51 protein-coding genes and 2 pseudogenes (1 of these 53 cut by a window edge) are annotated in these 56,953 nt (G+C 64.8%); 13 read left to right on the top strand and 40 right to left on the bottom strand.

The genetic code is table 11. The features are described 5' to 3' along the window. From ligD to APH44_RS19805, 5 genes are all read left to right on the top strand, one after another. Positions 1-1,039, top strand: the 3' portion of a protein-coding gene (gene ligD / locus APH44_RS19825; protein WP_054894176.1) for a DNA ligase D. 1,433 nt of this gene lie to the left of the window's left edge; only the last 1,039 of its 2,472 coding nucleotides appear in the window; its start codon lies beyond the left edge, outside the window; its stop codon occupies positions 1,037-1,039. Further along, on the top strand, positions 1,039-1,287 hold the full coding sequence (locus APH44_RS19820; protein WP_054894175.1) for a hypothetical protein: 249 nt from the start codon (positions 1,039-1,041) through the stop codon (positions 1,285-1,287). Before ligD ends, APH44_RS19820 begins: the two co-directional genes overlap by 1 nt. Continuing rightward, complete coding sequence (locus APH44_RS19815; RefSeq protein WP_054894174.1) at positions 1,284-2,324, top strand: hypothetical protein; 1,041 nt, start codon at positions 1,284-1,286, stop codon at positions 2,322-2,324. Before APH44_RS19820 ends, APH44_RS19815 begins: the two co-directional genes overlap by 4 nt. A 68-nt stretch (positions 2,325-2,392) precedes the next feature. Beyond that, the gene (locus APH44_RS19810) at positions 2,393-2,992 is read left to right on the top strand and encodes a bifunctional 2-polyprenyl-6-hydroxyphenol methylase/3-demethylubiquinol 3-O-methyltransferase UbiG (RefSeq protein WP_054894173.1); all 600 of its coding nucleotides are present in this window, start codon (positions 2,393-2,395) and stop codon (positions 2,990-2,992) included. Continuing rightward, positions 2,989-3,651: a glycosyltransferase gene (locus tag APH44_RS19805; RefSeq protein WP_054894172.1), complete on the top strand. Its 663-nt coding sequence runs from the start codon at positions 2,989-2,991 to the stop codon at positions 3,649-3,651. Before APH44_RS19810 ends, APH44_RS19805 begins: the two co-directional genes overlap by 4 nt. A 14-nt stretch (positions 3,652-3,665) precedes the next feature. Here the strand turns inward: APH44_RS19805 and APH44_RS19800 are convergent, their stop codons facing one another. The 10 genes from APH44_RS19800 to APH44_RS19760 form a co-directional block, all read right to left on the bottom strand. Beyond that, positions 3,666-4,502: a Ku protein gene (locus tag APH44_RS19800; protein WP_054894171.1), complete on the bottom strand. Its 837-nt coding sequence runs from the start codon at positions 4,500-4,502 to the stop codon at positions 3,666-3,668. Positions 4,503-4,511: 9 nt separating this feature from the next. Continuing rightward, the gene (locus APH44_RS30120) at positions 4,512-4,649 is read right to left on the bottom strand and encodes a PSPA7_2676 family Cys-rich small protein (protein ID WP_177339393.1); all 138 of its coding nucleotides are present in this window, start codon (positions 4,647-4,649) and stop codon (positions 4,512-4,514) included. An 80-nt stretch (positions 4,650-4,729) separates the two neighbouring features. After that, positions 4,730-5,635 (bottom strand): SDR family oxidoreductase, encoded by a 906-nt coding sequence (locus APH44_RS19795; RefSeq protein WP_054894170.1) that lies wholly within the window; start codon positions 5,633-5,635, stop codon positions 4,730-4,732. Between the two features lie 85 nt (positions 5,636-5,720). Then, complete coding sequence (locus APH44_RS19790; RefSeq protein WP_054894169.1) at positions 5,721-6,845, bottom strand: carboxylate-amine ligase; 1,125 nt, start codon at positions 6,843-6,845, stop codon at positions 5,721-5,723. Between the two features lie 5 nt (positions 6,846-6,850). Further along, positions 6,851-7,804 carry a class I SAM-dependent methyltransferase gene (locus tag APH44_RS19785; protein WP_054894168.1) on the bottom strand — a complete coding sequence of 318 codons (954 nt, stop codon included), beginning with the start codon at positions 7,802-7,804 and terminating at the stop codon, positions 6,851-6,853. After that, positions 7,804-9,129, bottom strand: coding sequence for an iron-containing redox enzyme family protein (locus APH44_RS19780; protein ID WP_054894167.1), 1,326 nt, complete (start codon positions 9,127-9,129; stop codon positions 7,804-7,806). Before APH44_RS19780 ends, APH44_RS19785 begins: the two co-directional genes overlap by 1 nt. 14 nt (positions 9,130-9,143) lie before the next feature. Then, positions 9,144-9,329, bottom strand: a complete 186-nt coding sequence (locus APH44_RS19775; RefSeq protein ID WP_054894166.1) for a hypothetical protein — start codon at positions 9,327-9,329, stop codon at positions 9,144-9,146. Between the two features lie 126 nt (positions 9,330-9,455). After that, on the bottom strand, positions 9,456-9,965 hold the full coding sequence (locus APH44_RS19770; protein ID WP_054894165.1) for a flavin reductase family protein: 510 nt from the start codon (positions 9,963-9,965) through the stop codon (positions 9,456-9,458). A gap of 78 nt (positions 9,966-10,043) precedes the next feature. Beyond that, positions 10,044-11,075 carry a methionine synthase gene (locus APH44_RS19765; RefSeq protein ID WP_054894164.1) on the bottom strand — a complete coding sequence of 344 codons (1,032 nt, stop codon included), beginning with the start codon at positions 11,073-11,075 and terminating at the stop codon, positions 10,044-10,046. A 29-nt stretch (positions 11,076-11,104) separates the two neighbouring features. Then, positions 11,105-12,088 (bottom strand): DUF1852 domain-containing protein, encoded by a 984-nt coding sequence (locus APH44_RS19760; protein ID WP_054894163.1) that lies wholly within the window; start codon positions 12,086-12,088, stop codon positions 11,105-11,107. A gap of 288 nt (positions 12,089-12,376) precedes the next feature. Here APH44_RS19760 and APH44_RS19755 point away from each other — a divergent pair, with 288 nt between their 5' ends. Beyond that, a complete protein-coding gene (locus APH44_RS19755; RefSeq protein ID WP_054894162.1) occupies positions 12,377-13,513 on the top strand; it encodes an MFS transporter in 1,137 nt (378 codons plus the stop codon). A gap of 15 nt (positions 13,514-13,528) precedes the next feature. On the opposite strand, the gene APH44_RS19750 is transcribed toward APH44_RS19755, so the two are convergent. Both APH44_RS19750 and APH44_RS19745 read right to left on the bottom strand, forming a co-directional pair. Continuing rightward, entirely contained in the window at positions 13,529-14,959 is a 1,431-nt protein-coding gene (locus APH44_RS19750) for an aldehyde dehydrogenase (RefSeq protein ID WP_371105643.1), read from the bottom strand. Positions 14,960-15,063: 104 nt separating this feature from the next. Next, positions 15,064-16,446, bottom strand: coding sequence for an aspartate aminotransferase family protein (locus APH44_RS19745; protein WP_054894160.1), 1,383 nt, complete (start codon positions 16,444-16,446; stop codon positions 15,064-15,066). Between the two features lie 364 nt (positions 16,447-16,810). Here APH44_RS19745 and APH44_RS19740 point away from each other — a divergent pair, with 364 nt between their 5' ends. After that, a complete protein-coding gene (locus APH44_RS19740; RefSeq protein WP_054894159.1) occupies positions 16,811-18,181 on the top strand; it encodes an APC family permease in 1,371 nt (456 codons plus the stop codon). Between the two features lie 54 nt (positions 18,182-18,235). On the opposite strand, the gene APH44_RS19735 is transcribed toward APH44_RS19740, so the two are convergent. The 11 genes from APH44_RS19735 to APH44_RS19685 form a co-directional block, all read right to left on the bottom strand. After that, positions 18,236-19,039, bottom strand: a complete 804-nt coding sequence (locus APH44_RS19735) for a helix-turn-helix transcriptional regulator (protein WP_054894158.1) — start codon at positions 19,037-19,039, stop codon at positions 18,236-18,238. Positions 19,040-19,192: 153 nt separating this feature from the next. Continuing rightward, the gene (locus tag APH44_RS19730; protein ID WP_054894157.1) at positions 19,193-19,813 is read right to left on the bottom strand and encodes a haloacid dehalogenase-like hydrolase; all 621 of its coding nucleotides are present in this window, start codon (positions 19,811-19,813) and stop codon (positions 19,193-19,195) included. After that, entirely contained in the window at positions 19,813-20,511 is a 699-nt protein-coding gene (locus tag APH44_RS19725) for a hypothetical protein (protein ID WP_054894156.1), read from the bottom strand. Before APH44_RS19725 ends, APH44_RS19730 begins: the two co-directional genes overlap by 1 nt. A gap of 97 nt (positions 20,512-20,608) precedes the next feature. Beyond that, the gene (gene pstB, locus APH44_RS19720; RefSeq protein WP_054894178.1) at positions 20,609-21,370 is read right to left on the bottom strand and encodes a phosphate ABC transporter ATP-binding protein PstB; all 762 of its coding nucleotides are present in this window, start codon (positions 21,368-21,370) and stop codon (positions 20,609-20,611) included. Between the two features lie 74 nt (positions 21,371-21,444). Next, positions 21,445-22,338, bottom strand: coding sequence for a phosphate ABC transporter permease PstA (gene pstA, locus APH44_RS19715; RefSeq protein ID WP_054894155.1), 894 nt, complete (start codon positions 22,336-22,338; stop codon positions 21,445-21,447). After that, complete coding sequence (gene pstC / locus APH44_RS19710; RefSeq protein ID WP_054894154.1) at positions 22,338-23,303, bottom strand: phosphate ABC transporter permease subunit PstC; 966 nt, start codon at positions 23,301-23,303, stop codon at positions 22,338-22,340. The genes pstA and pstC overlap by 1 nt, the downstream gene beginning before the upstream one ends. Positions 23,304-23,374: 71 nt before the next feature. Then, positions 23,375-24,403 carry a phosphate ABC transporter substrate-binding protein PstS gene (gene pstS, locus APH44_RS19705; RefSeq protein ID WP_054894153.1) on the bottom strand — a complete coding sequence of 343 codons (1,029 nt, stop codon included), beginning with the start codon at positions 24,401-24,403 and terminating at the stop codon, positions 23,375-23,377. A gap of 177 nt (positions 24,404-24,580) precedes the next feature. Further along, on the bottom strand, positions 24,581-25,288 hold the full coding sequence (locus APH44_RS19700; RefSeq protein WP_054894152.1) for an anti-sigma factor domain-containing protein: 708 nt from the start codon (positions 25,286-25,288) through the stop codon (positions 24,581-24,583). Further along, on the bottom strand, positions 25,285-25,824 hold the full coding sequence (locus tag APH44_RS19695; RefSeq protein ID WP_054894151.1) for a sigma-70 family RNA polymerase sigma factor: 540 nt from the start codon (positions 25,822-25,824) through the stop codon (positions 25,285-25,287). Before APH44_RS19695 ends, APH44_RS19700 begins: the two co-directional genes overlap by 4 nt. A gap of 243 nt (positions 25,825-26,067) precedes the next feature. Further along, the gene (locus APH44_RS19690) at positions 26,068-26,589 is read right to left on the bottom strand and encodes a DUF3455 domain-containing protein (RefSeq protein ID WP_054894150.1); all 522 of its coding nucleotides are present in this window, start codon (positions 26,587-26,589) and stop codon (positions 26,068-26,070) included. Between the two features lie 119 nt (positions 26,590-26,708). Then, complete coding sequence (locus APH44_RS19685) at positions 26,709-28,562, bottom strand: ABC transporter ATP-binding protein (RefSeq protein WP_054894149.1); 1,854 nt, start codon at positions 28,560-28,562, stop codon at positions 26,709-26,711. A gap of 298 nt (positions 28,563-28,860) precedes the next feature. Between APH44_RS19685 and mrdA the strand changes: the two genes are divergently transcribed. Further along, positions 28,861-30,756 (top strand): penicillin-binding protein 2, encoded by a 1,896-nt coding sequence (gene mrdA / locus APH44_RS19680; RefSeq protein ID WP_054894148.1) that lies wholly within the window; start codon positions 28,861-28,863, stop codon positions 30,754-30,756. Positions 30,757-30,795: 39 nt separating this feature from the next. On the opposite strand, the gene APH44_RS19675 is transcribed toward mrdA, so the two are convergent. From APH44_RS19675 to APH44_RS19655, 5 genes are read right to left on the bottom strand one after another with little or no spacing between them, the layout of a single operon-like run. Then, positions 30,796-31,497 (bottom strand): NAD(P)H-dependent oxidoreductase, encoded by a 702-nt coding sequence (locus tag APH44_RS19675; RefSeq protein ID WP_054894147.1) that lies wholly within the window; start codon positions 31,495-31,497, stop codon positions 30,796-30,798. Beyond that, positions 31,494-33,137, bottom strand: a complete 1,644-nt coding sequence (locus APH44_RS19670) for an ABC transporter ATP-binding protein (protein WP_054894146.1) — start codon at positions 33,135-33,137, stop codon at positions 31,494-31,496. Before APH44_RS19670 ends, APH44_RS19675 begins: the two co-directional genes overlap by 4 nt. A 2-nt stretch (positions 33,138-33,139) precedes the next feature. After that, positions 33,140-33,967, bottom strand: coding sequence for an ABC transporter permease (locus APH44_RS19665; protein WP_054894145.1), 828 nt, complete (start codon positions 33,965-33,967; stop codon positions 33,140-33,142). A gap of 3 nt (positions 33,968-33,970) precedes the next feature. Then, complete coding sequence (locus APH44_RS19660; protein ID WP_054894144.1) at positions 33,971-34,930, bottom strand: ABC transporter permease; 960 nt, start codon at positions 34,928-34,930, stop codon at positions 33,971-33,973. 27 nt (positions 34,931-34,957) lie between these two features. Next, complete coding sequence (locus APH44_RS19655; protein WP_054894143.1) at positions 34,958-36,559, bottom strand: ABC transporter substrate-binding protein; 1,602 nt, start codon at positions 36,557-36,559, stop codon at positions 34,958-34,960. A 162-nt stretch (positions 36,560-36,721) separates the two neighbouring features. On the opposite strand from APH44_RS19655, the gene APH44_RS19650 reads away from it, so the two are divergent. Next, positions 36,722-37,162 carry an Rrf2 family transcriptional regulator gene (locus tag APH44_RS19650; RefSeq protein ID WP_054894142.1) on the top strand — a complete coding sequence of 147 codons (441 nt, stop codon included), beginning with the start codon at positions 36,722-36,724 and terminating at the stop codon, positions 37,160-37,162. A 51-nt stretch (positions 37,163-37,213) separates the two neighbouring features. On the opposite strand, the gene APH44_RS19645 is transcribed toward APH44_RS19650, so the two are convergent. The 10 genes from APH44_RS19645 to APH44_RS19600 form a co-directional block, all read right to left on the bottom strand. Next, a complete protein-coding gene (locus APH44_RS19645; RefSeq protein WP_054894141.1) occupies positions 37,214-38,407 on the bottom strand; it encodes a pyridoxal phosphate-dependent aminotransferase in 1,194 nt (397 codons plus the stop codon). Between the two features lie 12 nt (positions 38,408-38,419). Next, positions 38,420-40,027: a 5-guanidino-2-oxopentanoate decarboxylase gene (locus tag APH44_RS19640; RefSeq protein WP_054894140.1), complete on the bottom strand. Its 1,608-nt coding sequence runs from the start codon at positions 40,025-40,027 to the stop codon at positions 38,420-38,422. 10 nt (positions 40,028-40,037) lie between these two features. After that, on the bottom strand, positions 40,038-42,137 hold the full coding sequence (locus APH44_RS19635; protein WP_054894139.1) for an acetate--CoA ligase family protein: 2,100 nt from the start codon (positions 42,135-42,137) through the stop codon (positions 40,038-40,040). Positions 42,138-42,155: 18 nt separating this feature from the next. Then, positions 42,156-43,316 carry an acyl-CoA dehydrogenase family protein gene (locus APH44_RS19630; protein WP_054894138.1) on the bottom strand — a complete coding sequence of 387 codons (1,161 nt, stop codon included), beginning with the start codon at positions 43,314-43,316 and terminating at the stop codon, positions 42,156-42,158. Positions 43,317-43,359: 43 nt separating this feature from the next. After that, positions 43,360-44,142, bottom strand: a complete 783-nt coding sequence (locus APH44_RS19625; RefSeq protein ID WP_054894137.1) for an enoyl-CoA hydratase/isomerase family protein — start codon at positions 44,140-44,142, stop codon at positions 43,360-43,362. Positions 44,143-44,361: 219 nt separating this feature from the next. Then, on the bottom strand, positions 44,362-45,774 hold the full coding sequence (locus APH44_RS19620; RefSeq protein ID WP_054894136.1) for an amino acid permease: 1,413 nt from the start codon (positions 45,772-45,774) through the stop codon (positions 44,362-44,364). A gap of 163 nt (positions 45,775-45,937) precedes the next feature. After that, a complete protein-coding gene (locus tag APH44_RS19615; RefSeq protein ID WP_054894135.1) occupies positions 45,938-48,190 on the bottom strand; it encodes a hybrid sensor histidine kinase/response regulator in 2,253 nt (750 codons plus the stop codon). Beyond that, on the bottom strand, positions 48,187-48,960 hold the full coding sequence (locus APH44_RS19610; RefSeq protein ID WP_054894134.1) for an ABC transporter substrate-binding protein: 774 nt from the start codon (positions 48,958-48,960) through the stop codon (positions 48,187-48,189). Before APH44_RS19610 ends, APH44_RS19615 begins: the two co-directional genes overlap by 4 nt. A gap of 4 nt (positions 48,961-48,964) precedes the next feature. Next, positions 48,965-49,681, bottom strand: coding sequence for a response regulator (locus tag APH44_RS19605; protein WP_054894133.1), 717 nt, complete (start codon positions 49,679-49,681; stop codon positions 48,965-48,967). A 70-nt stretch (positions 49,682-49,751) separates the two neighbouring features. After that, the gene (locus APH44_RS19600; protein WP_054894132.1) at positions 49,752-50,396 is read right to left on the bottom strand and encodes a TetR family transcriptional regulator C-terminal domain-containing protein; all 645 of its coding nucleotides are present in this window, start codon (positions 50,394-50,396) and stop codon (positions 49,752-49,754) included. 97 nt (positions 50,397-50,493) lie between these two features. Here APH44_RS19600 and APH44_RS19595 point away from each other — a divergent pair, with 97 nt between their 5' ends. The 4 genes from APH44_RS19595 to APH44_RS19580 all read left to right on the top strand — a co-directional run bounded on the left by APH44_RS19595 (position 50,494) and on the right by APH44_RS19580 (position 55,285). Beyond that, complete coding sequence (locus APH44_RS19595; protein WP_054894131.1) at positions 50,494-51,234, top strand: enoyl-CoA hydratase; 741 nt, start codon at positions 50,494-50,496, stop codon at positions 51,232-51,234. 248 nt (positions 51,235-51,482) lie between these two features. Further along, on the top strand, positions 51,483-53,810 hold the full coding sequence (locus tag APH44_RS19590) for an EAL domain-containing protein (RefSeq protein ID WP_054894130.1): 2,328 nt from the start codon (positions 51,483-51,485) through the stop codon (positions 53,808-53,810). Next, a complete protein-coding gene (locus tag APH44_RS19585; protein ID WP_054894129.1) occupies positions 53,798-54,670 on the top strand; it encodes a phosphate/phosphite/phosphonate ABC transporter substrate-binding protein in 873 nt (290 codons plus the stop codon). The genes APH44_RS19590 and APH44_RS19585 overlap by 13 nt, the downstream gene beginning before the upstream one ends. 66 nt (positions 54,671-54,736) lie before the next feature. Continuing rightward, positions 54,737-55,285 carry a lipocalin family protein gene (locus APH44_RS19580; RefSeq protein ID WP_054894128.1) on the top strand — a complete coding sequence of 183 codons (549 nt, stop codon included), beginning with the start codon at positions 54,737-54,739 and terminating at the stop codon, positions 55,283-55,285. A 10-nt stretch (positions 55,286-55,295) separates the two neighbouring features. On the opposite strand, the pseudogene APH44_RS30725 reads toward APH44_RS19580, so the two are convergent. Together APH44_RS30725 and APH44_RS30720 are read right to left on the bottom strand one after the other, a co-directional pair. Further along, positions 55,296-55,730 (bottom strand): annotated as a pseudogene (locus APH44_RS30725) (methyl-accepting chemotaxis protein); the annotation flags it as partial. A gap of 108 nt (positions 55,731-55,838) precedes the next feature. Further along, positions 55,839-56,531 (bottom strand): annotated as a pseudogene (locus APH44_RS30720) (PAS domain-containing protein); the annotation flags it as partial. Positions 56,532-56,953 lie beyond the last annotated feature (422 nt).

Below are 56,953 nucleotides of genomic sequence, written 5' to 3'. Positions count from 1 at the left end.
CAAGCCGCACCTGCTGGCAGAAGTGGCCTATGCCCAGATGACCCGCGAAGGCATCGTGCGCCACGCGGTGTTCCACGGCCTGCGCGACGACAAGCCCGCCACCGCCATCGATCTGGAGAAAGCGATGCCCGCCAAGCGCGCAGCACAGCCACAACCCGAGGGCCTGGACACCCTGCGCCTGACCCACCCGGACCGCGTGGTCGACGCAACCATCGGTGCAACCAAGCGCCAGGTCGCCGAGTACTACGCGCAGGTCGCCGACTGGCTGCTGCCTCAGCTCAAGGATCGGCCCGTCGCCCTGGTCCGGGCACCGGATGGCCTGGCTGGCGAGCTGTTCTTCCAGAAGAATGCCGGCCAGCTGCATATTCCCAAGGTGCTCAGCTACAGCAAGGCCCAGGCCGGCCAGGCGGCCATGGTGCTCAATCGCGCCGACAGCCTGCTCGGCGCGGTACAGATGAACACCCTCGAACTGCACACCTGGAACGCCACCAACAAGGACTTCGACAAGCCCGACCGCTTCGTGCTCGACCTGGACCCTGATCCAGCGCTGCCCTGGAAAGCCATGCTCGAAGCCACCCAACTGACCCTGACCCTGCTCGATGAACTGGGCCTGAAGGTCTTTCTCAAGACCAGCGGCGGCAAGGGGATGCACCTGGTCGTGCCGCTGACCCGGCGTGCTGGCTGGGACGAGGTGAAGGACTTCAGCCATGCCTTGGTCGAGCACATGGCCGGGCTGTTCCCTGATCGCCTCAGCGCGGTTTCCGGCCCGAAGAACCGCGTCGGGCGGATCTTCATCGACTACCTGCGCAACGGCAAGGGCGCGACCACCGTGGCGGCCTATTCGCTGCGCGCTCGTGAAGGCCTGCCGGTTTCGGTGCCGATCTGGCGCGAAGAGCTGAGCCAGCTCAAAGGCGCCGATCAATGGAACATCGGCAATCTGCACGAGCGACTTGCGCAGGTCGAGGACCCTTGGTCCGAGATGGCCAGCACCCGCCAATCGATCACCGCGCGCATGCGCAAGCAACTGGGGATCGATTGATGGAGCGAATGCTGGATCTGCTGCAATGGCCCGCCATGCTCCTGACCATCGCGGCGGCATGGTGCATCGGCTCGCGCCGCCCGCGACGCAGACGCATCGGCTTCTGCTGCTTCATCGCCAGCAATGCGCTGTGGGTGGTCTGGGGCTGGCAGGTACAAGCCTGGGCACTGATCGTCCTGCAGTTCTGCCTGTGCGTCATGAACCTGCGTGGCTGGAAGAAGAACACCCAAGGAGCGCCAAGCCCATGAGTATCGCCCATGACTTCGACCTGGAGCGCCTCGATCACCTGTTGCGCCCTTTCAGCGCGCGAGCGCAGGCCATCGACCTCGACACCCAGTTGCCAGAGCTGCTGCACCTGCTGCAGGCCGATCATCTCGACCGACTGCCACGGCCTGGCCAGGGCCGCACCCTGGAGCGCTGGAGGACCCTGGCGCGGGTCGCCGGTTGCGACCTGACCCTGGCCAAGCTCTACGAGGGCCACACGGACGCTTTGGCAATCCTCAGCGAATGCGCCGCCGAGCACCACGCCGGCAACGGGATCTGGGGCGTGTGGGCCGCCGAGCCACCGGATGCCCGCACCCGCATCGTCGCCCGCGACGGCGATCAAGTCCGGCTGCAAGGCTGCAAAGCCTGGTGTTCGGGGGCGTTGCAGATCGATCGCGCGCTAGTGACCGCCTGGGAAGGCGAGCAGCCACGGTTGGTGGCCATCGAGCTGTCCCATCCCAGCCAACGCATTCAGGCCGAGCACTGGCAGGCCGTGGGCATGGCCACCACCGCCAGCGTCACCCTCGCATTCGATGATTCGCCGGGCCTAGCCATCGGCGCGCCCGGCCAATACCTGTCCCGCCCAGGATTCTGGCAAGGCGGCGCTGGCATCGCCGCCTGCTGGTATGGTGCGGCCGAAGCCCTCGCGGATTACCTGCGCGAACACTGCGCTAAACCTCGGCCCGACCCGCACGCCGACGCCCACCTGGGCGCGGTCGATGCCGCCTTGTTCGGGGCCCGCGCCGCCCTGCGCGAATGCGCCGCCTGGATCGACCGGCACCCTCAGGACGATGCCAGTTTCCAGGTGCGCCGCACCCGCGCCCAGGTGGAGCAGGCGGTCGAGCAAGTCATTCGGCATGTCGGCCGAGCGCTGGGCGCCACACCGTTCTGCCGCAGCAGCCATTTCGCCCGGCTCAGCGCCGACTTGCCGGTGTACCTGCGTCAAAGTCACGCTGAGCGCGACCTCGCCGAATTGGGCCAGCAACTGACCGGCATGCCGGCAGGGGAATGGCAACTTTGACCAGCATCTGCCTCAGCCGACCACCGGCTGCAACCTTTGGAACCGGTCTCGCCCTCAATGGAGTCACCATGAGCCTCGATGCGCAGTATTTCGCCGACCTGTATGCCAGCAACGATGATCCATGGGCCTTTCGTACCCGCTGGTACGAACGGCGCAAACGCGACCTCACCCTGGCCAGCCTGCCTCGCCAGTGCTACGAACGCGTGTTCGAGCCTGCGTGTGCCAACGGCGAGCTCAGTGTGCTGCTGGCCGAGCGCTGCGCCGACCTGCTGTGCCAGGACATCGACGCCACCGCCGTGGCCCTGGCTCGCCAGCGACTGACGGGCGTAAACCACGCTCGCGTCGAGCAGGGGCACCTGCCGGGCGACTGGCCCGGCGGACAGTTCGACTTGATCGTGCTCAGCGAAATCGGCTACTACCTCGATCCCACCGACTGGCTGCAGGTGATCGAACAATCGGTGGCCAGCCTGACCTATGACGGCGGCCTGCTGGTGTGCCACTGGCGCCATCCCATCGCCGGTTGCCCCCAGGATGGCCGTGAGGTTCACGCCCTGCTTGCCCGACATCTGCCGCTGTACCCGCTGTTACGCCACGAGGAGGCGGATTTCCTGCTCGAATACTGGTCGTGCCAACCGAGTGTCGTGGACCTGGACGAGACCTGCCTATGATCGCCGTCATCATTCCCGCCCACAACGAAGCCCGCCGCCTCGGACACTGCCTGCGCGCCGTCAAGCGGGCGGTGGCACGGGCCGAGGCGGCGGGCCTGGTGGTCGAGGTGCTGGTGGTGCTCGATCGCTGCATCGACGCCAGCGCACGCATCGCCCGCCGCCATGGCGTGCACACCCTGGAACTGCAGGCCGGCAACGTCGGCATTGCCCGGCGCGTGGGCGCCGAGTGGATGATCGAGCGCGGTGCGCAGTGGCTGGCCTTTACCGACGCCGACAGTCGTGTGCCCGAGCACTGGCTGGTGTCGCAGTTGCAATGGCACGCCGACGCAGTCTGCGGCACCGTGCACATCGAGCGCTGGCAGCCTTGGCAGAACGCCGCGCTGCGCCAGCTATACCGCAGTCGTTACCAGGCTCGGGACGGGCACCGGCACATCCATGGCGCCAACCTGGGCGTGTGTGCCAGGGCCTATGAGCGCGCCGGTGGATTCCAACCATTGCCAGCCGATGAAGATGTGCAACTGGTGCTGGCCTTGGAAGCCAGTGGCGCGCAGATCGTCTGGACCGCAGCGCACAGCGTGGCCACCAGCAGTCGGCGGGACAGCCGGGCTCGCCAAGGCTTCGGCGATTACCTGAGCGCTCTGGAGGGACTGGTGCAGTAGGGTGCGCTCCCGCCCTAGGACGCCTTGCGCGGTCGCTTGCTCGCCGGCTTCTTCACCTTGCTCTTGCCGCCAAGGCTGCGCTTGAGCAGCTCGGTGAGGTCGATGATGTCGGCGCCCTTCTCCGCCGTTGTCCCCTCACCTTTGTCCACCGTCGCGATCTTGCCTTTGCTGGCCTTCTCTTCAACCAGGTCGAGGATGGTCTGGCGGAACGCGTCGTGGTACTCGTCTGGCTTCCATGGCCCACTCATGTCCTCCACCAGTTTCTTGGCCATGTCCAGTTCGCGCTTGTCGATCTTGGTGTCGGTTACGCTCTTGTCCAGCTCCAGCGACTCCAGGCCACGGACTTCCTCGGGCCAGCGCAGGGTAATCAGCACCAGCGCATCCTCCAGCGGGCGCAACAGCGCCAGGTGCTGGCGGGTGTGCAGCACCACGGTGGCCAAGGCCACCTTGCCGGTGCTGTGCAAGGTCTCGCGCAACAAGGCATAGACCTTGCCGCCACGACGGTCGGGGCTCAGGTAGTAGGGCGTGTCGAACTGTTGCAGCGGGATCTCACCGGCGTCGACGAAGGAAAAAATATCGATGGTCTGGGTCGCCTCGGGCCGCGCCTTGCGAATCTCCTCTTCGCTGATCACCACATAGCGGCCCTTCTCGTACTCCACACCTTTGACGATGTGTTCCTTGTCGATCTCCTTGCCAGTCACCTTGTTTACCCGCTTGTAGCCCACCGGCTCCATGCTGCGCTTGTCGAGCCAGTCGAAATCCACGCGCTCGGTGCGCACGGCGGTATTGAGAGAGACAGGGATATGCACGAGGCCGAAGCTGATCGCGCCTTTCCAGATTGCCCGGGCCATGGTCGGTTCCTACGCATCGAATGGTTGGCCGGGCTGGCTGTAGCGCAGCGCGCCGCAGCGTTCGCAGCACTGGCAGTCAAGCCCGGCGATTTCACGGATCAACAGGCTGCGCCACTGGCAGCCACGCAGCAGGCAGAAGAGTTTCATCAGCCACCTCCCTGGCCCTTATGAAGGGCCTCTTACAATGACTGACTGCGTGGCGCGGCCAAGGTTTACTCGACTTTGCCCTATGGCAGTGGATCGCCGCCGGTGACGCCGAACACCTCACCGGTGATATAGCTCGACTCCTGACTGGCAAGCAGTACGTACAACGGGGCGCACTCGGCGGGCTGGCCCGGGCGTTTCATCGGGGTATGCCCACCGAAGTCGGGGATCTTTTCCGGTGGTTGGCCGCCACTGGGCTGCAGCACGGTCCAGATCGGGCCCGGGGCCACCGCGTTGACGCGGATGCCGCGCTCGATCACCTGCTTGGCCAGCGCCTTGGTGAAGGCCACGATGGCCGCCTTGGTGGTGGCGTAGTCCAGCAGCGTCGCCGAGGGCTGGTAGGACTGGATCGAGGCGGTGTTGATGATGGTCGCTCCGGCCGGCATCAGCGGCACTGCTGCCTGGCACAGCCAGAACAAGGCGTAGACGTTGGTCTTGAGGGTGTGATCGAACTGCTCATGGGTGATCTGGCCTATGTCCTTGCGCGCCTCCTGCTTACCGGCCACGTTGACCAGGATATCCAGGCCGCCGAGCTGTTCGTGGGCCTGGTCCACCAACTGGCTACAGAAGCGCGGGTCCTTGAGATCACCGGGAAGCGCCACGGCCTTGCGGCCTTCGCGCTCGATCAGCTGGACCACTTCACGGGCATCTCGCTCCTCCGTGGGCAGGTAGTTGAGTGCAATGTCAGCACCCTCGCGGGCAAAGGCGATGGCCACGGCGCGTCCGATACCCGAGTCGGCGCCAGTGATCAGGGCGCGACGTCCGGCCAGGCGCCCGAAACCCTTGTAAGTGGTTTCACCGTGGTCGGGCTTGGGCTGCATGTGCGCATCCAGGCCCGGGGCGGCTTGGCCCTGGGCCGGAAAAGGCGGATGGGGGTATTGGGTCAAGGGATTTTGCAGGGTGAATTGATCCTGGGGCTTGCTGGGCATCAGTTAGACTCCTTCTGGTTTGGCTGGGTGTTGCCTGATCGCGAATCACACAGCGTTCGAGGCAAACGATCTGCGGATGGTTTACTCAACCCATCCCGGGCACCGACAACTGGTGCTCCATCACCTGTTTCACCACGTTGCGCATCGCCTGTCGGTCATTCAGGCCTTGCTCGCGGGCCAGCGCATAGGTGTCACGCTGGTGGTCGGCACTGGTGCCGTCGCGCAGGATGCGCCGGGCGTGCATGAAGGCGCGGTCAGCGTCGGCGGTGTCGGGCGGACATTGCATCTGCAGTTGCGTCAGCCAGCCTTCGGCGTTCACCGCCTGCTGGTCGTGCACGCCGATGAAAGTGCCCCGGCGGCCCTCACGCAGGGCACGCCAATAGTTTTCGTGGGTGATCCAGCGCATTTCACGGCTGGCGATAGCGTCGTTGCGCTCCACTGCATGCTCGACGAGATGGCGAAACAGCGCGGCGATGGCCAAGGCATCGTCCAGCCGGGGGCACCCATCGCAGATGCGCAGCTCGACTGTCGGAAACCGCCGCGAGGGCCTGATCGCCCACCAGAAGTCACCATCCTCGGCCAGGCTGCCAGTGCGTTGCAGCAGCGCCCGGTAACGCTCGTAGGCGCGCCAGTCCGGTAGCGGTTCGGGCAGCCCCATGTGCGGCCACTCCCCGCACACCACGCGTCGGTAGCTCATGTAGCCGGTGTCCTGTCCGCCCCAGTACGCAGAGGAGGTGCTGAGTGTCAGCAGCAGGGGTAACCAGTACAGCACCCGGTTGATCACCTGCATGCGATCGACGCCCTGCGGCACGCCGACGTGCACGTGCAGGCCGTTCAACAGGCTGCGCCGGGCCACCAGCCGATAATCGTCGAACAGCTGGCGGTAGTGGGGGGTTTCCCGCGGGAGCTGGCGCAGCCATTGGGCACTGGGGTGGCTCCCCGCGCCGTAGAAGCCGACGCCCTCGCCCGCCAATGCCTGACTCAGGCGCTGGCGCTGCTCGGTGAAAAAATCACGGGCCTGGTGCAGCGTATCGAACACCGGCGAGGCGATCTCCACCTGGCTGCGAAACATCTCCTCGGCGAACCATGGCCCCAGCGCATCGCGGCAACAGCGGGCCACGGCCGCGGGCGGCGCAGCCATGACCCGCCCCGTGGCCAAATCAACCAACAGGTATTCCTCCTCGATGCCGAACGTGCAAGGCCGCGCCATGGGCATCAGCCTCGGCGGGTGACGGTCAGGGCCACGGCAGCGATGCGTTCGACCTGCTCGTATCCTGGCTCGAGCAACTGCTCGCCGAACACGTCGGGGTCCAGTTCCCGGTAGGACCAGCCGAACGCAGGCCCGGCCAGGCGCAGGCGAACGGCTTCGAGCAGCGCGTCGCGCCCCTCGACGATGGCGACACCGGTGTACAGCAGCAACGTGCCGCCGACCGACAGCCGCTCACGGGCCTGCTCGACAATCCGTAGCGACAGTTCGGCGCCCAGCGCGCCACCCCCGTGGCGGTAGGCGCGCTCGCCGACGTCGAGCATGTAGGGTGGATTGGCGACGATCAGGTCGAACGTCCCAGCGATGCCGTCGAGCAAATCGCTGAGTTCTACCGAGACATTGGCCACCCCGGCCAGCGCGGCATTGACAGCGGTATGACGCAAGGCCACAGGGTTGATGTCCACCGCAGTGACCTGCGCATGCTGCGCGGCTCGGGCGATCAGCAACGCGCCGACGCCACTGCCGCAACCGATGTCGACGGCATGCTGCACACGCTGGGGGCTGTGCTGCAGATGATCCTGGATCACCTGGGCAAACCGGTAGCTGTCCGGGCCGAAGAACACCGCGTCGCGGCTGTCGGTCGGCCAGGCGGAGTGCACCAGCAGCAGGTCGTCCAGGGTCGACCAGCGCACCCTGCTGCGCCACAGCGTACCCTGTGGCTCCAGCACGCCAGCGATACGCAGTTGTTCCAGTTCGTCGGCGCTGAGCAGAGACGCTTCGAACGGTCGACTCCAACCGAACACATCGCGCAGGGTTCGAGCCTGGTGCGCTTCGCTACGAGCATTGACCCTGGCCTGCGTCGCCGGGGTCACGCAGGTGAAACGATAGCCGTCGGCGCGCAGCCGACGTCCCAGCTGGAGCAATGCCTCGTCGGCACGCCTCTGGTCTTGGTCGAGCAGCATCAGTTCGGCCCTCCGCTCATCAACCCGGTAGCCTGGATGAATGCGCGGGTGGCGCGCAGGCCCTGGGGCGTGGAATGTCGATTGCCGGCCATCGCTTCGATCAGCACGGCCATGTCCGCCGCCTGCGCTTGGCCGGGCGCCTCTTCCTCCAGTTGCAACGCCTGCTCCCACTGCCCCGGCGGCACCCGACGCATCGCAGCACCCTGCCAGGTGCCGGCGATCCAGTCGTGCCAGAGCTGCTTTTCATAGGCATCGAACACACCGAACATGGCCGCCACCGGACCGTCGATCAGCGCCCAGAAGCGGCTTTCCCTGGGATCGCTGTCGCGCTTGATCCAACCCTGGGCTTGCAGTGCATCCAGAAAACCGGGCATCGCGCCGGGTTCGGCGAGCCACTGGTTGATGGTGCGCCCTTGCAGGCGGCACCTGTCCGAATGCATGCACTGCCCGTAGACACGCTTGCGTTCCAACGCGCCGAGCAACTCGGCCTGCAGGTCGAATGAAGCGATCAGCGACGGTGTGTCGATACCCAGGTCATTGAGCCGATAGCCATGCCGGACACGCTCGTAGAACGCCGGCCCCTGGTCCTGGCCGAGTTCGGTGAAGCACTCCAGGGCGCGCCGCGCATGACCGCTCGCAGCATTGTCGATGGTCACATGCAACTGGAAGTAAAGAGCGTCGATGCCCAGCTCGGCCAACTCATGGGTGGTGATCAGCAGGTGCAGCGGGGGCTGCTCGTACCCCAGGTTGTAACCGATCACTTCCGGCAGGAAGCGCTCGCAGTGCTGCCCCAGGGCCAGTTGCAGCGTGCCCTGCAGGTAACGTTCAGCGGCTAGCGGTGCGCTCTGCAGGCAGCCAAGACGGCTGAGCAGGCGCTGGTAGATCAGCACGTGGTTGCGGCGCAGGTCGCCATCACCCAGCTCTTCGAGGAAGGTGCGAATCAATCCATGAAACCGTGGGTCGCGCCAGTGCCACAGGGTGCCGTGCAGCCATGCGCCATCGACCGCCTTGGTCGGGGCGACCTGCTGCAGAAACCACAACGCCTGCGCCCGGTTCTGGAAGTATCGGCGTGGGGCCCCTTGACGCCGTTGTTCAAGATAGGCCGCGTGTTCACTGGCGACCCGCTGCGCATGAGCAGCGGCCCAGTCCGGCAGTTGCCGAGGATCATCCGGCAAGTCGTCCGCCAAGGTGCGGACATGGCTCAGTTGCTCGCTCAGCCAGGCCTCGGTTGTCGGGTCACTGCGCTCGAGCAGTGCCCGATAGCGATGTTCAAGGTCATCGGTCACCTTGCCGGTTGCCGCCCTACCCTTTGTCAGCTCCACCATGCCCGCTACCTCGCTCATTGATTTTGCGGTTTGGTCTCGGGGGACGGATTGGTCGTGGGTGTATCGGGCTGCTGCATCTGCAGCGAAGGTTTGCTTGGATCGGCGTCCTTGGCCGGGTGGTCGTTATCACGGTCGAAACAGCCACCGAGCAAGGTAAAGCAGGCAGTTAGCAGCGCTGTGGCCAGTAGATTGGTTTTCATGGGGGTTCTCGCTTTTTTATGAGGGCCTACATAAGCGAGTTCGACACACCCAGAAGGATTCGTTTTAATTGCGCCGCAACGGATGAGCGGTGCTACGGATGCCAGCCACCCTTTCGCCGCGCGGGCTCAAAACGCGCCCTGTGCGGCGAGATTGCAATACTGCCCCTTGAAATACAGCAAAGGCGTTGCAGCGGCTGCCTCCTGCAGGTTCACCGCTTTCACTTCACCGATCACGATCAGGTGATCGCCCGCAGGATGCTCGGCGTGAATTTCGCAGTCCAGCCAGTGCAGGCTGTCGCGGATGATCGGGTTCCCCAAGGGTGAAACCTGCCATTGCACGCCGAGCCACTTGTCCGTGCCGCGCCGGGCGAACTGGTTGGAGAGGTCGTGCTGCCCACACGCCAGGATATTCACCGCAAAGCGGCCGGCCTGGCGGATCTTGGGGTAGCTGGCCGAATTGGACATGACGCTGAATGACACCAGCGGCGGGCTCATCGACACGCTATAGAACGATTGGCAAGTGAACCCAACCGGCTCGTCATCGAGCCGAGAGGTGATCACCGTGATGCCGGAGGCGTAGTGCCCGAGCGCGTGGCGAAAGCGCGATGGCTCGACAGCCGTACAGGGAAGTGACATGCGTAGATCCTGGATAAGGGGCCGTTCGCAACGGTCAGGGGAGGCCTGAAAGCGCCCGCCTTCGGCCTCCCGAATTCATCATGCGTTCAACAGTTCTCGCCGAACGATGTCTGCACCCGCCGTCAGTGCCCTCAACTTCCCACTGGCAACGTGACGTGGCAAAGGCGCCATGCCGCAGTTGGTGCAGGGGTAGAGTTTGTCGGCGTCAACGAACTGCAGGGCTTTGCGCAGGGTCTCGGCGACTTCATCAGGCGTTTCGATGGTCGAGGTGGCCACATCGATGGCCCCGACCATTACTTTCTTGCCGCGAATCAGCTCGATCAGGTCCATGGGCACACGCGAGTTGTGGCATTCCAGCGAAACGATATCGATGCTGGATTTCTGCAACTTGGGGAACGCTTCCTCGTATTGCCGCCACTCCGAACCCAAGGTCTTTTTCCAATCGGTGTTGGCCTTGATGCCGTAGCCGTAGCAAATGTGCACCGCGGTTTCACATTTCAGCCCTTCGATGGCCCTCTCCAGGGTGGCCACGCCCCAGTCGTTCACCTCATCGAAGAACACATTAAATGCCGGCTCGTCGAACTGAATGATATCGACGCCTGCAGCTTCCAGTTCCCGGGCTTCCTGGTTGAGAATCCTGGCGAATTCCCATGCCAGTTTTTCGCGGCTTTTGTAGTGGCTGTCATACAGCGTGTCGATCATCGTCATGGGTCCCGGCAGCGCCCACTTGATCGGCTGCTGGGTTTGCTGGCGCAGGAACTTGGCGTCCTCGACAAACACGGGCTTCTGCCGAGCCACGGCACCCACGACCGTCGGCACGCTCGCGTCGTAGCGATCACGAATCCTGACCGTCTCCCGCTTCTCGAAATCCACACCGCTCAGGTGCTCGATAAAGGTCGTGACAAAGTGCTGACGGGTTTGCTCGCCATCGCTGACGATATCGATACCGGCCTGCCGCTGCTCTTGCAGCGACAAACGCAAGGCATCTTGCTTGCCCTCGATCAACTCCGCGTCCTGCAACTTCCAGGGGGACCAAAGGGTTTCAGGCTGGGCCAGCCACGAAGGCTTGGGCAAGCTGCCTGCAGTTGAAGTGGGTAACAGCTTTTTCATGACAGATAAACCTTATGCATTTTGTTCAATCAGAGCGCGCACTGGGACGACCACTGTTCAAGCACCGCCTGGTACGGCCTGATGAAGTGTTCCTCGGCGAACTTGCCCTGCTCGATCGCCAGCCGACTGCGTTCTTCACGGTCGTAGACGATGCGCGTCAGTGAGTAATCCTGATGTTCGAGGCTTGGTCGGTAGGCTTTGCCTGCCGAAGAGTTCGCGTTGTAGATCTCTGGCCGATAGATCTTCTGGAAGGTGTCCATCGTGCTGATGGTGCTGATCAGCTCGAGCGGGCTGTAGTCCTCCAGCAGGTCACCGGCAAAGTAGAAAGCCAAGGGCGCGACGCTGTCAGGCGGCATGAAGTAGCGGACCGTCAGGCCCATTTTCTTGAAGTATTCATCGGTCAAGGAATAGGCGTCCTGCTGGTACTCGACGCCCAATACCGGGTGCTGGTTGTCCGTGCGGCGATAGGTCCTGCTGCTCGACACGCTCAGGCAGATCACCGGTGCCTTGGCAAAATGCGCTTTATAAGCACTGGAGTTCACGAACGCCTTGAACAACTTGCCGTGCAAATCGCCGAAGTGCTCGGGAATACTGAAGTCGGGCTGGCCTTTGTTATGCCCCAGCAACAGCACGCTGAAATCATAATCGCGCACGTAGGACGAGAAGTTGTTGCCAACAATGCCCTCGATACGCGCCTTGGTCTTCTGGTCGACGATCGTCGTCTTCAGCAACTCGATCAGCGGAAGGCTGTGATCGGCCTGCGGGTCCTCCATGGTCATCTCGACAGAAATGATTTCAAGTTCAAGCCTGTAGCGGTCGCCCTCGGGATTGTCCCAGTGCGCCAAGGCATTGAACCGGTTGTCGATCATGCTCAAGGTGTTGCGCAGGTTTTCCTGGCGATTGCGCCCACGGGCCAGGTTGGCAAAGTTGGTCGTGGTACGCGTGTTTTCCGCGGGGCAATAGTCTTCATCGAAACGCGTGCGTTTGATGGCAAAGGTAAATTCGTTGTTCATCGGTCTCTGACATCCTGTTGGGCGGTGATGGCCTGCATCACCTCACCGGGGCAGCGAACGCCTGCCGACCCTGGGGGAAAATTCGATGGGGGGATTGTCAGGATCATCGCACCTTGAGACAAACTCATTTTTTTCGAGATGATCTGCAATTTTATTCATGATCGTTCTGAGCGCTTGCTAAATGGGGTTTGGACGGCGGCCAGCCTTCCCCGACGCCATGACACGGGTGTTACCGGCATGACCCTTGAGGTTATGCTGCGTACCCCCGCCCTTTGCCACGAGACTGTCATGTCGTCCGCTGCCGTACCGGCGCAAACCCTGCGCGCCGACCGAGATTCGCGCAACGCCGCCCAGGTACTCGGCCTGTGCCTGCCCAGTGACGTACTGCTCTATCTGCTACTGCCCATGTACGCTTCGGACTTCGGCGTGACCCTGGTCGAGGCGGGTGTATTGCTGGCGGCCAATCGCCTGGTACGGATCATCGGCTATGGCTGGGTGGTGCGGTTCTATGCACGCCATGGCGATCGTGCGGCGTGCAGCCTGGCGGCCTTTGCCGCAGCGGTGTGTGCACTGGGTAACGCCACCCTTGGCGGATTCGCCGCACTGCTGGTGCTGCGCCTGGTCTGGGGGCTGTGCTTTGCGACCTTCAACCTCAGTACCCAGACGCTCGCCACTGCCGAAGCACAAGGTGCAGCCCGCCGCGCCGGGCGCTCGCGGGCAACCCTGGCCATCGGCCCCATGCTGGCCTTGCCGCTGGGGGCGCTGATGGCCCAGGCCTACGGCCCGCGCGCTGTGTTCTACGTACTGTGCATCAGTGCCCTGTGCGGCCTGTGGCGTGCCCGCGCCTTGCCTTGCGGCGGCCATGACATTGCCGCGCGCAGCGGTCGGCGTCTGCGCCTGCCGGACAGCATCGCCACCTGGTCCTTCATCGAAGGGGTGACGCTGGACGGCCTGTTCATCTTCGGCCTCTCGCTGTATGCGCAAGTCCATATGGGCGAGTCGGGGGTACTGGTGGCCGGTGTATTGATGGCGGTGCGCTATCTGAGCGAGATGCTCTTCAGCCCCTTTGGCGGACGCCTGGCAGACCGCTTCGGCGCTCTGCGCATGTTGGTGGTGCTGTCGCTGGCCACTTCACTGGCGCTGCTGGTATTCGCCAGCCATTGGCTGTTCATCGGCGCCTTCTTCGTGTTGGTGCTGCGCGCCTTGCAGTTGCCGCTGGTGATGACCCTCGTCGCGCTGCGCAATCCGCACGCGCGCATTCAGGCGCTGGCCAGCAATGCCGTGTGGCGCGACATCGGCGCCGGGCTCGGGCCGATGCTGGCCGGTGTGCTGCTACCGCAGGTGCCAGCGATCTGGGCTTACGCCGGGGCGGCGCTGGCGGTCGCCGTGGCGGCACTGAACTGTGCCAGGCCGCCACGGCATTGAACGCTGCGCCCGAGATCAGCGCAGCTGGATCCAGGTGGTCTTCAACTGGGTGTACTTGTCGAACGCATGCAGTGACAGGTCACGCCCAAAGCCCGACTGCTTGTAGCCGCCGAACGGGGCGACCACATCGAGCGCATCGACGGTGTTGACCGAAACGCTGCCGGCCCTGAGCTGCCTGGCAACCCGATGCACGCGGTTCAGGTCGTCGCTCCAGACCGACGCGGCCAACCCATAGAGGCTGTCGTTAGCCAGGCGGATAGCCTCCTCTTCAGTGTCGAAGGTCGTCACTGCGAGTACCGGGCCGAAGACCTCGTCACGCGAAAGCGACGACTGCGGGTCGACATGGGTGAAAATCGTCGGTTCGATGAAGTTGCTGGAGCCGTTGAAGCTGAGTTGACGCCCACCGGCCACCAGAGACGCCCCCTCCTCGTGTGCACGGCCGATTGCGGCCATGATCTGCGAAGTCTGCTGCGCATCGACGATAGCGCCGGCGCGGCTGGCCGGATCGAGCGGATCACCGGGTTGCCACTCGCGCGCCTTGGCGATCAGACGCTCGATGAACGCGTCATGGATCGAGCGCTGCACGTAAAGTCGCGAGTTGGCCGAGCAGACCTCACCCTGGTTGAAGAAGATGCCGAATGCGGCTTTCTCTGCGGCCAGGTCCAGGTCCTTGCAGTCATCGAACACCAGGTTCGGGCTTTTTCCACCGCACTCCAACCACACCTGTTTCAGGTTCGACTGCGCCGAGTACTGCATGAAGTACTTGCCCACCTGGGTGGAGCCGGTGAATACCAGGCAATCGACGTCGGGGTGCAGGCCCAGTGCCTTGCCGGCGATCTCGCCCAGCCCCGGCACGACGTTCAACACCCCTTCGGGAATGCCCGCCTCCAGTGCAAGCTCGGCCAGGCGCAGCGCCGAAAGCGGCGACTGTTCGGCGGGCTTGAGCACGACGCTGTTGCCCGCTGCCAAGGCCGGGGCCAGTTTCCAGGCCGCCATGTCCAGCGGGAAGTTCCACGGCACCACGGCTGCGACCACACCGATCGGTTCACGGGTGATGGTGACCACGGCATCGGCCGCAGTGGGCGCAACCTGGTCGTAGAGTTTGTCGAGCGACTCGCCATACCAGGCGAAGACATGGGCGGCGCCCGGCACATCGATGTTGTAGGCGCCGAGCACCGGCTTGCCCATGTTCAGCGACTCGAGCAGCGCCAGTTCCTCACGGTGAACCAGCATCAACTCGGCCAGGCGCAGCATCACACGCTTGCGCTCGGTCGGCGCCATCCGCGCCCACGGGCCTTGCTCGAACGCCTGCCGAGCACTGGCCACGGCACGGTCTACGTCCTCATCGGAACAGGCGGCGACCCGCGCCAGCAGCTGGTTGTTGGCAGGGTTGATCGCATCGAACGTTGCGCCACCTGTGGCGGCCACGAAGCGGCCGCCGATCATGGCTTGATCGCGAAAAGTCAGGTTGGCGGCTTGATGCCGCCAGTAGGTTGAATCGTGCACGTTGTGCTCCAGGAACCGTGGGTAGGAAAGGTAGCGCAGCCGCTTCAGAGCTTGCCCAGGGCCTGCGCGGTGCGGTCGACCGCTTTGCGGGTCTTCTCCACCAGCTCGTCCAGCTCGCTGTGATTGGCCACCAGCGCAGGCGCCATGATCATCCGCCCCAAGGTCGAACGAATGATCACCCCCTCTTCGAAGCCGAAAGTCCGGCACTGCCAGGCCAGCTCGTTCTCGTTGGCGTAGCGCTTGCGGCTGGCCTTGTCCTCGGCGAACTGCAGTGCCGCCACCAGCCCGGCGCCCTGTACCTGGCCAATCAGGGGATGATTGGCGAACACCTCGCGCAGGATGCGCTGCAGGTAGGGCCCGGTGTCATCTTTCACCTGGCGGACGATGCCTTCGTCACGCAGGGCCTTGAGGTTGGCAATCGCCACCGCAGCGGCCACCGGGTGCCCGGAATAGGTCAGGCCGTGAGCGAATACGCCGCCGCGCTCGACCAGTGCTTCGGCGATGCGCTTGTTCAGCACCAGCCCGCCCATCGGCACGTAGCCCGAGGTGAGGCCCTTGGCGATCGACAGGGTGTCGGGCTCGAAACCGAAGTATTCGTGGGCGAACCATTCGCCGGTACGACCGAACCCGCCGATCACCTCGTCGGCGCACAGCAGCACGTCGTACTGGCGGCAGATGCGCTGGATTTCCGGCCAGTAGCTTTCTGGCGGGAAGATCATGCCGCCGGCGCCCTGGAACGGCTCGGCGATGAAGCCGGCGACATTCTCGGCCCCAAGCTCAAGGATTTTTTCTTCCAGCTGCAAGGCGCAGCGGCGACCGAACTCGGCCGGACTCAGCTCGCCACCGGCGGCATACCAGTAGGGCTCATCGATGTGCGCCACATCCGGAATCAGCCCGCCCATCTCGTGCATGAACTTCATTCCGCCCAGCGCCGTGGCCGCCAGGGTCGAGCCGTGGTAGCCGTTCCAACGGCCGATCATGACCTTCTTGTTCGGCTGGCCAAGCACCTGCCAGTAGCGGCGCACGGTACGGATCAGCACCTCGTTGGCCTCGGAGCCGGAGTTGGTGTAGATCGCGTGGCTGTAGTGCCCCGGCAGCAAGCTGAACAGCAGCTCGGACAACTCGATCACCGCCGGGTGGGTGGTGTGGAAGAACATGTTGTAGTACGCGAGCTGGTCCATCTGCGCCGCCGCAGCGGCGGTCAGGTCCTTGCGCCCGTAGCCGAGCTGGGTGCACCACAGGCCCGACATACCGTCCAGGTAGCGCTTGCCGTCGCTGTCCCACAGATGCAGCCGCTCACCGCCGACGATTACCCGTGGGCCTTCGGCGTTGAGCGCCTTCTGGTCGAGGAAGGCATGGATATGGTGTGCAGCATCGGCGGCCTGGTAGTCACGGGTCTGGCGTTGGGGTACGAAAGGCGCGTTCATGGGCGGTTTTCCTTGTTGGTATGGAGACGCCACTGAAGCTTGCAGCAGCCAGCAACCGTGTGAAATCACCCGTTGGGGTGAGGTCTCCAGCCCCGTCACCGGCTCACCCCAACGGGTGATTTCGAAGGCGAATCGGCTATGGGAGCATGCGCCAAGGCCCCCAGATGCGGCCTTACCTTTCGTGCCAGGTCAATAAAGAGAACAACGCCATGAACGCACGCTTCATCACCTCACGTCGCACCCGCTCCCGCCCTCGAGATAGCCACAGCGCCTGAAAGAAAGTCCGCCTTCAGCCCAATCGCCCTCTCCCTCGACAGTATCGAGCTCGCTCGCATACTGCGGCGTCCTGCACCCGGAGTCAGCCATGCATACAACAACCACAACCGCTGCGCATTCCACGGCACATTCGAGCGCTGCCAGTACCCGCTTTCGCAAATCCATGGGCATGATCGCCCTGGTGCTCTTCGGCCTCGCCTACATGGTGCCGCTGGCAGTGTTCTCCGCCTACGGACTGGTTGCCCAGATCACCAAGGGCCACCTGCCAACCGCCTACCTGCTGACCCTGGGCGCCATGCTCTTCACCGCCTACAGCTACGGCCGCATGGTCCAGGCGCATCCCTACTCGGGCTCGGTCTATACCTACACGCGCAAAGCCTTCGGCGCCCACGCAGGGTTCATGGCGGGGTGGACGCTGCTGCTCGACTACATTTTCCTGCCACTGCTCAGCTACCTGCTGATCGGTATCTACATGTCGGAATACTTCCCGACGGTCCACGCCTGGGTGTGGGTACTGGGCGCCATCGGCGCGGTGACCTTCCTCAACCTGATCGGCATCGAGTCGGTGACCCGGGTCAACGGCATTCTGGTGGTCGCGCAACTGGTATTCATCGTGGTGTTCGTGGCCTTGTCCATCAACAGCCTGTCTACCCAAGTGCAGCCGATATCGCTGACCGCGCCCTTCTACCATGAAGGTTTCAGCGCCTCGGCGATCATGGCCGGCGCTGCCGTGCTGTGCCTGTCGTTCGTGGGCTTCGACGCGGTCTCGACCATGGCCGAGGAAACCAGCGACCCGACCCGGCGCATCCCGCGGGCAATCATGGCGGTGTCGCTGATCGGCGGCCTGCTGTTTCTGGTGGTGTCCTACTTCGCGCAACTGGTGCACCCGGACTGGAGTAGCTTCGCCAACCCGGACTCCGCCCCGGTAGAGGTGATGAACAGCGCAGGCGGGCGCCTGCTGGCCAGCGCCTTTACCGCCACCTATGTGGCAGGCTGCTTCGCCTCGGCGATGGCCTCCCAGGCCAGTGTGTCGCGGGTGCTGTTCGCCATGGGCCGTGACGGCGCCCTGCCCCGTGCCTTCGGCCAACTGGTGACGAAAAAGCGCGTACCGGCCTTCGCAATCCTGGTGGTCGGCCTGGTCTCGCTGAGTGCGCTGTTCATCAGCCTGGACACCGTCGCCAACATGATCAGCTTCGGCGCGCTGTTCGCCTTCTCGGCGGTCAACCTGGCGGTGGTCAAGCACTACCTGGCCGACCAGAAACTGCGCGGTACGGCAAACTGCATGCGTTACGGCCTGATCCCGGGGTTGGGTTTTCTCAGCACGCTGTGGCTGTGGACCAGCCTGTCGAGCATGTCCTTCACCATTGGCCTGTGCTGGATGGCGCTGGGCCTGGTGTTGCTGATCGGCCTTACTCGCGCGTTCCGGGTGAAACTGCCTGAGTTGCAGATGGCCGATTGACCAGCGTCATACCTTGAATGACAACGCCGACGATGACTCGTCGGCGTTTTCGCGTCAGCGCGGCTTGCTCATGTAGCTTTCCAGCGGATCACGCTCCAGCACCCCATGGGCATTGGCCAGCGCATCGATGAACAGGGAAAACAGCTCGGACTGCGTGCCGATGTCGAGCTTGGCGTAGACATGCTTGCGGTGGGACTTGATGGTGTCCTCGGAAACCTTGAGACGCTCGGCCAGCGACTTCGTCGAATGCCCGCGCAGGATGAGCTGGGCAATCCGGCACTCGCGCTCGGTCAGCAAGGACGAACCGAAATTGCTCAAGGCTGCATGTACACGCTGCTCCCAGACCTTCTCCTCGCGCCCGCCGCGGCCCTGGTACCCCTCGAAATGCTTGGTCAGCACCGCCAGCACCCACGGGCTGATGCACTTGAAACGTGACTTTGCCGCCTCGTCGAGTTCATCGGTGAAGGCCAACGACACCGCCAGGCTCAAACTCTCGTCCAACTGCAGGAGGTAGTTGATCTCGTCCTCCAGGTGCGAGTGCCGGTAGAACGCCAGGTAGTATTCGCTGAGCTTGAAGTGATCGGGTGCAACATCGGCCAGCGCATAGCAGCCTGAGTCGGACCTTTCCATGCACTGGTCGTAGAACGGATCGAGCAGGTAGAAACCGGACAAGTATCGCCGTACGTTGCCTTCCGGCCGCCATGGGCCAGGCCCATCGCATTCCGACCAGGCCGATGGCAAGCCCTCGCGCGGGTAGAGGTAGACCGTGCTGGCCTTGACCGGGCCGACCAAGGCCAGCGCGTCGAACAGCGCCGTGGCGAAACCCTGGGCGCCGATGGCGGCGGTGACTTTCGCCATCGCCTCGAACCACGGGACTGATGAGAGCTGATCGATTTGCACGTCTGTGACCCCTGGAATTCCGCTGATCGGATGGTGCCATGGGCTTGTGCGCCGGGGAATCACCCGTTGGGGTGAGCGGGTCGGGATCGCCGGCCAGACGCTGGCGCACTGTCAGGACAACAGTGCCTCGGAGGATGACTGGACTGGCACCTGGTGCCTGAGCGGCTGCTGCCAGGCCAGGGTTGCCTGGACTTCGACGGCAGCGTCCATGACCTTCTGCGCCCAGTTCTTGTCCTTGGGACAGACCACGACAACGCGAAAACCATGGTCGTCGCCTTCGATGCGCACGCCTTCGGAATCATCGACGTGCAGATCGATGTCGAATGCGGGGGGGAATTTCGAGGGAGGGTTTTGAAGACCGTTGACGTTCAGCACGTGCTGGTGCCGATCGCTGTTGACCACGCCATCGACGCGGATGCCGTAGAGCAACAGCCAACGACGGATGTAGGAAGGTGTACGGCCGGACGAGGTATAGATCCAGACGCTATAGCCCTGGCGGCGCAGATCGCGAATCAGCGCGCGGGTGCCGATGCGCAGCGGCTCGCCCAGCCAACGATGAACGAAGCCCGGCAGCTTGCTGTGCTCTTCGGGGCTGTGGTGCGGCAGGCAAGCCAGCGTGTCGTCGATGTCGAACGAGATACGCACCCGCGGGCGCCTGAAGGCCCGGGTAACGCCTTGCCAGGCCTGGCGGCTGCCGGCGCGCCATTGCTTGAGCATCGGGTAGCGGCCCATCAGCGAACCTCCCGGTAGGCAGGCGTTGCGGCCTCGCCCAGGAAGAATTTTTCCGGATCGGGCGACTGCGCTTCCAGGAACGCCGCATACTTTTTCTTGATCTTGGGCAATTCGTACAAGGCCTTTACACCATGCTTGGCAGAGTTGCGTATGACCGAGGAAGGGTTGAAATAGCCCTCGGCGTTGTCCAGCGTCAGCACGAACGGCGGTAGCCCTGCGCGCATCAGCAGATAACTGACGATGAGCGACCCCGTGCGGTTGTTGCCTTCAATGAACAGCTGCGGCTTGCTCAGGATGCGAACATACACGCCTGCTGCGCGTTTCCACACCGAATCGCTGCCATACGAGCAATACCAGTTGTACAGGTCCTTGATGCCGCCTTCGACGTTGTTGAAGAAGTGTTCTTCGGTGGCGATCAGGTGCTGGGCGAACTCCACTCGACGTTCAGGATCGCTACCACACAGCACCGTGGCGTTGATCTCCAGCATCAGGTTCAACTGCTGCAGGTCGAACAGGTCGATACCCCGCGCGACATAGTCGTCAATCAGGGCATAGCCTTCAAGCACATTTTGCAGCACCTCATCGGTGAACGGGTCACGCGGTTCGGTAAAGTGCTTGCTGAGCTCGGTGAAACGCCGCTGCACATCCCGCAGTGCACGTTCTACCGCTGACAGGTCAAGACGACGCGTCGCACGCATAAGTAATCTCTGGAAACACTAAAAAAGTAAAAGCGGTCGGACTGTCGCAGCGGCCATCCTGGCCTGCGACATCCAACCGCTTCGGTCGAGTGAACGATCAGCTGAACTTGCCGCTGATGTAGTCACTGGTCAGTTGTTCGCGCGGGTTCTGGAAGATCTGGGTGGTTGGACCCATCTCGACCAGGTAGCCGGTGCGCGAGCCTTGCGAGATGTCCACCGAGAAGAACGCGGTGGTGTCGGCAACACGGATCGCCTGCTGCATGTTGTGGGTCACCAGGGCGATGGTGTAGTCCTTCTTGAGCTCCACCATCAGCTCTTCGACGCGCCGGGTCGCGATCGGGTCGAGTGCCGAGCAGGGTTCGTCGAGCAGCAGCACTTCCGGCTCTGTGGCAATGGCACGGGCGATGCACAGGCGCTGCTGCTGCCCGCCGGACAGCGACAGGCCGCTGACCTTGAGCTTGTCCTTCACCTCATCCCACAGCGCTGCACCTTGCAGGGCATGCTTGACGCGGTCGCCCAGGTCGCCCTTGTAGCGGTTCAGGCGCAGGCCGAACGCGACGTTGTCGAAGATGCTCATCGAGAACGGGTTCGGTTGCTGGAACACCATGCCGATGTAGCGGCGCACGACCACAGGGTCCACACCCTTGCCATAGACATCCTGGCCGAGGAAGTGCACGTGGCCTTCGAAACGGAACCCCTTCACCAGGTCGTTCATGCGGTTGAGGCTACGCAGCACGGTACTCTTGCCGCAGCCGGACGGGCCGATGAAACCGGTGATCTTGTTCTTTTCGATCGGTACATGGCTGTCGCGGACCGCCATGAAGTTGCCGTAGAAAATCTTGTCCAGTTTGCAGTCCATGACCACTGGTGCCTGGTTGACCAACGGAGCGGCTCTTTGCGCAGTCGATACGTTCAAGTTGGATGCTCCCGTTCTCAATACTTAGGCTTGCCGAAAACACGGCTGAGAATATTCACGACCAGCACGATCATCACCAGTACCAGCGAGGCCGCCCAGGCGAGCTCCAGCTGGTTGTCGAAAGGCATGCCGGAGAAGTTGTAGATCAGTACCGCCAGCGAGGCCGTGGGGTTCATCACCGCCAGGCTGCCATCGTGGTAGATCCAGTAGTTGCTGAACAATGCGGTGAACAGCAGCGGCGCGGTTTCGCCTGCGGCGCGGGCCACGGCCAGCATGACGCCCGTAAGGATGGCCGGCATGCCGGTCGGCAGGATGATCTTCCAGATCACCTGGGCGCGGGTACAGCCCATGCCGTAGGCGGCGTCCTTCATGATCTTGGGCACCATCTTCATCGCCTCTTCGGCGGTCAGCACGACGATCGGCAGCATCAGTACCGCCAGCGCCACACCACCGGCCGGTGCGGAATAAGTGCCGGTGGTCATGACCACCAGGGCATAGGCGAACACGCCAGCCAGGATCGACGGCAGGCCGGTCAGCATCTTGGCGGCAAAGCGCGACGCATTGGCAAGCTTGCTGTCCGGACCGAGCTCGGCGAGGAAGATCGCCGCCAGGATGCCGACCGGCACCGCGATGGCAGCGGCGATACCGACCATGACGAAGGTACCGGCCATGGCGTTGCCGAAACCACCGCCCATCTCGAAGCCGGTGGGCGGCAGCTCGGTGAACACCTCCAGGCTCAGGCGTGCACCGCCGCGGGTGATCAGCATGTAGAGCACGGAAATCAGCGGCACGCTGGCCAGCAGGGCCACGCACCAGACCATCGTGGTCAGGGTCAGGCTGCGCAGGGCGCGGCCCTCGAACCGGCGCTGCAGGCTGGGCAATGCAGTTGCAGGGGTCGTGAGGTCGGTCATTATTTATTACCCCGCTGGGCGTAGAGCATGATCAGCGATCCGATGACGTTCACCAGCAGGGTGATGAACATCAGTACCAGCGCCGCGTACATCAGCACCTCGACCTCGTTCGGCCCGGCTTCAGGGAAGTTCAGGGCCAGCAAGGCCGCCAGCGTGTTGGCCGGGGCGAACAGGGAAAGCGTGATGGTGTTGGCGTTGCCCACCAGCATGGCCAGCGCCATGGTCTCGCCAAGGGCACGGCCCAGGCCGAGCACCAGGGAGCCGAAGATGCCAGTGGCGGCAGACGGCACCATCACCTTGAGGATGGCTTCCCAGTGGGTGGTGCCCATGCCGTAGGCTGCCTGCTTGGTCTTCATCGGCACGCTGGTCAGCGCATCCTGGGACACGGCGGCCACGGTGGGCAGAATCATGATGGCGAGCACCAGTGCCGCTGGCAGCAGCCCGGGCCCACTCAAGGAGGAACCGAAGAACGGAATCCAGCCCAGTTCGCTGTTCAACCATGCGGTCAGCGGGCGGATCGCCGGGATCACCACATAGATGCCCCACAGGCCGTAGACGACGCTGGGGATGGCGGCGAGCAGCTCGACGATGGTGCGAAACACCGCAGCGAGTTTTGCGGGCAGGAAATCCTGGGTGAGGAAAATCGCCATGCTGACACCGAAGAAACCGGCGATCAGCAATGCAATCAGGGCGCTGTAGAGCGTACCCCAGATCGCCGGCAGAATGCCGTATTTGCCTTGGTTAACGTCCCACACGCTGCCGAAGAGCACATCGAATCCGTGCTTTTCCATACCCGGCAGCGCCTTGCGCCCTACTTCGTAGACCAGCGCAAAGACCAGTGCCAGCACCAGCACCACGCCGATACGTGCAAGTGCACGGAACGTACGGTCGACCAGGAAATCCTTGGTTGACGGCGGCTGGCATGCAGAGTCGGGGTTATCCGGAATGGCAAAAGGTGTGTTCATGGATTATTTCCGGGACAGGGGCAGAGGCGCCCGGCATGCCTGCAAGGCAGGCCGGGCGCAACCTGGCAGTCTTACTGGATGTTCTGGGCCGCTTTGCGCACCTGGTCGACAACCGACTGCGGCAGTGGGATGTATCCCATCGAGTCGGCGATCTTCTGACCTTCGGTCAGGCTGTACTCGATCATGTCGCGCATGGCCTTGGCCTTGGCGGGGTTACCGTTGTCCTTGCGGAAGATCATCCAGGTGTACGAGGTGATCGGGTAGGACTTGGCACCGTCCGGATCAGGCAGCCAGGCCACCAGGTTTTCCGGCATCTTCACTGCTGCCAGTGCTTCGGCACCGCTTTCGGCGTTCGGTACGACATACTGGCCGGCCTTGTTCTGCAGGGCAGCGAAGTCGACCTTGGCCAGCTTGGCGAAGCCGTATTCGATGTAGCCGATGGCGCCCGGGGTCTGGCGTACGGTGGCGGTCACGCCGTCGTTCTTCGGCGACTTGATGAACTTGTCGGTCGCCGGCCAGTTCACGGTGTTGCCCTCGCCCAGCGCTTCCTTGAAGCCAGGGTTGATGGCCGACAGGTGCTTGGTGAAGACGGCGGTGGTACCGCTGGAATCTGCACGCACGACCACGGTGATCGGGGTGGCAGGCAGCTTCAGCTCAGGGTTGGCAGCGGCGATCTTCGGATCGTTCCACTGGGTGATCTTGCCCAGGAAGATGTCGGAGTAGACGTCGCGCGGCAGCTTCAGGCCCTTGGGGTTGCCCGGCAGGTTGTAGGCCAGGACGATCTCGCCCGCAGTCATCGGCAGCAACTGAACGCCCTCGCCGACCTTGGCAATTTCTTCGTCTTTCATGGCCGAGTCGCTGGCGGCGAAATCGACGGTCTTGTTCAGGAAGTCCTGGACACCGGCGCCGCTGCCCTTGGACTGGTAATCGACGGTGACCCCATCGGTCTTCTTGCTGAAATCCTTGAACCAGGTCAGGTAGATCGGTGCAGGGAAGCTCGCGCCGGAACCGGTCAGGCGGACGTTTTCTGCGGCGAAGGCCGAAGTGGCGCTAAGCGAAACGGCAACGGCGAGTGCAGCAGACTTCATCAGGCGTATCATGGAAAAGCGCTCCGTGTGATGGCCGGAACACTTTGCAGCAGCTGTATTACAACTTTGTGACCATTGGGTGGCAAACCACCTGCTCAGCCCCCATGAATCGGGCCGACAAGGCAATTTGATGCCATTTCGTAGTAACTAAATGTGACTAGTCCCAGCGGCAGCACCAGCAACTGAAAATCAAATGACCTTCACCGAACGCCCGATGAACTTCACAGGGCCAGTCGGCCGGCCCGTGGGTGAGCCGCCCGCCTTCTCCAGCGTCAGTTCGAACAACTGATTGGGTTCAAGAGGCGGCAGGTCGCGCAGCGGAACGCGATACTGCTCGCCAGGCTTGACCAAGCCCAGGGAGACTGGCGCCTGCCATTGCTCACCCTTGGTCCAGAATTGCAGGGTCATCCCTTCGGGCACCTGATCCCGACCCAGCGGGATCAACGCGATGGTCTGCGCATCGCTGGCCTGCACGACCCAGCCGGGCACCTGATCGGTCGGCGCTACCAGCACCACCAGGTAATGGGTCGTCGCAGGACGGGTGGTCAGCAGGGCCAGGCTCAGGAGCACAGTCGCCGCCAGACCGGCGACGCTCACACCTTGCCATAGGCCCAGACGACTCCACCATCGGTTTGTCGGACGCACCTGTCGGGCCTGCTCCGAAATACTGCGGTCGATCCGTCGCCACAGACGCGTGCTTGGCTTTTGCGGCTCAGCCAGCGTGGTCAACTCGAGCAGGCGCGCTTCCCAACGGTCGACAGCCGCCCGCAAGTCCGGCTCGCGGTCCAGCCGCGCAAGCACCGCAGCGCGCTGTTCGGCAGACAGCGTCCCCAGCACATACTCCCCCGCCAGCACATCGAGCAGCTGCTTAGGGTCATCGGTTGAACCCGGCGTCATGTCATGCACTCCCGCAACGCCTCGAGGCTTCGCTTGATCCACGCCTTGACCGTACCCAGCGGCGCTCCCATCAGGCTGGCGATTTCCGCGTGGCTGCAGCCGTCTACATAGGCATGCAGGACACACCGCTGCGGTGCAGGCTGCAGTTGCTCAAGGCAGCGATAGATCTTTGCGGAGCCTGACCAGATGGCGCCGTCGTCGAATTCCCCAACCAAGGTCGCGATATCCGCGTCGTCCAACGCCGTCTCCTGTCGGCTGTCGCGCACGGCGTTCAAGGCCAGGTGGCGGTTGATGCTGTAGATCCAGCCCCGGGCCGAACCTCGCGTCGCATCGAAGCTGCTCGCCCGCGTCCAGATGCGAATGAACGCATCGTGGACGATATCCTCGGCCATGGCACCATCGCGCACGATGCGCCGCACCACCCCGAGCAAACGCGAACCTTCATGGTCGTAGAGCGCCTGCAAGGCGCTGCGGTCACCCCGCGCGCAAGCGGCAAGGCAATCCTGGAAATCGAAAGGCGTAACGGATGAATTCACTCTCGGCACGGTCCTGTGTCGGCGCTCAGCCCCGGCCTTGCGGCCGGGGCTTGTAGGTTCTGTATGAAAAACCTTGATACTCGGTGATGCTGCGTTGAAAACAGCCTCGGAATGCTCATTTACAATCCGTAAACTCCGCTTCCTCGGCTGTTTTCGCCTTGCCTGACCTTCGTCTCAAGGCTTTTCATACAGCCCCTAGAGCAGCGTAGATGATCCATTGCCAAGCGTCAGTTCAACCACGCGTCATTTTGCAGACCAGAAGATGTAGTCGGCCTGGTATTTGACGATCTGCTGCGCCCCCTTGTTCTGCGCTGTACAGGCCATTGCCGGCGCCACACCGCCCTGAGTGGCGAGGCGCTGGATGTAGCTGACCCCATGCATTGCCCCTTTACCCTCGGCCGGATTCGCCTTGACCAGTTGGTAAGGCAGATCGCCTTTGCCCGCAGGGGCCACGGCAAGCTGGGTGCCGGTGACTTTCGAGCCGTCCTTGGCCTGCCAGGTGGCGGGCGGGCCAAAGTAGTCGCCGATAGCCTTGCCACTGCGGTCGCTGAGGGTCGCCTTGGGACCGACGAAGAACCACTCGGTCTCGCCCGGCGCATTGCTCTTGTCACGGCACTCGTAGGTGATTTCACCGACGCCGACGGTTTCGAGCATGACCGTGTGGCCAGCGGGCACCTTGACGGCATCGGGTACCGCGGCATGGGCAGCCTGTTGCGCGAGCGTGAAGCTCGATACGAGCAGGATCGAGGCAAACGGGATTTTCATGGGATGGACTCCTGGTGGGCACTCGGTTGGACAGTCGATGACTGTTGTCTTCCTGTACCCGCCAGCAGCCGTTGTGGATGCAGGCGAGGCGTTCCTGGCGACGAACGGTCGCAGGACGCCTATTCGGCGGACTCCACCACGCCCTGATCCTCGCCCAGGAAGCCACCGCTCTGATGCTGCCACAACCGCGCATAGGTGCCGTTTCTGGCCAGCAGTTCAGCGTGGGTGCCCTGCTCGATGATGCGCCCTTCATCCATCACGATGAGCCTGTCCATCGCCGCGATGGTGGACAACCGGTGAGCGATGGCGATCACCGTCTTGCCCTGCATCATGTCATCGAGGCTTTCCTGGATGGCGACCTCAACCTCCGAGTCCAACGCACTGGTGGCCTCGTCGAGCAGCAGGATCGGGGCATTCTTGAGCATCACCCGCGCAATCGTGATTCGCTGGCGCTGGCCCCCGGACAGCTTGATGCCACGCTCGCCTACCAAGGTGTCGTAGCCGGTGTGCCCTTGGCGGTCGCTCAACTGGCTGATGAAGCCATCGGCCTGGGCACTGGCGGCAGCACGACGGATCTGCGCCTCGCTCGCCTCGGGGCGACCGTAGGCGATGTTGTCGCGAATCGAACGGTGCAACAGCGAGGTGTCCTGGGTGACCATGCCGATGGCGCTGCGCAGGCTGTCCTGGGTGACCTGGGCGATGTTCTGCCCATCGATGCGGATCTCGCCACTGTCCACGTCATAGAAACGCAGCAGCAAGTTGATCAGCGTCGACTTGCCCGCACCGGAGCGGCCGACCAGGCCGATCTTCTCGCCGGGGCGAATCTCAAGGCTCAGGCCATCGAGCACCTGGCGCTCGCCGTTATAGTTGAAACGCACATTATCGAAGCTCACCGCCCCGCCGTGGGTCACCAGCTCTCCCGCGTTCGGCACATCCTGGACCTTGGGGCCGGTGGTCAGGGTCACCATGCCGTCCTGCACGGTGCCGATATTCTCGAACAGCGAGGTCATCTGCCACATGATCCAGTGCGACATACCATTGACGCGCAGTGCCATGGCAGTGATCGCCGCCACTGCGCCGGCGCCCACTTCGCCCTGGTGCCACAGCCACAAGGCGTAACCTCCCGCGCCCATGATCAGGCCGACCACCAACGCCTGGTTGGCGATCTCGAACAGGCTGACCAGGCGCATCTGGCGAAAGCCGGTCTGCTTGAAATCTTCCATCGCCGCACGGGCGAAGTGCGCCTCGCGCCGGGAGTGGGAAAACAGTTTCACCGTGGTGATGTTGGTGTAGGCATCCGAAACCCGCCCTGTCATCGACGAGCGGGCATGGGCCTGTTCCTGGCCAACCTTTCCCAGGCGCGGGACGAAATACACCATGGTCAGGCCGAACAGCACCACCCAGGCAATGAACGGCAGCATGAGCTTGAGCGCGAAGCCGCCAGCCAGGGCAATGATCGCCACGAAGTACACGCCGATACCGGGCAGGATCTCGATCAGGGTGAACAGCACCTCACGCACCGCCAGCGCCGTCTGCATCACCTTGGTGGTGACCCGGCCAGAGAACTCGTCGGAGAAGAACGACAAGCTCTGGCGCAGCATCAGGCGATGGAAATCCCAACGCAGGCGCAGCGGCAGGTTGATCGCCAGCACCTGATGCTGCACCAGCGTGCGCCCCGCCACCAGGCCGATACTGACCAGCAGCACGGCCCCCGCACCCCACAGCACCCTCGCCTCCTCTGCGGTCACCGCATCGCCCACTTTCCAGGTCGAAAGCAGGTCCACCACCTGGCCAAGGAAGGCGAACAGCCAGGCCTCGTAGATCGACACTGCAGCGCTGAGCAGCGCCAGCGCCACGATATAGCCCCGGGCGCCGCGCGTGCAGGCCCACATGAACCGTGCCAGGCCCATGGGCGGTGGTGGGGCTTCGTCGGGTGGGAAGGGGTCTAGCCAACGCTCGAATATGCGCAGCATGGAAGTCTCCGAATAAGCCAAACAAGGGATTGTGCCAGTTCATGACGACAGGTGGCGGAAATTGACATCGACAGCGGTGCGCAGCCGGCGACCGGGCGCCAGCGGTCAGATGAAGGAATTTTCATCTTCCACGCCAGCGCGCTGCTACCGGGGTGGGCGGCACGTCACGCTGTTCGCTGGCCGTGACCGACCTTGAGCCGACCGCCGAGCTTGCGTAGCATCCCCGGCCCTTGGGGCCGCAGACGGCCCACTGCGGGCCAGCCCTCGCCTTCACTCGTCATCACTTCAGCGAGCCCCCATGCCACAGCCGATTCCCCTCAAGGACCACGAAAAGGAAAAGCACCTGGTCAACCGCCGGCTGCTGGTCTGCGCCGCGCTGACCCTGGGCCTGGTTGCCGTGCTGATCGGCAGGCTGTACGTCTTGCAGGTGCTGCAGCACGACCAGCAATCGGCGGTCTCGGAGAACAACCGCGTGCACGTGCTGCCCATCGCCCCCGAACGCGGGTTGATCTACGACCGTAACGGCGTGGTGCTGGCCGACAACAAGCCCAGCTTCAACCTCACCATGACCCGCGAGCGCACCAACGGCCAGACCCCCGCCGTGCTCGATGCCCTGGCGAAGATCCTGAACCTCTCCGACGACGACCGCGCCCAGTTCGACAAAGACCTGCGCCGCGGCCGCAAGCCGTTCGAACCGGTCACCCTGATGTTCGGCCTGAGCGAAGAGCAGATCGCGCTGATCGCGGTCAATCAGTTCCGCCTGCCCGGCCTGGACGTCGAGCCGCAGTTCATTCGCGAATACCCGCTGGCCGAACACTTCGCCCATTCGGTCGGCTACGTCGGACGGATCAACGAAAAGGAAGCCAAGACCCTCGACAGCACCGAGTACCGCGGCACCCAGTCGATCGGCAAGACCGGCGTCGAGCGCTTCTACGAAAACGAACTGCACGGCCATGTGGGGTATGAGGAAGTCGAGACCAATGCCCAGGGGCGGGTCATGCGCGTGCTGCGCCATCACGATCCGGTGCCGGGCAAGGATATCGTCCTGAGCCTGGACGCCAAACTGCAGCAGGCCGCCGAAAAGGCCCTGGGCGATCGCCGCGGCGCGGTGGTGGCGCTGGATCCAGCCACGGGCGACGTACTGGCGATGGTCAGCAACCCCAGCTTCGACCCCAACCTGTTCGTCAAGGGCATCAGCTTCAAGCAATACGCCGCGCTGCGCGACTCGATCGACCGTCCGCTGTTCAACCGCGTGCTGCGCGGGCTGTATGCGCCAGGCTCGACGGTCAAGCCGGAAGTGGCCATCGCCGGCCTGGACAGCGGCGTGATCAATCCGGGTAGCCGCGTGTTCGACCCCGGCTACTACGAGCTGCCCAACTACGACCACAAGTACCGCAACTGGAACCGCAGCGGCGATGGCTGGGTGGACATGTACACCGCCATCATGCGTTCCAACGACACCTACTTCTACGACCTGGCGCACAAGCTGGGCATTGACCGCCTGCACGACTACATGGCCGAGTTCGGCCTGGGCCAGAAGGTCTCCCTGGACATGTTCGAGGAAGCGCCCGGCCTGATGCCGTCTGCGCAATGGAAACGCGCCACCCGCCGCCAGGCCTGGTTCCCCGGCGAAACCCTGATCCTCGGCATCGGCCAAGGGTACATGCAGGTCACCCCGCTGCAACTGGCGCAGGCCACCAGCCTGCTGGCCAGCAAGGGGGTGTGGCACCGTCCGCACCTGGCCATGACCGTGGGTGGCGAGCACCCGGTCGACCCGAACCCGATGCCCGACATCGTGCTGCATGACAAACGCGCCTGGGACCAGGTCAGCCAGGGCATGCAGATGGTCATGCACGATCCGCGCGGCATCGCCCGTGCGGCCGCCGCTGGCGCGCAGTACCGGATTGCCGGCAAGAGCGGCACCGCGCAGGTCGTGGCGATCCGCCAGGGCGAGCGCTACAACCGCGACAAGACCCTGGAGCGGCACCGCGACAACGCCCTGTTCGTGGGTTTCGCCCCCGCCGAGCATCCCTCCATCGTGGTGGCGGTGATGATCGAGAACGGCGAGGCTGGCGGCCGGGTGGCCGGACCTGTGGTGCGCGAGATCATGGATGCCTGGTTGCTGGATGACCAGGGGCACCTGAAGGAACAGTACGCCGGGAGCGCGGGCAAGGGCGCGGTACCGCACGGCTGACGCCAGGTCGCCCGCCTCCTGTGGACGCGGGTTCACCCATCATCGCAACGGATACAGCGCCTCGTCGAACTGCTCCAGACGCGGGAACACCAGTGGCTGGTCATCCGAAAGCTGTTCCAGACGCTGACGATACTGCACCAGGAACTCACCCCGCGCCTCGTCGCTGATATAGGGCACGTGCCAGGCCACGAACGGCGCCAGCACCTCGAAACCGACATAGGCCAGGGTGCCGCGCAGGATCGGCCGCAGCATGTCCTCCAGCGGCCCGTGGATCGCCCCTTCGCCGAACATGTGCTCTCGCCCGCCCAGGGTCACGGTCACCAGCGCCTTCTTGCCCGCCAGGCCACCCTGGTCGTAGAAACGCTTGCCGCCATAGCACACCCCCGACACCAGCACCCGGTCGATCCAGCCCTTGAGCATGGCCGGGGCGGAGAACCAGAAGATCGGGAAGTTCAGCACCAGCAGATCGGCCCACAGCAGCTTGTCCAGCTCCTGCCGGATATCCGCGGCGATGGAGCCGCTCTTGACGCCCAGGCGTTGTTCCAGCGCATAGACCAGATACTCCGGGTTTTCACGGGTGCTGAAATCCTCGGCGCTGGCCACCGGGTTCCAGCCCATGGCGTACAGGTCGCTGACCTGCACCTGGTGTCCCTGGGCCTTGAAAGTCTCCACCGCCTGGTCGCGCAGGGCGGCGGTGAAGGAATGCGGTTCAGGGTGGGCGTGGACGATCAGTACGTTCATGGAAGCTGTCCTTCGGCAATTGGCTGGGTAGTGGCAGCGGCGCGACCGGCCAGCAGGCGGTCGAGCCAGTCCGGGTCCATCTGCGGTTCGGAAGAGAACAGCAGCCCGGTGTAATCCTGATACGGCGGGGTGAAAATCGACTCGCGCCGCCCCTGGTCCACCACCCTGCCCCGCTGCATCACCATCACCTCGTCGGCGATGGCGCGCACGGTAGCCACATCGTGGGTGATGAACAGGTAGGCCACGCCCAGCTGGCGCTGGATGCGGTCGAGCAGCTTGAGCACGCCTTCGGCCACCAGCTGATCGAGGGCCGAGGTCACCTCGTCGCAGATGATCAGTTGCGGCTCGGCGGCCAGGGCGCGGGCGATGCACACCCGCTGCTTCTGCCCGCCGGACAGTTCGCGGGGCTGGCGCTCCATGAACCTGGCAGGGTCCAGCTCGATCATCTCCAGCAGCTCGGCGACCCGCTCGCGCAGCGCCCTGCCCTTGAGGCCCAGGTAGAACGCCAGTGGGCGACCGATGATGTCGACGATACGCTGGCGTGGATTGAGCGCGGTGTCGGGGATCTGGTAGATCATCTGGATGCGTCGCAACTGCTCCTTGCTGCGCCGCCGGTAGTCGGCCGGCAAGGCTTCACCGTCGTACAGCACCTGGCCGCTGCTCGGTTGCAGGAGACCGGTAATCAGCCGCGCGGTGGTGCTCTTGCCGCTGCCGGACTCGCCGATCACCGCCAGCGTCTGGCCGCGCTCCAGCTTGAGCGACACCTCATGCAGCACCGGCTGGGCGCCGTAGCTGGCCGAGGCGTTGCGCACCTCGAGCAGTGGCCGGGCCTGCGCCTGGCTGGGCTTGGGTTCGGTATGGAAGCTGCGCACCGCCCACAGCGAACGGGTGTAGTCCTGGCTCGGGGCGCCGAGCATGGTGCGGGTGGCAGCCTCCTCGACCAGGCTGCCGTGGCGCAGCACCATGATGCGGTCGGCGATCTGCGCCACCAGGGCCAGGTCGTGGCTGATGTACAACGCTGCGCTGCCGAAGCGCTTGACCGCATCGCGAATGGCGGCGATCACCTCGATCTGGGTGGTCACGTCGAGCGCAGTGGTCGGCTCGTCGAACACGATCAAGTCCGGGTGGCAGGCCATGGCCATGGCGGTCATCACCCGCTGCAGTTGGCCGCCAGACACCTGGTGCGGGTAGCGCCGGCCGATGTTCTCCGGGTCCGGCAGGCGCAGCACGCGGTACAGTTCGACCGCCTCGGCCTCGGCGGTGGCGCGGTCGATACCGCCGTTGATCACGGCGGTTTCCACATGCTGGTCGATCAACCGATGCGCCGGGTTGAACGACGCCGCAGCGCTCTGCGCCACGTAGGCCACCCGCAGGCCGCGCAGCTTGCGCAGCACCTCGGGGGCCGCGCCGACCAGTTCCTGGCCGTCGAAGCACACCGAGCCACGGGCGATGCGGCAGCCGTCGCGCACGTACCCCATCGCAGCGAGGCCGAGGGTCGACTTGCCGGCCCCCGACTCACCGATCAAGCCCAGTACCTCGCCGCGCTGCAGGGTCAGATCGATGCCCTTGACCAGCGGGTGCCAGGCGTCGTCGGAGTGACCTTCGATATGCAGGTCGCGGATTTGCAGTAGCGGTTTCATGCTCAGCACTCCTTCAGGCCGCTGGACTTGTGCAGCACCCAGTCGACGACGAAATTCACGCTCACGGTGATCAGCGCCACCGCCAGCGCCGGCAGCAGCGGGCTGACATCGCCGAAGGTGATCAGCACGGCGTTGTCGCGCACCATGCTGCCCCAGTCGGCGGTGGGCGGCTGGATGCCCAGGCCGAGGAACGACAGTGCACTGATGAACAGGAAGACAAAGCAGAAGCGCAGGCCGAACTCGGCGATCAGCGGCGCTGCGGCATTGGGCAGCACCTCGCGGGTGACCAGCCACCACAACCCTTCCCCGCGCAGCCGCGCCGCCTCGACGAAGTCCTGCACCACCACGCTCATCGCCACCGCCCGCGACAGGCGGAACACCCGGGTGGCATCGAGCAGCGCGATCACCAGCACCAGCGAGGTGGTGGTGGTGCCGACCACGCTGAGAATCAGCAAGGCGAAGATCAGTTGCGGGATGGCCATGAGGATGTCCACCACCCGCGACATGCCCTGGTCGATCCAGCCACCGCGAATCGCCGCCACCAGCCCGCAGAAGCCGCCCAGGGCGAAGGCCAGCACGGTGGTCAGGAAGGCGATGCCGAGAGTATTGCGTGCGCCATAGACCAGGCGGCTGAACATGTCGCGGCCCAGGTTGTCGGTGCCGAGCAGGAACTGCCCGCCCCAGGGTGCGAAGCCCTCGCCGACCACTTCGGTTTCGCCGAACGGCGCCACCAGCGGCGCGAACAGCGCCACCAGCACATACAGCAGGATCACCAGCAGGCCGAACTTGGCGCTCAGCGGCGCACGGCGCAATTGCGTGTACAGGCTCATGGGCTACCCCTTCGGATGCATCAGGCGCGGGTTGCTGGCGATCGACAGCACATCGGCACTGGTGTTGAGCAGGATGTAGGTGGCGGCGAAGATCAAGCTGCAGGCCTGCACCACCGGGATGTCGCGCTTGGCCACCGAGTCGACCAGCAACTGGCCCAGGCCCGGGTAGACGAACACCACCTCGACCACCACCACGCCAACCACCAGGTACGCCAGGTTCAGCGCCACCACGTTGACGATCGGCGCCAGGGCGTTGGGCAAGGCATGGCGGAAGATGATCCGCGCCTGGCCGATACCCTTGAGCCGGGCCATCTCGATGTAGGGGCTGGCGAGCAGGTTGATCAGCGAGGCGCGGGTCATGCGCATCATCTGCGCCACCACCACCAGGCTCAGGGTCAGCACCGGCAGCAGCGAGCGCTCCAGCACCTCGCCCAGGGAGGCATCCGGGGAGAGGTTGGAGATGCTTGGCAGCCAGGCCAGCTTCACCGCAAACACCAGGATCAGGATGTAGGCGACGAAGAATTCCGGGAACGACACCGCACTCAGGGCGCTGGTGTTGAGCAGCCGGTCGAACCAGCTGTTGCGGTACAGCGCCGCCAGCATGCCCAGCAGCAGCGCCAGTGGCACCGACACCAGGGCCGCCAGCAGCGCCAGGCTGAAGGTGTTGCCCAGGCGTGCGCCGATCAGCTCGGCGATCGGCCGCTGGTTGGCCAGCGACACGCCGAGATCGCCTTGCAGCAGTTGCCAGCCCCAGTGGAAGAAGCGCGTCAGCGCGGGTTGGTCCAGGCCCAGTTGGCTGCGCAGTGCAGCCACGGTTTCCGGGGTGGCGGCCTGGCCGAGCATGGCCTGGGCCACGTCGCCCGGGAGCATGCCCACCGCCAGGAAGATGATCACCGACACCGCCAGCAGCGACAGCAGGCCCAGGGCCAGGCGCTGGGCGAGCAGTTTGCAGAGACTATTCACCGTACGGTCCTCGCGACGAAATGGGATTCAGGCCTGCCACCAGCGCTCGATCAGGCGCAGGCCGTCCAGCTCACCGTAAGGTGCGGTGACGCCGCCGTGCATCACCCGCCGGGAGCGGGCCGCGACGGAGCTTGCGAACAGCGGCACGATGGCGCCGCCATCGTCGCGGCACAGCGCCTGCATTTCGTTGTACATCTCCTGGCGCAGCGGAGCGTTCATCTCGCCACGGGCAGCGTTGAGCAACTGGTTGAAGCGCGGGTTGTCCCAGTGCGTCTCGTTCCACGCCGCGCCCTTGGCGTAGCCGATGCTGAACATGCGGTCGGCGGTCAGGCTCGAGTACCAGAACGAGGTGGTGAACGGCTGCTTCATCCACACGTTGGTGAAGAAGCCGTCGGCCGGCTCGCGCACCACGTCGATGTCGATACCGGCCTTGCGCGCCTGCTCCTTGAACAGCACCGAGGCGTCGACTGCGCCGGTGTAGGCGGCGTCGGAGGCCTGCAGGCGCACCTTGAGGCTGTCCATGCCGGCCTGCTTGAGGTAGAAGCGCGCCTTGTCGGCGTCGTATACCCGCTGCTCCAGGGCCGTGTTGATGAAGCGGCTGCCAGGCTGGATCGGGTGGTCGTTGCCGATCTGGCCGTATCCGTACAGCACCGAGGTCAGCAGGGCCTGTCGGTCGATGGCGTGCTTGAGCGCCAGGCGCACGTTGTTGTCCTGGAACTGCGCGGTGTCGCAGAGCATGGGGAAGGTGTAGTGCTGGGCGCCTTTGGTTTCCTCGATCACCAGTTGCGGGTTGCGCTTGAGCAGCGCCACGGTCTTGAGGTCGACCTTGTTGATCACATCCACCTGGCCTGTGACCAGGGCATTGACCCGCGCCGCGCCGTCGGCGATCGACAGCAACTCGGCCGTGGCGAAATGCGCCCTGCCCGGCTTCCAGTAGTCGGGGCTGCGCACCAGGTCCATGCGCACGCCCGGCTCGAAGTGCTTGAGGCGATAGCCGCCCGTGCCGATACCGGCCTGCCAGTCGGCGGCGCCGTCCTTGGCGGGCATGATCACCAGGTGGTAGTCGGCGACCACATAGGGGAAGTCGGCGTTGCCCGAGTGCAGCTCGAACACCACGGTGGCGGCGTCCTGGGCACGCACCACGGCAACATCGCCGAGGACGGTCTTGGCCGCCGAGGTGGATTTCTCGCCCAGGTGATGCTGGATCGAGGCGACCACATCGCCGGCATCGAGGCTCTTGCCATCGTGGAAGGTCACGCCCTGGCGCAGGAAGAAGGTCCAGACCTTGGCATCCGGGCTGGACTCCCAGCGCTCGGCCAGCTCCGGAATGGCGGTGCCGTCGACGCTGATTTCGCTGAGGGTGTTGTAGACCGCCGAGAAGCCGACGAAGGTGAAGGTGTCGGCCCAGGTGCCGGGGTCACGCGAGTCAGTGGTGCTGCCCCCGGCCAGCCCCATGCGCAGGGTGCCGCCAGCCTTGGGGGTGACCTCCTCGGCCCAGCCCGGCAGGGGCAGGCCCAGGGAGAAGGCGCCGGCGAAGGTCGCCGCTGCCGCGCTGTACTTGAGGAACTCCCGACGTGGCAGGCCGCCGCCGGGCATCGCTTGAGTGATCTTGTTGTTCTTATCGCTCATGGCATTGCCCCTGTTGAACCGCTGGAAGAAGGATCGCAGGCATCGATGACCGAATATTTGTAATTGTCATCGTGACAAATACATTAGACTCATTGGCATGCCCCTGCCAAGATGGATTTTCACAGGGACACCGACTTTGCGATTCACCAGGGATTTTTACCGATGAGCCAATCGACCCGCCTGATCACCGCCTCGTACATCCTCTCGTTCGTGGCCGCCAACGCGCCGCAGAAACTGCGCACCGAGACCATCGCCAGGTGGGTCAAGGTGCACCCCACACGGGTGCGCAGCCTGGCTTCGCAGATGGTCAAGGCCAACATTCTCAAGTCCTGGCGCGGCGCCCAGGGCGGCCTCACCCTCGCCCGTCCGGCCAGCGAGATCACCCTGCGCGAGGTGTACGACGCAGTGCAGGAGAGCTCGCTGATCGCCGAGAAGATCGACAACCCGTTTTCGGGGATGGAGGATCACTGCAAGGTGTTCGAGGTGTTCACCGGGCTGTTCGCGATGCTGGAGGCGAACATGCGCCTGGACCTGGGGGCGATCACGGCGGACCAGTTGTTCGTTGCGTTCGATCAGCCGGTTGAGGGGGCTGTGGAAGGTTGATTGGCAGGGCCGGCCTTTTCGCGGGCAAGCCCGCGAAAAAAGCCATCCGCCTCAACCTGTAACTACCCTGCCCTCCAGCACCTGCGAAGCACACTGGGCAATCCGCCGGCAAGCCTCGGTCAGGGCCTCGGCACCCAGCACCAGCCCCAGGCGAATATGCCCCGCCGCACTCGGCCCGAACGCTTCCCCCGCCAGTACCGATACGCCATGTTCCTCCAACAGCAGGCTGGAAAACGCCTGGGCGCTGAGGCCGGTCTGGCGGATATCGACCATCACGAACATCCCGCCATCAGGCTTGAGTGCCTTCACCCCCGGACAATCGGCCAAGCGTTCGCAGACCAGGTCGCGCCGCTGTCGATAGGCCTCGCGCATCGCTTCGAGCTCCGGCAGGCGCTGCTCCAGCGCCACCACGGCAGCATCCTGGATGAAGTCCGGCGAGCCATACAGCATGCACAGCGCCAGGTTCTCCAGGTGCGCGGCCAACGACGCCGAACCGACCACCCAGCCAACCCGCCAGCCCGTCATGGCGTGGGACTTGGACAGGCTGTTCAGGGTCGCGGTCCGGTCGGCCATGCCTGGCAGGCTGCCAGGGCTGATATGCTCGCCTTCGTACAACAGCTCGCTGTACACCTCGTCGCTGATCAGCCACAGGTCATGGGCCACGCACAGTTCGGCCAGCGCCTCCCAGGTGCTGCGCGGCAGGCTGGCACCGGAGGGGTTGTGCGGGCTGTTCAGCGCCAGCGCGCGGGTACGCGGGGTGATGCGCGCGGCAACATCCTCGGCCTGCACGCGAAAGCCATGCTCGGGCTTGACCGGCACCGGCACCACCGTGGCGCCACAGGCGCCGAACACGGCCTCGTAGGTGACGTACATCGGCTCGGCGACGATCACCTCGTCACCCGGGTCGAGCACGCACTGGGCCACGCAGAACAACGCGCACTGGGCACCGGCCAGCACCGTCACCTGGTCGGCATCGACGGCTTGGCCGCTGCGCTGCTGGTGGCGCCGGGCGATCGCCTGGCGCAGGGCGCGCTTGCCGCGTATATCGGAGTAATGGGTGTGGCCGTCCTGCAGGCTGTCGATGGCGGCCTGGACGATCGGCGCCGGGGTGTCGAAGTCCGGGTCGCCCACCGACAGCAGCAGGATGTCGCGGCCCTGAGCCTGCAGCTCAAGGGCGCGGTAATGAATCTCCCAGGCCGCAGCGCCGTCACCGGCGATGCGCTGGGTCAGCTTTGAAAAACGCATGAAAAACCTCCATCAATGGGCGCAGGCATGCCTGAGTTCGATCAGGGTGACGCCATTGCGCGCGAATCCGTTCCTGAGTTCCTGCTCCAGTTCATCGAGGCTGCCGGGCTGCGCCACGGCGCAACCGAAGGCGCGGCCCAGGCCGATGAAGTCGGGGTTGCGCGGCAGCACGCCGATGGGCTCAATATCCAGGCCCAGCATATCGTCGCGGATCTGCCCGAGCGCATCGTTGTTCCACAGCAATACCACCAGCGGCCGGTCCAGCTCCTCGACCGCCGTGGCCAGTTCCTGCGCGGTGTACAGGAAGCCGCCGTCACCCACCAGCACCAGGCCCGGACGCTCGCCACCGGCGAACATGCCGCCGATGCCCGCCGGTAGACCATAACCCAGGGTTCCGTACCCCGTGGGATGCAGCCAACTGCGCGGCGCCTTGCTGGGGAAGGCGTAGTTGCCGGTATAGGCCAACTGCGTCATGTCGGTACTGATGAAGGCATTGTCCGGCAATGCTCGGCCCACACGGTCGAGAATGCCTTGGTGCAGCCGCTGCAACGGACCATGCCCTGCCCTCACCGCCTCGCGCAGGCCGGCAACCGCCTGGATGACCGCCGTGGCGTCGCGGCGAACCTGTGGAAGATGCTCCAGCACCCCGACCAGGGTGAGGCGCGCATCACCCTGCAGGGCCAGGGCGCAAGGATAGAAGTCGTTGAACTTGCGCGGGTCGATGTCGATGCGGATCAGTTCGCCGTTGATCGGCAGGCGATCGCGCCAGAAATCGGTGTCGGCCATCTCGGTCCCCACCGCCAGCACCACGTCAGCCTCGGCGATCATCTGCCAGCCAGGCTCCACACACAGGCTAGCGCCGGCACTGAGCGGCGACTCAGGCGGCAGCAGCCCCTTGCCTGCCACGCTGGTGAACACCGGTGCCGCCAGGCGCTCGCTCAGCGCGGCCAGTTCAGCACCCGCCTGCAATGCCCCACCGCCAGCGATGATCATCGGGCGCTTGGCCGCCGCCAGCCTGGCCGCTGCCTGATCCAGCACCGTGCGATCCGGCACGCTGCGACCAGGACGGCGTACCACCTCGGCGCTCCAGTCACGCGCCACCGCTGCCGACAGCACATCCAGCGGCACCGAAATATGCACCGGCCGCGGTCGCTCGCTGTCGAACACCGCCCAGGCGCGGGCGATCAGCTCAGGCAGGTCTTCCGGGCTCAGGGCCAGCGCCGAGAAGGCGGTGATCGGCGCGGTCATCGCGCGTTGGTCCTGGGTCTCGTGCAGGCAACCCCAGCCCTTGCCCAGGCTGGCGCTGTGGTTGACGCTGGAAATCACCAGCAACGGAATCGAGTCGGCATGGGCCTGGCCGATGGCGGTGGCGGCATTGGTCACACCGGGGCCGGTGATGACGAAGCACACTCCCGGCTTGCCACTGATGCGCGCATAGCCGTCGGCCATGAAGCCAGCGCCCTGTTCATGGCGGGTCAGCACATGGCGGATGCCACTGCCAGGCAGGCCGCGATACAGCTCCAGCGTGTGCACGCCGGGGATGCCGAACACGGTGTCGACGCCATAGTTGGCCAGCAATCGGACCAGGGCCTGGCCGCCGGTCAAGGGTTTGTCATGCATGTTCATCTCCTCAGGCCTGGCCCAGGCGGATCAGCGCATCGACCGCCGTGGTGGCGTTGGCGCCGACCATCAATGGGTTGACGTCCAGTTCCAGCAACTGGCTGGCGTTTTCGCAGGCGTAGTCGGCCACCGCGCGTATCGCGGCCACCAAGGCATCCAGATCGGCCGCCGGGCGCCCGCGGAAGCCCTGCAGCAATCCGGCGCTGCGCAGCCCGAGCAAGGCGGCGCGGATGGCGCCATCGGTGGTGGGCAGCAGCAGGCTGGTGCTGTCCTTGAGCAGCTCGACCAGCACCCCGCCAGCACCAATGATCAATGCCAGGGCAAAGCCGTTCTCGCGTTTGATGCCGACGATCAACTCGGCCAACGCGGGCTCGGCCATCGGTTCGAGCAGTACTCGATCAAACGGCACCTGCGGCGCATGGGCGTGGATACGTTCGCGCATCTGGTGCAGCGCGGCCTCGAGCGCGCGGCCATCACGCAGGTTCAGCGCCACCGCGCCGGCTTCGGTCTTGTGCGGCAACTGCGCGCTGACGGCCTTGAGCACCAGCGGAAAACCGACAGTGGCCGAATCGGCCAGCGCCGAACCAGGGGTGCTCAGCCGACCGTCCGGGACCGGCAAACCAAAGGGCCGCAGGGCCTGCTTGGACTGCCACTCGTCCAGCAAGCGCGCCTTGCCAGTCAGCGCCTGCGGGCACAATGGCACCAGTGCGGACTCGCCCAATGCCAGCAGGCGCTGTCGATTGGCCTGGTACGCCACGATCCGCCCCCAGGCCGCCAGGCCATCTTCCACGCCCTGTAACGCCGCAATGCCATGGGCATGCAGATGCTCACGGGCGCTGGCCGGCAGCAGCTCGGGGAAGGCCGAGGTGACGAAGCCGATCTTGCCGTGACGCGCCAGGGCCTGGCAGTACAGCGCCAGCAGCAGGTCGCACTCCTTGCGCTCGCCGGTGAACTCGGCCGGATAGTCGAGCACCAGCATCGCCGCATCGGCATCGCTGCGCAGGGCGCTGTCGAGCATACGCTGCAGCGCCTCGCCGTCGCCCCAGATGGCCGTGGTGAAGTCCAGCGGGTTGACCAGGTTGGCGTAGCTGGGCAGGACCTGGGCCAGTTCATCGACCTGGCCCCGCTCAAGTTTGGGCAGGCTCAGCTGATTGCGCTCGGCATAGTCGGCGATCAGCCCGGCATCACCGCCCGAGCAGGCCAGGGCAATCAGCCGCCCGCCTTGGGGCAACTGCCCGCAGGCGGCGGCCTTGAGGGTCTCGACGAAGCTTACCGGGCCGCTTACGCGGATCACGCCCAGGCGCTTGAACAAGGCGTCGTACAGCGCGTCGGAGCCCGACAACGAGCTGGTGTGGCTGAGCGCAAGTTCGGCACCGATCTGCGACACGCCAGTCTTCAGCGCGATGATCGGCGTGCCGCGCTCCAGCGCCTTGTGCGCGGCGCGGGCAAAGCCAGGCACGTTCTTCAAGCCTTCCAGGTGCAGGCCGATGGCGGTGACGCGCGGGTCGTCCAGCAGCACGTCCATCAACTCGGCCACGCCCAGTTGCGCCTGGTTGCCGACCGACGCCATGTAGGCCACCGGCAGCGAGCGGTCGCTCATCGACAGGTTGTAGGCGAAGTTGCCGCTCTGGGTGAGGATCGCCACGCCCTTCTCGACCGTCTTGCCGCCATGGGCGACCGGCCACAGCGCGGCGCTGTGCAGGTAGTCGAGCAGGCCATAGCAGTTGGGCCCGAGCAGCGCCATGTTGCCGGCCGCCTGCAGCAGGCGCTGCTGCAGGGCCTCGCCCTCGGCGCCGCTTTCGGCAAAGCCCGAGGCGTAGCAGATAGCCCCACCGGCACCGAGCGCGGCGAGTTGCTCGACGCAGGCCAGGGTCAGCTCGCGGTTGGTGGCGATGAACACGGCATCCGGGCCGCACGGCAGCTCGGCGACGGTGGCCACGCACGGGATGCCATCGATGCTGGGGTGCTGCGGGTTGACCAGCCACATCGGGCCCTGGAACCCGCCTTCGGCGCAGCGCTTGAGGGCGCGGGCCATGCTGCGGCCACCGACGAAGGCCAGGTGCTGCGGCGCCAGCAGACGCTTGAGGTTGTCACGAATCGACTGCGACATGAGTGTTCTCCAGCCCGATCAGCGCAGCAGAGGGCGCAACAGTTCGCGGGAAATGATGTGCCGCTGGATCTCTGACGTACCCTCCCAGATCCGCTCGATCCGCGCGTTGCGCCAGATCCGCTCCACCGGTCCCTCGTCCATCAGGCCCATGCCGCCAAAGATCTGTACCGCTTCATCGGCGACCTTGCCCAGCACTTCGCTGGCGAACAGCTTGGCCATGCCGGCCTCGCCATCGGTCATGCTCCCCTGGTCCATCTTCCAGGCGGTGTGCAAGGTCAGCAGCTCGGCCGCGCGAATCTGCGTAGCCATGTCGGCAAGCTTGAACGACACGCCCTGATAACTGCCGATCGGTTGGCCGAACTGCTTGCGATCCGCCGACCACTGCAGCGACAGGTCCAGTGCACGCTGGGCCTGGCCGACGCAGTTGGCGGCGACCATCACCCGCCCGGCGGTGAGCCAGGCGTTGGCCACTTCCCAGCCCTTGCCGACCTCGCCCAGCACCTTGCTGGCGGGCACCTTGCAGTCGTCGAAGAACAGCTCGTAGGTGTGGTAGCCACGGTTGCTCACGCATTTGGGCCCGCGGCGGATGGTCATGCCGGGGGTGCCGCGATCGACCAGGAAGGCAGTGACGGCGTTGCGCTTGCGGCCGTTGTGCTCGTAGGTGTCGGTGACGGCGAAGACGATGGCGAAGTCGGCGTGCCCGGCATGGCTGATGAAATGCTTGCTGCCGTTGATCACGAAGTCATCGCCCTGGCGCACGGCGCGGGTCTTGATGGCGTTGGCATCGGAGCCGGCGCCAGGCTCGGTGAGGGCGAAGCAATCGATCTTCTCGCCCTGCACGCTGGGCAGCAGGTAGTCGTTGATCTGCTCGTGCTTGCAGGCCATGAGAATTTTCGAAGGGCGTGCGACGAACACGTGCACGGCCCAGGACACCTTCGACAACTCACGTTCGATCAGCGCCTGGGACAGGTAATCAAGCCCGCCACCGCCGACCTCTTCGGGCATGTTGAAGGCATAGAAGCCTGCGGCGATGGCCTTGCCGCGGATCTGCGCAGCCAACTCGGGCGACACCGCGTCGGCGCGGTCGACCTCTTCCTCGTGGGGCAGCAGCTCCTTGGCAACGAAACTGCGTACCGCTTCCACCAACATTTCTTGTTCTTGGGTCAGTTGGAAATTCATCTGGCAGGGTCCTGGAGAAGGTACTGAGGGAGGTGCTGGAAGGTCATTTGCCGACGAAGCGCGCGGGCCTGCGCTCGACGGAGGCGCGCAGTGCCTCGGCACCGTCCTCGCTGCGCCCGCACAGCAGCCCGGCGGCCAGTTCTGCAGACAATTGCTCGGCCAGGGTGCGCTGGGCACCGTCGCGGATCAGGCGTTTGGTCTGGGCGAAGGCGAAAGTCGGGCCCTGGGCCAGGCGTGAGGCGAGATCGGCGGTGACGCTCAGCAGTTGATCGTCGGCACAGACTTCGCCCACCAGGCCTGCGGCGAGTGCCCGTTCGGCGCCCCACAGCTCGTCGAGGAACAGCAGGCGCTTGGCCTGCTCGCTGCCGATCAACCGCGGCAGGTGCCAACTGGCGCCCGCGTCAGGGCTGTAGGCCATGCTGGTGTAGCCAGCCTTGAAGCGCGCCGAAGCGGCGGCGATACGCAGGTCGCAGCACAGGGTCAGGTCCATGCCGGCGCCGACTGCGGTGCCGTTGATCGCGGCGAGGGTGGGTTTGTCGAGGGTGTGCAGGCGCTGCATCAAGGCATGGGCGGTTTCGGTCCAGCCGTAGCTTTCCAAGGCGCCGCGAGCCTCGGCCTCGGCCCATTCGGCAAGGTCGGCGCCAGCGCAGAAGCTGCGCCCACTGCCAGTCAGTACCACCACGCGCACGGCGGGGTCGGCGTTGAAGTCTTCGAGCAGGCTGTGCAGGTGCTTGAGGGTGGGGATGTCCAGGGCATTGCGCTGGTCGGGGCGGTTGAGCGTGATCCAGGCGACACCGGCTTCGAGGGTGGTCAACAGGCTGGTCATGGGAAGCCTCGAGTTGTTGTGGTTGGGGTGGGCTTGGAGAAGATACTAAACGAGTGTTCAACAAGGCGGCAATCGGCGGATATGGGGCTGTTACAACTTCGCACAATCGGGGTGTTGTGGCGTTGCAGAGGGCCTTTTCGCGGGCAAGCCCGCTCCTACAGATGCGATCTCTGTAGGAGCGGGCTTGCCCGCGAAGAGGCCAGTGGTTTCAGCGAAGATTCAAACCCCAGGCGCCGTCGGCACGAAGGTCTGCGAGCGCTTGCGGTTCATCACGAAGTACGCCAGGTAGCACAGGGCAATGAAGCCAAAGCCCCAGTACAGCGACGGCCTCTGCGTTTCATCCAGCGCCAGGAACACGAACAGCGAGCTGCACAGGGTGATGCACAGCAGCGGGATCAGCGGGTACAACGGCGCGCGGTACTTGATGTCCTCGAGCTTGCCGCCCTCGCGCAGGAACGCACGGCGGAAGCGGTACTGCGCCAGGGCGATGACGATCCAGGTCACGGTCCCGGACATTCCGCTCACCGCCATCAGCACCATGAACAAGGTGTCGGCGGCAATGAAGCTGGTCATCAGCGACACCAGGGCAAAGCACAGGGTGATGCTCAGCGCCCGCAGCGGCACGCCGCGCGAGCTCAGGGGCGACAGGCTTTTCGGGGCCATGCCGCTCTTGGACATGGCCCAGAGGATGCGCGTGGAGGCGTACAACCCCGAGTTGCCCACCGAGAGAATGGCGGTGAGAATCACGAAGTTCATCAGGTCGGCCGCGTACGGGATACCGACCATGTCGAACACCTGCACGAACGGGCTCTCCATCAGCCCGGCCTGCTGCCACGGCACGATGGCCGACAGCACCGCGATGGCCAGCACGTAGAAGATCAGTACGCGGAACACCACGTTGCGCACCGCCCGCGGGATGCTCTTTTCCGGCTGGTCGGTCTCGCCCGCAGCCACCCCCATGATTTCGCAGCCCTGGAAGGCATAGACCACGGTCATCATCACTGCGAACACCGCAGGCAGCCCGTTGGGGAACAGTGAGTCGCCAACCAGATTGTCGAGCATCGGTGCCGGTGCGCCGCTGGTCAGCGGGATGGCGCCGAAGATGACCAGGATACCGACGATGATGAAGCCCAGGATCGCCGCGACCTTGATCCCCGAGAACCAGTACTCGGCCTCGCCGAAAGCCCGGGTCGCCAAGGCGTTGAGGCCGAACAGCACGGCAACGAACAGCGCCGACCAGTACCAGATCGGCACCTCGGGGAACCAGCGGGTCATCAGCATGCCGGCGGCGGTGAACTCCAGGCCCACGGTGGTGGCCCAGCTCATCCAGTACACCCAGCCAATCATGAAGCCCGTGGCCGGGCCGATGTATTTTGTCGCGTGGGCCTGGAACGAGCCCGATACCGGCATCTGCACCGACAGCTCACCCAGGCAGACCATCACCAGGTACATCAGGAAGCCTGCCACCAGGTAGGCCAGGATCGCCCCCATCGGGCCACCCTGGTTGATGGTCACCCCCGAGCCCATGAACAGGCCGGTGCCGATGACGCCGCCCAGCGACAGCATGAAGATGTGCCGGCTCTTGAGCGCGCGAGTGAGGTGGATGCCTTTGCGTTCGGAGGGCTCAGACATGACGCACCTCCAGCATGGCGTTGGGCTGAGCTTTGGGACCTTTCATTATTCTTATCTCCAATAAGCCTGACGGACCGCGAACCACACGGTTGTCAGGGATTATTGGAAAGCGATGTAAGCGGACGTTGAAGCTTGGGATCGAAGATGTAAAAAGTCGTAAGAATTATGTACGAGCGCTCTGGATCAACTGCTCCAGCAGGATGAGCGCGGCATCCAGGGCGGTTCGCGTACTGTCTGCCAGCGCTTGCAGCGCCTGGCTGTCCAGAGCCACTGCTGCTTGCTCGACCTGCCTCAACGCCGTCGCCAACCCGCTCAGCCCCAACGAATCGCTGCTGCCCGCCAGGCGATGGGCCAAGTCTGCGGCCTGGGTGCAGTCCCCCAGGTGCTGGGCGTCGAGCAAAGCCCCGCGCTGCGCCTCGAGGCTCTGGCGCAGGGTCGCCAGCAGGTCCTGCACCTTCTGCTCGCCGAGCAACTGGCGATGGGTTTGCAGCAGGGCCAGATCCAGGGCGGTGTGTGCATCGGGCTCGAGCACCAGCGGCTCGGCCTGGGCCAGTGCACGGCGCAGTCGATCCAGGCGCAACGGTTTGGCCAGCACCCCCTGCATCCCGGCTTCCAGGTAGCCGCGTACCACGGCCGGTTGCACGCCCGCCGTCAGGGCCAGGATTCGCGTCTGCCGATTCGGCCCGGCGCCCGCGCGCAGTTGCCGGCACAACTCGACACCGCTCATGCCTGGCAGGTGCACATCCAGCAGCAGCAGGTCGAAGCGTCGTTGTGCGCAGACCGCCAGCGCCTGCGTCGCATCCTCGGCGAAGCTGACCCGGTGCCCGTCACGCTCGAGCAAGCCGCCCGCCACCTCGCGGTTGAGCGCCACATCCTCGACCACCAGGATCTCGAGGGCAGGCGAAAGCCCCTGGCTGGCGGAATCGGCGGCAACGTCACGCCCCGCGGGCAGCTCCACCTCGAACCAGAAGCAACTGCCCTGCCCTTCGCGGCTGTCCACGCCGATCCGACCGCCCAGGCGTTCGATCAGGTGCTTGCAGATTGCAAGCCCCAAGCCCGTGCCGCCGTAACGCCGAGCCACGGTTTCACTGGCCTGGGTGAAACGCTCGAAGATCCGCGCCTGCATTGCCGGGGCGATGCCGATGCCGTCATCGCTGACCTGCACCCGCAACCACTGCCCCTGCAGCACGCGCACCTCGAGGCTGACCCGGCCGCCTTCGGTGAACTTGATCGCATTGGCCAGCAGGTTGCTCAGCACCTGGCGCAGGTACTGCTCGGCGCCGAACTGATGGGGCGCCAACCGGGCATCGATATGGCAGTCCAGCTCGGTGCCATTGGCGGTGGCGCGCGGCTCGAGCAGAGTCAGCACCTCGTTGCACAGCTGGCGCAGGGCAAAGTTCACGGGCTCCGGGTGGCTTTCACCTTCTTCCAGACGGGCGAAGAACAGCACCTCGTTGAGGATGCTCGACAGCCCTTCGCCGGCCTTGTACAGCGCGTCCAGACGCTTGCGGCCCAACGTGTCGAAGCTGCTGGTGCGCAGCAGTTCGGCCATGCCGAGAATGCCGTTGAGCGGAGTGCGCAACTCGTGGCTCATGGTCGCCAGGAAGCGCGACTTGGCCAGGTTCGCCGCCTCGGCTTCGTCCTTGGCCCGGGCCAGGCTTTCGGTGCGCCGCTCGACCATGGCCTGCAGTTCGTCACGCTTGTCCTGCAGGGCCAGGCGATCCTGCTCGCGGCGCTCGATATCGCTGAGGATCGCCTGGCGCATGTCGTCCAGGGCGTGGGCCACGGTGTCGATCTCATCGGCGCGTGGCGAACGCCGCTTGTCCAGGCGTAGCGGCTCCTGCCACTGACCCGCCGCCACGCGCCGGGCAAACTCGGCCATCACCTGCAAGTGGCGAGTGACCAGGCGGTAGAACAGCCCGGACAGCGCCACCGCCAACCCGCAGAGAAACACGCTCATCCATAGCAGGCTGGTCAGCCCGGTGGCGAACAGGCGCTGATGCACCGCGCCCAAGTCGATGCTCACCTCGAGTTCCCCCAAGTGCCTCGGCGGTCCGGAAGGCGGCTGGAAGTCCAGGGCGAACCGCTCGACGCGCAGTGGCCCGGCAGGTTCGGCCTGGCCTTGCAGCAACTGAAAGTCGCTGCTGTCCAGCCGCACCCGAGCCACATCGGAGAAGTCCACCAGCCCGCGCAACTGAACGTTGAGCTGCTCCTGGTCCAGGTCCCACAGGCTGCGCTCCAGGCTCGCCAGGTAACCGGCGCGGATCAGTTCCATGCGCGCGTCGATATCGCGCATTTCGCGGCGGTACTCGAAATACAGCTGCACCGCGCTGGCCAGCACGGTGAAGCACAGGCTGAACAGCAGGATGAACAGCAGCAGGCGGCGCAGCAGGCCGTCGGCGCGCAGACGAATCATCGCGCACCTGCCGGTTGCCCGATCATGTCGCGGTAGGTCACTTCGCTCTGATGCAGCCAGTTGTCGATTTCGCCGCGCTCGCTCATCTGCTGCAACTGCGCGTCGATCTCATCCATGCGCTGGCTCAAGGGGCTATGGCGTGAAACGGCTACACGCAGATAGTCGACACTCAGCGCCGCGGGCAGCGCCTGGATATCGCCTGCGCCGGGCAGGTGCTCGACGAACAGCTCGCCAGTGCGCCGCTCCTGGATCACGAAGTCGATGCGCCCGCGAATCAGCTTGCCGAAATTCTGCTGGCTGGACGACACCCATTCGATGTTCTGGTGACGGGCAACGAAACGGTCGAAGGCCGGGCCGTAGCTTTCGCCGAACAGCAGCCCGCCGCGATAGCTGGCAAGATCGTCGAGCTGTTCGAAACGTACCGGTCGCTTGCGGTTGACGAATACCGCGACCTCCTCGCGCAGTACCGGCACTCGGGAGAAGCGCATGCCTTGATCACGTTGGTCGCTGCTGTAGGCCAGCACCACATCCACCCGCCCTTCGGCTGCATCCAGCAGGCAGCGCTTCCAGTTGCCCAGCACCACGATCTCGACCTCCAGCCCGAGCCGGGCGAACAGCTCGCGTACCACGGTCGGTGCCAGGCCACGCACCTGCTTGCCATCGCTCCACGACACCGGCGGGTACACCGGGTAGTCGCAGTAACGCACCGGCGCTGCGCCAAGCGCCTGCACGCTCAGCAGCAACAGCCAGGCGAAGCCCAGGCCGCGCATGGCCTCAGGCCGCCACGCTGGCGGTGAACAGGTAGCCGGTGCCGTGGATGGTGATGATCAGTTGCGGCTCGGCCGGGTCGTCGTGCAACTTGCGCCGCAGACGGCCAACCAGCACGTCGATGGAACGGTCGTTGGGCACCCATTCGCGGTTGCGGATCTGGTCCATCAACTGGTCGCGGCTGAGGGTGTGGCCGCTGTTGCGCAAAAACACGCTAAGCAGCTGGAACTCGCCATGGGTCAGCAGGGTTTCACCGCCCTGCGGGTCGATCAACCGGCGTCGGTCGCTGTCCAGCGCCCAGTCGGCGAACTGCTTGAGGCAAGGGCTGGCGATGGCGCCAGGGCGGGTTGTCTGGGCGTGGCGCACGCGGCGGATCAGGTTCTTGGCCCGCGACACGAGCTCACGCGGGTTGAGCGGTTTGATCACATAGTCGTCGGCGCCGCATTCAAGGCCGACAATGCGGTCGATATCATCGTTGCGGCCAGTGATCAGGATGATGCCGACCTCCGAGCGCACCCGCAGCTCGCGGGTCAGGGTCAGGCCGTCCTTGCCCGGCAGGCGGATGTCGAGCATGACCAGGTCCACCGGCTGGCTGGCCAGGTAGCGCTCGGCCTCTTCGGCAGTGTCGGCGCAGCGTACGTCGTAGCCTTCCCGCGCGAGATAGGCCTGCAACAGGTCACGAATGAGCGGATCGTCGTCGACGACCAGTACCCGAGGTGTCATTGCGTGTGGTCTCTTATTTGATGTTGTTCTGAAACCCGCGCCAGCAGCCTACCCGGTACTGAACGACCGATCAACAGCCTCCCGGCAGGCTGAAGCGCCGACGCCCGCCGGCCTGCAGGCCATCGACCCAGGCCTCGCAGATCTGCACGCCCTGTTCCGGGGTGAAGGTGTTGGGATTGAGCCCCGATTCAAGCCACAGCCCATCGAGCAAGGCGCTCAGGCTGATCGCGGCGAGGTCCGCGTCGAAGGCCTGCCAGCCCTCCTCGCCGGCCAGCGCCGCCAGCAGTTCGGCCAGTTCGTTGCGGTATTCGGAGTAGGAGTGGTCGTGCGCCTGATTGATCGCCTCGGCTGTTTTCACCGCCCCCCAGAAGGCCAGCCAGGCGTCGAGCAACTGCGGGTCGAGCAACTCGGCGCAGAACGATCCGCGAAAGAACGCCGACAGGCGCTCACGGGCATTGGGTGCGGCCTGCGCCATGGCCTCGCGCAGCAGGCCCATGACCCGCCCGGTCACAGCGCGGTAGGCCTCGGCGACCAGTTCGTCCTTACCCGAATAATGGTGACTGATCAGCCCTACCGACACCCCTGCCTCGGCGGAGATCTTGCGGATCGACGCGCCCTGGAAGCCATCGCGCTTGAGACAGGCCAGGGTCGCCTGGACCAGGATGGCCTTGCGCTCTTCGGGCGCCATGCGGTTGTAGCGGGCTTCCTGGGTCATGCAGATTCTCGTCGTGGCGGGTTGGACTGAACGACTGTACAACAAGGCGCAGCGCGTGATAAACCCTGTGCTCCGGCCAATAACAAGAATCCCAGCCATGTCCGACCTGATCACCTGCAGCCTCGACCAGGGTTTGCTGACCCTGACCTTCAACCGCCCCGACAAGCTCAACGCGCTCAACAGCGAGATGTACAGCGAGCTGGACCGCCATCTGCAGGCGGCCAGCGAAGACCCGGCCGTCGAGGTGATACTGCTGACCGGCGGCACGGCGTGCTTCAGCGCCGGCAATGACCTGCGCGACTTTCTCGACAACCCCCCACGTGATCTGGACAGCCCGGTGTTTCGCATGATGCGCACCGTGCTGGCACTGGACAAGCCGCTGCTCGCCGCCGTCAACGGCCCCGCCATCGGCATCGGCTGCACCCTGTTGCTGCACTGCGACCAGGTGCTGGTCAGTCGTTCGGCGAAACTGCGCATGCCCTTCGCGCCCTTGGGCGTGTGCCCGGAATTCGGCTCGAGCCTGCTGCTGCCACGCCTGCTGGGGCATCAGCGAGCGGCGCGACTGCTGCTGGCCAACGAGTTGCTCAGCGGCGAACAGGCACTGGCCTGGGGCCTGGCCAATGAGCTGCATGACGACGGCGAACAGTGCCTGGCGGCCGCAGTGGCGCTTGCCCGACGCTTGCAGGCCATGCCGCAGCAGGCCTTGCGCATCAGCAAACGCCTGCTCAAGGATGGGCAGCGACGGGAGCTGGAAGAGACCGTGCGGCGCGAGGGCGAACTGTTTATCCAGTGCCTGGCCAGCGATGAAGCCAGGGCGGCGTTGCAGGCGTTGGTGTAGGAGCGGGCTTGCCCGCGAAAAAGACACCGCGCTGCCTGGCACGGGCTACGCCCGTGTTCGCGGGACAAGTCGGGGCGCCGAACCGCCCACACAGGGACTTGCACTGGCCTTTAGATTTTGAACAAGACGCTTGCTCCTGCACACAAAGGAGCAGCCTGCGGCGGATAGAAGCATTTCGCCACCAGTCATTCCTCTGTCATCTTGCTGTCTTATTTTTGCTGCACCACAGGGCTCGGGAACAACACAACGTGAACCGCCGCTCCCCCTCGCCTGCAGGCTTGTTGCCCCTGCTGCTGCTGATGCTGTGCACCGTCACCCTGGCCTTTCTCTGGGGGCTGCATTTCACGCAAAAGGCCGCCGCCCGTCATGATGCCCTGGCGGCCAAGGCCGCCGAGCACCTGAACCTGGCCAGCATCGTCGGCGAAAGCCTACGCCAACTGGTCGATCGGGCCCAGGCCGTAGGACGTGTCACTCAGGATGACCTGCTCAGCATGCGCCAGGGCAACCTCAGCCTGGCGCGGCTGTTGGCCGAAGATCCCGTGTTCAAGCGCATGAGCCTGTACGACCAGCAGGGTCGGCTGGTCTCCGCTAGCCATTTCGACGAAGCCCAGCAACTGCCGGAAGACTGGCTCAAGCAGCTCAAGCAACATGTCGCGCGCCATGGTTTCAAGCCCTTCATGCCCCAGATCGCCCCCGACAACGCCCCCAACGCCTTGCCAAAATGGCGCCTGCCCTTCCTGCTGCCGCTGACCGACCTGAGCGGCCGCGAGATCGACAACATTCTCGTGGTACAGCTGGACATCGGCTACCTGGCGGTACTCTTCCAGCACATCGACCTGGGTCACAGCGGCCTGATGCGCCTGCTCCAGGCGGACGGCCAGGAGCGCGTACGCATCGACAGCAGCGGCGTGGTGGTGGCCGCCGAGTCGCTGGAGCCGGAACTGCCCAGCGGCAACAGCGACGCGGGGCTGTTCACCCAGTACACCTACGCCAGCACCTACCAGAGCCTCTACCGCCGGGTCGCCGACCGCGGCTTCAGCGTGGTGGTCAGCCAGCGTCATGACGAGATTCTCGCGCCCGCCACCCTCGCCTACGACCGCCAGTTCTGGCTGAATCTGTGCATGACCCTGCTGATCATCGGCGGCCTGTTCTGGAGCCTGCGCCTGCTGCGCAAGCGTCAGGAAGCCTTCAGCGAGCTGGAGCATACGCAGCAGGTCAACCAGCAGTTGATCGGGCGCCTGGAGGATGAACACCGACGCAGCAGCCACGCCGCCGCCACCGACCACCTCAGCGGCCTGCACAACCGCCGCCAGTTCGTCGAAGTCGCCGCCCAGGCCCTCGCGCGCCAGCGCGCCCGGCGTCGCCTGACGGCGATCCTGTTCATCGACATGGATCGTTTCAAGTCGATCAACGATTCACTCGGCCACAAGATCGGCGACCTGTTGCTGCAAGCCGTCGCCGGGCGCATCCAGCGCATGCTCGAACCCGAAGACGAAGCCTCGCGCTTCGGCGGCGATGAATTCGTGGTGCTGCTGGCCGGCAACCGCAGCGAGGAACAGATCGACGCCTGGGTCCGCGCGCTGGTGGTCAAGCTGTCCGCGACCTACGCCCTGGACGGCAAGGAAGTCAACACCAGCCCCAGTGTCGGGGTGAGCATCGCCCCGCGCGATGACCAGGAAATCGACAGCCTGATCCGCTGTGCGGACGCGGCGATGTACTCGGCCAAGCAGGCTGGGCGTGCGCAGTACCGCTTCTTCGACCCTTCGCTGAACCTGCCCGACATCCAGGCCTTCACCCTCGAACAGGCCTTCGGCAGCGCCCTGGCCGAGCACCAGTTCGTGCTTCACTTCCAGCCGCAGATTCGTCTCGACACTCTGCAGGTACTGGGCTACGAGGCACTGGTGCGCTGGGAGCACCCCGAGTTCGGCCTGCTCTACCCGGACCGTTTCATCGGCATGGCTGAGCGCAGCGGCTTCATCGTCGAGCTGGGCTGGGAGGTGCTGCGTCTGGCCTGCGAGGCGTTGGCGAGTTGGCAGGCCCAGGGCCGTGATACGCGCCTGGCGGTGAATGTCTCGGCGCTGCAACTGCGCCAGGCCGACTTCAGCGAGCGCTTGCTTGAAACCCTGGCGCAGCATGCCATTGACACTCGGCACCTGGAGCTGGAGATCACCGAAACCACCGTGCTCGACCCCGAAGGCACGGCTCTTGAGCACCTGCACCGGCTGCGCGCGGCCGGTATCGGCATCAGCCTCGACGACTTCGGTCGTGGCTACGCGGGCTTCGCCCACCTGCAGGCCCTGCCGCTGTCGAAGCTGAAGATCGACCGCGCCCTGATCGCGCCGCTGTGCAACAGCCATGACGACAGCCCGATCGTATCCTCGACCATCATCCTGGCCAAGCGCCTGGGCCTGGAGGTGGTGGCCGAGGGCGTGGAGACCCGCGAGCAGTTGGTGTGCCTGAAGCTCGCCGGTTGCGACATTGCCCAGGGCTATCACTTCAGCCGTCCGCTGTCGCCGGCACAACTGCGCGACTACCCGCCCTTCAATGCCCTCGAGGAGAAATCATGCGTGCATTGAAGGCACTGACACTGCTGGCCCTGATGCTGCCAGCGGTCGCCGCGCTGGCCGACTGTGCGCCCCGCAGCCTGCGCCTGGCGGTGATCCCGCTCAAGGGCGCCGAGGCGATGCTGCGCGAAAACCAGCCACTGTTGCAGCGCCTGAGCGAGGCCACGGGCGTGCCGGTGGAGCTGGTGGTCGCGCCCTCCTACGAGGGTGTGGTCGATGCCATCGTCTCCGGCGGCGCCGACATCGCCCGGCTGGGGCCGGCCTCCTATGTACTGGCGCACCGTCGCGACCCGCAGGTCGAGGCCTTCGCCACCTTTACCCTGAGCGCCGGGCCCTATACCCCGGCCGGCAACCACTACCAGGCATTACTGCTCACCCGCAGCCCGGGGCCTGCGGACCTGACGGCACTGCGCGGCAAGCGCGTGGCACTGAGCGACCCGGCCAGCACCTCCGGCAGCCTGGTGCCGAGCGTCGAGTTCGCAGCGCAGGTGACCACGCCCTTGCAGCGCTACTTCGGTGCGCTGGTGTACGCCGGCACCCATGACAAGGCGTTGCAGGCCCTGCTGGAAGGGCGCGTCGATGCCGCCTTCGTCGCCAGCGAGCGCGCCGACGCCTACCTGGCCAGCCACGCCATCGACCCCGCCAGGCTCCAGGTGCTGTGGCGTTCGGCGCCGATCTACTACGACCCCTACGTGTTCCGCGCCAACCTGTGCCCGGCGCTCAAGACGCGCATTCGCCAGGCCATGCTCGACGACCCCGAAGCCCTCGCCGCCTTCGCCCACTCCCAGGACGCCAGCGGCCTGGTTGCGGTCAGCCATGCCGAGTATGCCGCGCTTGAGCGGATGATGGACGCCGCGCTGGAGCCACGCTGAAAGATTCAACTTTCGCCAGTGTCCGTCGTCCAAGCAATGACACCACAGTCATTGCGGAGGTTGTTCATGGCGATTCGCGCCACCTTGCTGGTTTCCTGCCTGGCCCTGGCGCTGGGCGGTTGCGTCGGCTCCTCGGCGGACAAGCCGCCACCCAAGACCATGCCGGTCAATCTCGAGCAGTACCAGGGCAAATGGTACGAACTGGCACGCCTGCCGATGTTCTTCCAACGTGACTGCGTGCAGTCAGAAGCCAATTACCAGCTGCGCGAAGATGGCCAGGTCGATGTCACCAACCGCTGCCGAGACGAAGACGGCGAGTGGCAGGAGGCGACCGGCATTGCCCAGCTGCAGCAACCCGGCCAGACCGACAAGCTGTGGGTGAGGTTCGACAACTGGTTCAGCAAACTGGCGCCGGACACCGCCAAGGGCGAATACTGGGTGCTGTACCACGATCCGGACTACCGCGTAGCCGTGGTTGGCCATCCGAACCGCGAGTACCTGTGGCTGCTGTCGCGCACGCCTACGGTGAGCGAACGCACGCGCAACCAGTTGCTCGAAGTGGCCCGCCAGCGCGGCTACGACACCCGCGAGCTGATCTGGCGCCAACCCGACTGATACCTGCGGCTCAACGCAGGTCCTGGGTCACCTGCCCGACCGCCTGCACCACGCGGCGTGCGCCTTCCTGAATATCGGTGATGGCGCTGCCCGCCTGGCCTGCCAGGGTCAGCCCGACCCCCGCCTGCTCGCGGCTGTGTTCGATCTCCACCACTGCTTGATCGGCCAATTGCTGGTTACGCGCCACCACCGCGACGATCTCTTCGGTCGCTGCGCTGGTGCGCGCTGCAAGCTGGCGCACCTCATCGGCGACCACGGCAAACCCGCGCCCCTGCTCGCCCGCACGGGCCGCTTCGATGGCAGCGTTTAGCGCCAGCAAGTTGGTCTGCGAGGCGATGCTGCCGATGGTCTGCACGATCGAGCTGATGACCAGCGACTGCTTGCCCAGGGCCTCGATGGTGGTCGAGGCGCTGTGCATCTGATCGGCCACCGCCTGCATCGTCTGCACCGCTTCCTGCACCACGCTCGCCCCCTCGCGGGCACTGACGTCGGTGTTGCGCGACACCTCAAGGGCCATTTGCGCAGCGCGGCGGATATCGTCCTCCTTGCGCACCTGGTCGGTGATCACCGAGGCGAACTTGATCACCCGGCTGATCTTGCCCTCGGCGTCGTAGACCGGGTTATAGCTGGCCTCCAGCCAGACTTCCTGCCCCCGGCTGTCCAATCGGCGGAAGCGCCCGGCGACATAGCGCCCGCTGTTGAGGGTCTTCCAGAACTCCTGGTAGGCGGGAGCTGCAGCCTCTTCCTTCGGGCAAAACAGGCGATGGTGCTGGCCGACCAGTTGCGTGAGCGAATAGCCCATGGCGCCGAGGAACTGTTCGTTGGCCGTGAGGATATTGCCTGCCAGGTCGAACTGGATCACCGCAGTGGAGCGCAAGAGCGCCTCGACGAATGCACCGTTCTCACGGCTCTTGTCGATCTGTGCCGTGACCTCGCTACCGTAGCCCTGTACGTAATCCAGACGGCCATCGTCGCCGCGCACCGGTAGCCAGGTCAGGTGCAGCCAGATCAACCGGCCTTCGCGGGTGAGGAAGCGGTAATCGTCACGAATCGGCTCGAAGCGTGACAGCGCCTCGTTGAAGCGCCGATAGCACGGCAGAGCGGTCACGTACCCCGGCACCACATCAGCCAGGGCCTGGCCGATCAAGGCGCCATGCGGATGCCCCAGCGCAGCCGAACAGGCTTCATTACAGGCGCTGATCCGGCGCTCGGCGTCCAGGCGCAGGGTCAGGTTGCCTCGTTCCATTGGGTCGAGCAGCGCGCGCAGGCGTTTGACCTCGGCTTCGCTTGCCGCGAGCCGAGCTTTGATTTTGCGATCGAACATGGGACACCTTGCAAACAGTTGTGTGGTAGAGCACGCACGCATCCTGCAAGCCAGCTTCCCTGGTGGCCGTCAGGCCCCGACTTCCGGGGGCCCGTCACTTTCAAAGGAGAATGTGATGCAGCATCTCAGGAAAGACCGAGCGCCGCTATCAAAGTGCTATTAGCCGTTACAAAATAACGTTTTGATCCGATGAACGGTCGTGTGCTATTGGGGGGCTGGGGGCTAGAGGAGGTTGGCTGGAAGGGGGGTTGGGGCTGGAAGGTGCTCGCCGGGAGATTTTTGGTGGCCATGAGATCGAGCGCCGCCCGCGCGGCGCTTCGCGGGCAAGTCGGAGCGCCGAACCG

Source organism: Pseudomonas sp. NBRC 111143, from assembly GCF_001320965.1.
Taxonomy (GTDB): domain Bacteria; phylum Pseudomonadota; class Gammaproteobacteria; order Pseudomonadales; family Pseudomonadaceae; genus Aquipseudomonas; species Aquipseudomonas machongensis.
The sequence above is the reverse complement of the archived record's forward strand: the minus strand, read 5'-3'. Positions and strand labels throughout refer to the sequence as shown.

Coding starts and splice junctions, on each gene's coding strand:
- APH44_RS19820 (WP_054894175.1), top strand. CDS start 1,039: ATGGAGCGAATGCTGGATCTGCTGCAATGGCCCGCCATGCTCCTGACC.
- APH44_RS19815 (WP_054894174.1), top strand. CDS start 1,284: ATGAGTATCGCCCATGACTTCGACCTGGAGCGCCTCGATCACCTGTTG.
- APH44_RS19810 (WP_054894173.1), top strand. CDS start 2,393: ATGAGCCTCGATGCGCAGTATTTCGCCGACCTGTATGCCAGCAACGAT.
- APH44_RS19805 (WP_054894172.1), top strand. CDS start 2,989: ATGATCGCCGTCATCATTCCCGCCCACAACGAAGCCCGCCGCCTCGGA.
- APH44_RS19800 (WP_054894171.1), bottom strand. CDS start 4,502: ATGGCCCGGGCAATCTGGAAAGGCGCGATCAGCTTCGGCCTCGTGCAT.
- APH44_RS30120 (WP_177339393.1), bottom strand. CDS start 4,649: ATGAAACTCTTCTGCCTGCTGCGTGGCTGCCAGTGGCGCAGCCTGTTG.
- APH44_RS19795 (WP_054894170.1), bottom strand. CDS start 5,635: ATGCCCAGCAAGCCCCAGGATCAATTCACCCTGCAAAATCCCTTGACC.
- APH44_RS19790 (WP_054894169.1), bottom strand. CDS start 6,845: ATGGCGCGGCCTTGCACGTTCGGCATCGAGGAGGAATACCTGTTGGTT.
- APH44_RS19785 (WP_054894168.1), bottom strand. CDS start 7,804: ATGCTGCTCGACCAAGACCAGAGGCGTGCCGACGAGGCATTGCTCCAG.
- APH44_RS19780 (WP_054894167.1), bottom strand. CDS start 9,129: ATGGTGGAGCTGACAAAGGGTAGGGCGGCAACCGGCAAGGTGACCGAT.
- APH44_RS19775 (WP_054894166.1), bottom strand. CDS start 9,329: ATGAAAACCAATCTACTGGCCACAGCGCTGCTAACTGCCTGCTTTACC.
- APH44_RS19770 (WP_054894165.1), bottom strand. CDS start 9,965: ATGTCACTTCCCTGTACGGCTGTCGAGCCATCGCGCTTTCGCCACGCG.
- APH44_RS19765 (WP_054894164.1), bottom strand. CDS start 11,075: ATGAAAAAGCTGTTACCCACTTCAACTGCAGGCAGCTTGCCCAAGCCT.
- APH44_RS19760 (WP_054894163.1), bottom strand. CDS start 12,088: ATGAACAACGAATTTACCTTTGCCATCAAACGCACGCGTTTCGATGAA.
- APH44_RS19755 (WP_054894162.1), top strand. CDS start 12,377: ATGTCGTCCGCTGCCGTACCGGCGCAAACCCTGCGCGCCGACCGAGAT.
- APH44_RS19750 (WP_371105643.1), bottom strand. CDS start 14,959: ATGATCGGCGGCCGCTTCGTGGCCGCCACAGGTGGCGCAACGTTCGAT.
- APH44_RS19745 (WP_054894160.1), bottom strand. CDS start 16,446: ATGAACGCGCCTTTCGTACCCCAACGCCAGACCCGTGACTACCAGGCC.
- APH44_RS19740 (WP_054894159.1), top strand. CDS start 16,811: ATGCATACAACAACCACAACCGCTGCGCATTCCACGGCACATTCGAGC.
- APH44_RS19735 (WP_054894158.1), bottom strand. CDS start 19,039: ATGGCGAAAGTCACCGCCGCCATCGGCGCCCAGGGTTTCGCCACGGCG.
- APH44_RS19730 (WP_054894157.1), bottom strand. CDS start 19,813: ATGGGCCGCTACCCGATGCTCAAGCAATGGCGCGCCGGCAGCCGCCAG.
- APH44_RS19725 (WP_054894156.1), bottom strand. CDS start 20,511: ATGCGTGCGACGCGTCGTCTTGACCTGTCAGCGGTAGAACGTGCACTG.
- pstB (WP_054894178.1), bottom strand. CDS start 21,370: ATGGACTGCAAACTGGACAAGATTTTCTACGGCAACTTCATGGCGGTC.
- pstA (WP_054894155.1), bottom strand. CDS start 22,338: ATGACCGACCTCACGACCCCTGCAACTGCATTGCCCAGCCTGCAGCGC.
- pstC (WP_054894154.1), bottom strand. CDS start 23,303: ATGAACACACCTTTTGCCATTCCGGATAACCCCGACTCTGCATGCCAG.
- pstS (WP_054894153.1), bottom strand. CDS start 24,403: ATGATACGCCTGATGAAGTCTGCTGCACTCGCCGTTGCCGTTTCGCTT.
- APH44_RS19700 (WP_054894152.1), bottom strand. CDS start 25,288: ATGACGCCGGGTTCAACCGATGACCCTAAGCAGCTGCTCGATGTGCTG.
- APH44_RS19690 (WP_054894150.1), bottom strand. CDS start 26,589: ATGAAAATCCCGTTTGCCTCGATCCTGCTCGTATCGAGCTTCACGCTC.
- APH44_RS19685 (WP_054894149.1), bottom strand. CDS start 28,562: ATGCTGCGCATATTCGAGCGTTGGCTAGACCCCTTCCCACCCGACGAA.
- mrdA (WP_054894148.1), top strand. CDS start 28,861: ATGCCACAGCCGATTCCCCTCAAGGACCACGAAAAGGAAAAGCACCTG.
- APH44_RS19675 (WP_054894147.1), bottom strand. CDS start 31,497: ATGAACGTACTGATCGTCCACGCCCACCCTGAACCGCATTCCTTCACC.
- APH44_RS19670 (WP_054894146.1), bottom strand. CDS start 33,137: ATGAAACCGCTACTGCAAATCCGCGACCTGCATATCGAAGGTCACTCC.
- APH44_RS19665 (WP_054894145.1), bottom strand. CDS start 33,967: ATGAGCCTGTACACGCAATTGCGCCGTGCGCCGCTGAGCGCCAAGTTC.
- APH44_RS19655 (WP_054894143.1), bottom strand. CDS start 36,559: ATGAGCGATAAGAACAACAAGATCACTCAAGCGATGCCCGGCGGCGGC.
- APH44_RS19650 (WP_054894142.1), top strand. CDS start 36,722: ATGAGCCAATCGACCCGCCTGATCACCGCCTCGTACATCCTCTCGTTC.
- APH44_RS19645 (WP_054894141.1), bottom strand. CDS start 38,407: ATGCGTTTTTCAAAGCTGACCCAGCGCATCGCCGGTGACGGCGCTGCG.
- APH44_RS19640 (WP_054894140.1), bottom strand. CDS start 40,027: ATGCATGACAAACCCTTGACCGGCGGCCAGGCCCTGGTCCGATTGCTG.
- APH44_RS19635 (WP_054894139.1), bottom strand. CDS start 42,137: ATGTCGCAGTCGATTCGTGACAACCTCAAGCGTCTGCTGGCGCCGCAG.
- APH44_RS19630 (WP_054894138.1), bottom strand. CDS start 43,316: ATGAATTTCCAACTGACCCAAGAACAAGAAATGTTGGTGGAAGCGGTA.
- APH44_RS19625 (WP_054894137.1), bottom strand. CDS start 44,142: ATGACCAGCCTGTTGACCACCCTCGAAGCCGGTGTCGCCTGGATCACG.
- APH44_RS19620 (WP_054894136.1), bottom strand. CDS start 45,774: ATGTCTGAGCCCTCCGAACGCAAAGGCATCCACCTCACTCGCGCGCTC.
- APH44_RS19615 (WP_054894135.1), bottom strand. CDS start 48,190: ATGATTCGTCTGCGCGCCGACGGCCTGCTGCGCCGCCTGCTGCTGTTC.
- APH44_RS19610 (WP_054894134.1), bottom strand. CDS start 48,960: ATGCGCGGCCTGGGCTTCGCCTGGCTGTTGCTGCTGAGCGTGCAGGCG.
- APH44_RS19605 (WP_054894133.1), bottom strand. CDS start 49,681: ATGACACCTCGGGTACTGGTCGTCGACGACGATCCGCTCATTCGTGAC.
- APH44_RS19600 (WP_054894132.1), bottom strand. CDS start 50,396: ATGACCCAGGAAGCCCGCTACAACCGCATGGCGCCCGAAGAGCGCAAG.
- APH44_RS19595 (WP_054894131.1), top strand. CDS start 50,494: ATGTCCGACCTGATCACCTGCAGCCTCGACCAGGGTTTGCTGACCCTG.
- APH44_RS19585 (WP_054894129.1), top strand. CDS start 53,798: ATGCGTGCATTGAAGGCACTGACACTGCTGGCCCTGATGCTGCCAGCG.
- APH44_RS19580 (WP_054894128.1), top strand. CDS start 54,737: ATGGCGATTCGCGCCACCTTGCTGGTTTCCTGCCTGGCCCTGGCGCTG.